Origin of the sequence: Dyadobacter sp. CY312, from assembly GCF_021390535.1 — a bacterium.
Lineage (GTDB): Bacteria > Bacteroidota > Bacteroidia > Cytophagales > Spirosomataceae > Dyadobacter.
The window spans coordinates 1-57,671 of the sequence record NZ_JAJUXG010000008.1 but is presented as its reverse complement, the minus strand read 5'-3'; the positions used below and the strand labels follow the sequence as shown (position 1 = coordinate 57,671).

The window sequence follows — 57,671 nt, the reverse complement described above, 5'->3', positions numbered from 1 at the left end:
AAGCGAGCCAAAGTACTGAATGCACAGCAGTACCTGGACGTAGAAGATCTTTCTTACAAAAACATGCAGAAGTACGATCCGGCAGGATGGGCTGAAGGCAAGTACACCAGTCATAATCCACAGATACGCCGTCAACAATTACAGGACAAATATCCGGAAATCTTTACTGTTACCACGAATCCGGACGGCACCAAAAAATTTGCGCCTAATTACGATACAGACTGGTTCAAAGAAGCTACTCAAAACCGAGTATCTCAAAACCACCAGTTAGGTTTTAGTGGTGGTAACAACAAAACAACTTACTCCCTATCTCTCGGTTACCGCGACGACCAGGGTTTGATCAAAACTTCTTATCTGAAGCGCTATTCTTCTCGTTTCAGCATTGATGATCAGGTAAAAAAATGGTTAAGAATCGGTGGAACACTTAGCTACAATAACCAGGCTGAAAACCTTGTCGACATCAATGATGCTGTTCCTCGTCAGATGGTTGAAGATTTTCCTTTCCTACCTGTAAAATACAAAGACGGCGTTTACGCAAACAACCGTGACTACCCGGGTGCAGAAGGAGCTATGAGCTCTGTTCACCGTCTGATGGGTCGCAAGTTTAATCTGAACACCCAAACTACTTTAGGAAGTTTATACGGAAATGTAACTTTGGCAAAAGGTCTTGAATTCCGCTCAGTTTTGGGTATTAATGTAATTAACCAGGAGGCTAATCAGTCTCAAACGCGCTCTCTAACTCCTGGTGAATTAGGAACTGCCAGAAAAGAAAACAGAAAAGAGACCTTCTGGTCATGGGAAAATTATTTGACTTATAACAAAACAGTTGGCATTCATTCTTTTAACGCGCTTGCGGGTATTTCATGGCAGGAAACCAACGTTACTACCTCCGGTGTTGGATCTCAGAATTTTGCAACAGATTATTTTAGCTTCGATAACCTCGGTGCAGGAGCAACACTTCCTTCATCCGACCCATATGTATCGGGAGCATCACGATTTGCATTTAACTCTTACTTTGGACGTCTGAACTATACATTACTTGAAAAATACCTTTTCACAGTAACTGGTCGTGCAGATGGTTCGTCTAAATTCGGACGGGATCACAAATTTGCATTTTTCCCATCTGCGGCTTTTGCATGGAAGGTATCAGACGAAGAATTCCTTAAAAACAACGCACTTATTTCAAGTCTTAAGTTGCGTACAAGTTTCGGGGTAACCGGTAACTCTGAAATTCCTCCATATTCTTCTTTACCCCTCTTGAGTTCTACTTATGCAAGTGTATTCAATGAGACAAGAGTAAGTGGAACAGGTATCAGCGTTTTGCCAAACCCGGATTTGAGATGGGAGAAAACCGCTCAAACAGATGCCGGTTTGGAAATCAGCTTTCTGAAAGGAAAAATCAATCTGGAAGTTGACTACTATTACAGAAAAACCACAGACATGCTTCTGGATGCACCGGTACCTCGTACAAGTGGTTATGCTACGATCCGTAAGAACGTTGGTTCTATGCAAAATAAAGGATTTGAATTTGGCTTGAATACAGTGAATATTGAAAATGCTAATTTCTCATGGAATACCAGTTTCAATATTTCATTTAACCGTAACAAAGTATTGTCTCTTGCTACACCTTCAGATATTTTCGGAGTGGGTGGTCCTTCTATTACCAACCAAACAAGTATCATTCGTATCGGCGAACCCGTTGGTGCATTCTGGGGACTTACACGTCTTGGAACATGGTCAGAAGCTGAAAGAGACGAAGCTGCTAAATTTACCAGCTACCGTGGTAACCTGAAAATGCTTCCTGGTGATATCAAATACAAAGATGTTAACGGCGATGGAGCGATCACAGATGCTGACCGCAGCATTATCGGAAATGGTAGCCCTAAAGGATGGGGAACATTGGCGAACACAATACGTTACGGAAACTTCGACCTTACATTTGATGTGCAGTTCTCGTACGGAAATGACCTGATGGACATGAACCTTCATGCTAGTGAAGACCGTGTATCTCTTGCCAACAGCTATGCTACAGTGTTGGGAGCCTGGACACCAACCAACCAAGACTCACAAATAGCGGAACTACGTGATACCAAAGCAGGATATGTAACTAACGTGGATACACGCTGGATCTTCGACGGCTCATTCCTCCGTGGACGTAACTTACTTTTGGGATACTCGTTCCCGTCTGAGCTAGCAAGCAAGCTTAAAATGAGCAAGTTGAGAGTGTATGTTTCGGCTCAAAACTTCTTCTTGATCAGCAAGTATCCTCATGGCGATCCTGAGCAGACACCTATTCGTGGTAATTTTAACACGGAAAACGTATTCTCTCAAGGTATGATCTGGCACGGATACCCACGACCAACTACTTATACTGCTGGTTTACAGGTAGCATTCTAAAGATCAGAGTCTTCGTAACATTAAATGACATTGAACATGAAACTATTTAATATAAAAAATCTTACAAAAGTCTTGTTATGTGGGGCCGTTCTTCTTGGTCCTTCCAGTTGCAGCGACTTTCTTGATGAAAGAAACCCATCTGCTTTACAACCAGATGACTTCTTTACACTTCCCGATCATGCACAATCTGTTGTAAATGCAACCTACGCTGGTCTGCGATTCTATGGAGAGGGAGCAGGTATCTTTTCAGCTAACTGGCAATTGCTGGAAGCGGTAACAGGTACAGCAACTACCCAAACAGGTCAAAACTCGGACTTAAACAACCTGTATTCGCTGACTTACGACGGAAATACAGGCCACGTCAACAACTGGTGGAACGGTTTGTATCGCATCATTGCCAATGCCAACCTTGGTATTGAAAAAATACCTGGTATTACCTTCCCGGCCGCTGATGAAGCAGTGAAGACAAGACTATTGGGTGAGGCTCGATTCCTTAGAGCCTGGTCGTATTTTTATGTTGTGCGTATGTGGGGAGATGCTCCGCTGATTACCAAGCCTCAGACTACCGAGTCACCAGACTTTAGTCCAAGCAGAGCGCCACAGGAGGAAATTTACAAGCTAATTATTGAGGATCTTCTCGCAGCAGAAGCAGCAGGATTACCTGCAACTGCTACTACCGGAAGAGCTACGCAAATGGCAGTAAAATCATTATTGGCAAAAGTGTATCTTACAATGGCTGGTTTCCCGCTAAGCAAAGGGGCATCGCATTATAAGCTTGCAGCAGATAAAGCACTGGAAGTAATCACCTATGCAAAAGCGAATTCAACTACACTGAACCTCTTCCCTACTTACAAAGAGTTACATCAGGAAACTTTGAAAAATCGCGTTGAGCATATATTCCAGATCCAGTACAACAGTACCGTAGCTCAGTTTCCTTTAAACGACTTCTTTCCGAACTTTCAGCCTGTAACTTATTCAGGTCCTAGCGGAACCGGAAGTACTGTCCCAACCACATCTTTCTACAACACGTACGATGATAAGGATCTGCGTAAGAAAAATCAGGAAGGATGGTTCTACACTTCGTATTACACGAATGGTACAGGTGCAGAATTTCAATTGGGAGGGCCTTTTGTATTCAAATACTTCAACATTGCAGCATTAGGCGGACCTGGCGTTACACCAACTAGGTTGAACAACCTGAATGTTAACCTGATCCGTTATGCAGAAGTTCTGTTGATATATGCAGAAGCACAAAACGAGGTTGGTGCTATCACTCAGGAAGCTTATGATTCATTCAAACGCATCCGTGACCGTGCACAGCTTACAACACCTGCGATGGGAACTTATACACAGGCAACGTTCCGTGAAGCAGTTTGGAAAGAACGCTGGCATGAATTCGCTTACGAAGGTATAACCTGGTTTGACATGGTTCGTTTGAGAAAAGTGTTCAACGAAAAAACCAAAGGTTTTGATAATTTCGTAGGACACCTTAACCTGAACGTTGGATCTGGTGTTGAGTTAAAAACAAAACATCTATTATTCCCGCTAGGTATCCAGGAAATGAGAAACAATCCTAACCTTAAACCTCAGAACCCGGAATATCCGCAATAAGGAAAATCTGAAATAATGAAAGGGTCAATCCACGCATCTTCGGATGAAGGATTGACCCTTTTTTCTTTTATTCCCATAGTTTTCTTTTAACTTCAAGTATAAAGCGAATAACAATCAGGGAACTAATATGTCGGTAAACATTTGGGAAAATTACAAAACTAAGACACTTTCAAAACCTTTCCTCAATTGGTTTACCACAATCTTGCTAACCTGTTTCGCTGGTTTCTTCAATATCATTTATGCCCAAATTGAAATTACCAGCCCGGTTAATAACCAGGTGATGCAGCGCGATACATTAGGTTTTGCAAGAATTCAGATAACAGCATACAGCTACTTCCCATACCAAAGAATCGAAGCTAAACTCACCGCTCTGCCCGGCAATCCACATACCCAGGTAACGACCAACTTCGATATAGACCAGCTTTCTGAGGGTTTTCTGCATACTACGATACGGGCGGAAAGTGGCTGGTACAAGTTGACTTTAACGGGATTTTCACCTAACGGATTTATTGATTCCACCATAGTTCCCAGAGTTGGAGTTGGAGAAGTATTTCTGATCGCCGGTAATTCCAATGCAATGGGACTACCCGATCTTGGAGCAAAGAGTGCAACGGATAACGTTATCACTTTCAACGGGACAAATAAAATTCTTAATAAGGAAAACATCACGGTTGCGCCGGATTTACCTATGCCCGCTCCAAAGTTCAGCACGATTGAAGCTAAAAGTTCTCTATTTCCAACGGGCGAAACTTCGTGGTATTGGGGCGAATTGGGAGATATGCTTTCTAAAAAACTTAACGTCCCGATTCTGTTTTTAAATGCGGCCTGGGCAGCGGCAAACTCGGAGAATTACCGAGACGGTGCCATGGGAAAAGATGCTTACAATCTCTATGTTGGAAAAAACTGGCCAAACCGACAGCCTTACAGCAACATCAAAAACACACTTCGCTACTACAATTCATGGCTGGGAATAAGGGCTGTATTCTGGGCTCATGGCGAAAATGATGCGCAACATGGTTTTACCGAGGAAGCGTATTTCAACAATATCAAAACACTCATAGACAACAGTCGCCGTGACGCGGGTTACCTATCACCATGGATACTTGCCAGGAGTTCGGCCGGAGAAGTATATCCAAGACCTTATCAGCCCGTCATCGATGCGCAAAACCGGCTTTTTGCAATAAAAAATTACCAAGCCTACCTGGGACCAAATCTGGATTCGGTTCAGATACCACGCCCAAAACATGGCCATTTTGAAAATATCAATGGCGGTTTACAAGGTCTCACAATGGCAGCCACCGCCTGGAATCGTACCCTGACTGATTCTTTTCTAAAAAAATCAGTACCTGTCCAGCCAAAATATGTGATTCATACAGGCGTGACACCTTCGGAACTGAAACCGGGGAGTTCTTTCCTTTTGCCTTACACCGTTGCCGGAAGTGCTCTCACTTCGATTCCTGTACATGCAGAACTGCTCAATGATGCCGGGGAATTTGTTGATACAGTTGGTGTAGGAAATAAAACTCCGTTAACCATTACACTGCCGCAAAACCTAAAATCCGGCAAGTACAGGCTACGGGTAACGGGTTCGATGCCGATCATGCCGGGTAGTGTTTCCACAGCCATTTACGTCAATGAAGCTACGGCACACAACCAATATTTAAATCGTCTGGAAGCGCGTAAAGAAGGTCAGTTGATTCATATTTCCTGGTTGGTGAGTGCCAATCCTGACCTGAGAAAAATGGTTCTTCAAAAAACAACGAATGGGGAAAACTACATGGATGTCAGCAGCATTGAAGCTATGGACAATGAAGCCAATTCCCGTATTTATTCCTATGCGGATCAAAACAGTGGTGAAGGCAGCATTTTTTATCGGGTGATTTTGGAATTTTCAAATGGAGAAATACGCTTCTCTCCCATCGCGACGGTGTTTCAGAATGGTGCACCTCCTCATTTTCTGGTATTTCCCAACCCGGTAACAAGTCAACAATTCCATTTAAGATCTGATACGGAAAATCAGATTTTGGAATGCAGATTATATGACATTTCAGGAAAGGAACATAGACTCACAACCAATGACCGCGAAATGGCAGGAACAATTACAGCAAGACCAATTTCTCATTTACCTGCGGGTAACTACATACTCCGTATCACTTCCGATTTAGGCACCAGCTCTCAAATCATTTTATTCAGATAAAAAAAAGCAGACACCGATGTGCCTGCTCCCATTGTATATGCAAGATGAACCTTATTAACCTTCAAATAAATTACCTAACTTTCCAATCACTGATCCACTTTCTTTTCCGGCATTACCACCTCCAAGCGAAAGGCGTTGAATCAATTTAGAAATCGGCATCGACTGTATCCAGCAGCGACCTGTACCTCTCAAAGTAGCTAAAAACATTCCTTCTCCACCAAACACCATTGATTTCAGACCACCTGAGCGTTGTATATCAAAACTCAATGATTGCTCGAATGCAACTACGCAGCCGGTATCTACTCGCAAGGTTTCATTATTTAACTGACGCTCCATCACCACACCGCCGGCATGTACAAATGCCATACCGTCTCCCTTCAATTTCTGCAATATGAATCCTTCTCCCCCAAATAGACCAGAACCGAAACGCTGGTTAAAGTGGATTTTCATACTGGTTCCCATAGCAGCACAAAGAAATCCGTCTTTTTGAACGATCAACTCGTTGCTATAAATCTTAGAAAGATCAATTGGCATAATCGTACCCGGATAGGGCGCCGAAAATGCAACCTTTCTCTTTCCTACACCCCTGTTGGTAAAATGCGTCATAAACAGAGATTCGCCTGTGAGAACACGTGTACCTGCCTGAAAAATTTTGCCCATAATGCTCTGATTCGCTTCCGAGCCATCACCCATTTTGGTCTCAAACTGAATACCGTCTTCCATAAAAAGCATAGCACCAGCCTCCGCAATTACTGTTTCGTTAGGATCAAGTTCAATTTCAACGACCTGGATATCGTCGCCGATGATTTTGTAGTCAATTTCGTGTGAGAACATGTTTCAAAAATTAAGGTTTATGGGCCAATGGCAAGGAGCAGGGAGTTAAGGCAAAATGCCCCCTGCCCTACACTCCTATTCTTCTTCGTCAGATTTCTTCTTAGACTTACGGGTTTTTCTTCCCGGAATATCTTCGCGGTCACGCAGCTTTTTATCGTCTACATTTTTATTCAAAAACTCATTGATGCGATCCATATCAAAAGTGGTAGAAATCTCACCAAATGAATTGATCTGAATATCAAACCCTTCCAGATCTTTGTGTACCCGCGGCTTTTCGTTAGCGGGCTTAGCCGCATCGGCTTGCTTTTTCTTCGCCATATTTATTAGCTTTCGGCTGTCAGCTTTCGGCTATTGGCCTATGGCATCCTGCCTATGAAAAATGTATTAATGTAAGAATCTGTTGCTATCTCATCCAATGCCAAACGAAATTACCGGAGGCACTTTATATTGACAAATCAAATTGATCGAACGGTATTATTGAAACTATGCCAGGCGAATTTGGGCAGGTAAACGGTCGAGCGAGTTACTCAGTCTGTTTATTACTTCTTCCCTTCCCAATATCTCCATAATGACCATCAGGTCTGGTCCGGCTCCGGCTCCGGTAACTGCCAGCCTCAACGCCTGCATGATTTTACCCATCTTAATGCCCTGCGCCTCCATATTCGCTGAAAGTGCGGCTTTGATCTGATCTGCTACAAAATCTCCTTCAAAAGCTTCCAGAGCGTCCTTGAAACCAGTAATGGCGTTCACAGCTTCCTCATTCCATTTTTTTATCACCACATCCTGATCGTATACCTCAGGTGCATTGAACAGGAATACCGATTCATCTGCAATCTCCTTCACAAAATGTACCCGATCTTTCAGCAAATGAACGATCTGAGCTACCTGCTCGTCGGTAACGGCAATTCCTTTTGCAGCGAAAAATGGTTTAACCTGCTCTACAATTGAGGCATCATCCTGCAATTTGAGATATTGCTGATTGAACCAGTTTGCTTTTTGAATATCAAATCTGGCACCTGCTTTGTGTACACGCTCAAAACTGAAAGCCTGAATAAGCTGATCCATATCGAACATTTCCTGCTCAGTTCCGGCGTTCCAGCCAAGCAGTGCCAAAAAGTTAGCCGTTGCCTCGGGAGAATATCCTTCTTCTCTAAAACCCTTTGCTTTATCGCCTGTGTTTGGATCTGTCCATTCAAGCGGGAATATCGGAAATCCACCCAAATCCGCATCTCTTTTGGACAGTTTACCGTTTCCATCAGGCTTCAATAACAGGGGAAGATGCGCAAACTGGGGCATGGTACTTTCCCATCCGAGGTAACGATACAGCAATACGTGCAACGGTGCCGATGGCAACCATTCTTCGCCACGTATCACGTGCGTAATGCCCATCAGATGGTCGTCTACAATATTCGCCAAATGGTAAGTTGGCATACCATCCGATTTCAACAATACCTTGTCGTCAATCTGTGAGGAATGAACCACCACCCACCCACGGATCAGGTCATTAAAACGAATATCTTCCTTGGGCATGATCTTCATGCGGATCACATACGGCTCTCCGCTATCAAGACGTGCCTGTGTTTCTTCTGCCGACAACGTCAGTGAATTTTTCATTTCCTGACGTGTGATCGCATTGTATTGCACAGCAGCAACCTTGGCTTCTTCAAGGCGTTTGCGCATTACATCAAGGTCTTCGGCTGTATCGAAGGCATAGTAAGCCTTTCCTTCCTTAACCAATCTTTCTGCATATTCGCGGTACATTTCCTTGCGTTCGGACTGACGGTAGGGAGCATGCGGCCCACCTGTTTGCGGTCCTTCATCTATTGCAATTCCCAGCCATTCCAATGCTTCAAGAATATATGCTTCTGCACCAGGCACATATCTGTTCTGATCGGTATCTTCAATCCGAAGCAACATTTGACCACCTTGCTGGCGGGCAAACAAATAATTATATAGAGCCGTACGGACACCTCCTGCATGAAGGGGGCCTGTTGGACTAGGGGCAAATCGTACCCTAACTGGTAACTTGTTCATTATTTTAACATTAACTTTTGAAATTTTGTCAGGGGTTATGAGGAAATCGTCACTTTTGGTCAGGAGTTGTCATTCGCTATTGGAACTATACTTGATTACTTCCTGACTATTCCTGTCCACACCTGACTACTCGTGACCATTTACTGATCACACCATCCTCTACTCCACTGCAATAACTGAGATTTCAACATTTACGTCTTTGGGAAGACGGGCTACCTGAACGGTTTCACGTGCGGGAGGTTCACTTTTGAAGAAGCTGCCGTAAATTTCATTTACTGCGGCAAAGTCATTCATGTCTTTCAGAAAGATGCTTGACTTTACAACGTTACCGAAACCGAATCCGGCAGCGCCAAGAATGTGTCCGATGTTTTGCATGACAACTCCCGCTTCTGCTTTGATATCACCCGATTGCGCAAGTTCAGCTGCAATTTGGCCGGATACATAAAGTGTTCCGTTAACTTTTACAGCCTGGCTGTATGGCCCGATTGGAGCAGGCGCTTTATCTGAAAATATGATCTCTTTTGCCATTGAAATAAATGATGAATGAGAGGATGACTGCTTGCTGGATAAATCCTGAACAACCAGACGTCTCTGCAAGTGATTTAATCCTGCAAAAGTATCAAAAAAATACGGTATGAGGGCTTCCTTATTGCACTTCAAATAGTGCTTTTAATTCAGTAGCTTCCGAAGGATTCATACGTCCGGCAAGTACGAGCCTGAGTTGGCGGCGGCGTAATGCACTAATGAACAACTCCTTTTCTTCCTCGGTCTCGGCATCTAATGGCGGCACTTCGATGGGTCGGCCATTTTGATCAACGGCAACGAAAGTATAAAACGCACGATTGGTACTTATTCTTTGTCCTGCGGGAATGTCTTCGGCCCACACTTCCAGAAAAACTTCCATGGAAGAATTGAACGAACGCGTTACTTTGGCTTTCATGGTTACAATATTTCCTAAACGGATCGGCTCGGTGAAAGAAACGTTGTCCACGGATGCCGTTACAACAATACGGTTGGAATGTCTTTGTGCGGAAATGGCGGCACAAATATCCATCCAGTGAAGCAAGCGGCCTCCCATTAAGTTATTAAGCGTATTGGTATCGTTGGGAAGAACCATTTCAGTCATGATGACCTCTGATTCATGCGGTTTTTTAGACTTTAACATAATGCTTTAATAATGCTGATCAGAACTTTGGGCAGCGTGTTTTCTTTCTTTCTCTTGCCTGCATTCTGTTCCCAATTAAATAGGTTGCACGAAATTGCAGGAACAGATACATATCGCTGATCTTGGTAGTGCCTCTGTGCCATCCCGGCTCTTGCTTCGTCAATCCGGGTACCTCCCAGGTCCGGTCTGATAGCTGTCGGGCCTGTTCACTCGGAAGTTTATCAAACTCAGGAAAGACCCCGCTCACGTCATCCAGATAGTCGGAAGTAGAATAGGTATTGTTCAGTTCCAATCCTAAACTCAGGCGATCAAATGCCTGAACCGAAACACCTATTCCTCCTGTGATGACAAGCGGCACTCTGTTGTATTTCACTCCCCCTGTTTGGTACTGAGGTAATTTATACCAGGTTCCGTTTTGTTCTGCCTGAGGTGTCAGATAGGTTAATCCCAGACCACCGTATAAATACGGATTGACCATTTTATGATCATTAAAAGCAAACAAATCTGCCTGAATCCCAAGGTTCAAATCGGGATTACGGGTACGAAACGATAGATTCGTTATTGGATGTGGACCGCCAGATACCTGATAAAAGCGAAGTTCGCCACGTGCACTCAATTGCTCCGTGAGACGGTAAAGGCCGCCGATAGAAACAGCCGGACCGATACCCAGATTTTTTTTACCCGATGTCTTGCTCAAATCGCCCATATAGTAAGCAACGCCCACCCCACCGGTAAGACTCATCACGCCAAAAGGGGCAACGTACTTCCCATTGTATTGATTGCGCTTTTGCGAGTAGGCATCAGCAGACAACAAACCTATACCTGTAAGAAGCAGTAATGTAAATATGTAACGTGTCATTAAATTTTAATTTCAGGTCCTCAATTTTGAAAAAACTATAACTAATTAAAATTGAAGAAGAGAGGAAAACGTCCGTAAATATATTACTCTTAAAATGATATGTTGTGTTTTGAGTCAATTTCAAAAAGAAAAAGCCGGATGTAACTCCGGCTCTGACTGACTTTATGATGCAATAGCTTTTTGCTTAATCTCTTTTCACCGAGCTTGCTCCCGAAGTATTTGAATGCACATCCTTCACACTTCCCGAATAACGGATACTGCTTGCGCCACTTGCCTCAGCACGTAAAGCATTGTTGGCAACAACCGCAGCACTGCTTGCTCCGGACGCCTCCATGTTCACTTCTTTGGCCTGAAAATCACGTCCTTTGAAAGAGGAAGCTCCTGATATTTCACCGTTTAAAGTGTTTGTCTGTCCGGACAAAACTAATGATGAAGCACCAGACAAATCCATAGATACCTTCTGAGCGTTTAGCGCCATCGTCACCTTGGATGCTCCTGAAACTTCTATGTCCATATTGGTCACGCCCGAGAACTTCTCAACTGTTGCTGTACTCGCACCTGAAAAATCGACGCCCTGTAAAGATGGCATAGTGATACTTACATTCACCGTCTTACGGTTTTTATTCCAACCATTTGATTTATAACCCAGTTTAAACTCTCCTCCGGATACCTTCCCTTCAAGGTCGTTGATATCTTCGCTTCGGCCTGTGGTGGTAACACTGAATTTGCTTCCCTGTTTAACGTCAATTTTGAATGCACTGCCCATTGACAATTTGGTAAAACCCGACACCTGGAAACTACGACTCTCCTGAGCAAAAGCATTAACAGCTATAACCACTAAAAGGAAACCCGAGAATAAAAGCTTTTTCATGACTAAATGTTTTAGGTTGATTTTGACAATAGATGTTCAATCATTTCAAAAAGTTGCATCCGGCTCATTTAAAATAAACCGGATGCCCTCATTTCATTATTCCTGAACATTTATCTTGCTTGCTCCACTTGTATTTTTTCTGATGTGGTTAACATGTCCAAGTTGTGCTTTTGATGCACCGGATGCGTCAACCTCTGCATTTTCAATACTCATACGTGTAGCATCCAATTTACAAGCGCCATGCAGATCCAGATCTACCGATTTTGCTGAGCCACGCAAAGTAGCTTGTGAAGCACCAGACAAATCCATCACCAGCTCATTCACAGATACGTCAATTTCAGTTTTTGAAGCACCGGATACCGATACATTCAATTTATTAAGATTGGTAAAACCTGAAACCCTTGCTTTATTAGCTCCAGAAAGCTCTATTCCGTCAACTGTTGGCATGGTGATTACCACTCCAACCCTGTTCCACTTTTTGTTATCGAAAAGACTAAAACCTGATTTACGTTTTACGATCAAAATACCGTTTTCAACTTTCACATCCAGATCTTCTACATCACTTTCTTCACCATCTGCCGATACACTAAACTCAGCTCCCTGACGAACACTGATCGAATAAGCTCCGCCCAGATCAATTTTCTTAAAGTCCTGAGCCTGGAATTGTTTGATATAAGCTCCACGCTGTCCTAAATCCAGATCTCCGTCTTCATCACTAAAAGAGGAATAATCTTCACTCTGCTCTTCTTCGTGGTTATCGTTTTGTCTGATGTACTTCGCTGGAATATTGATACAAACCAATCCTGAATCACGACGTATCGCCCAACGGAGAGTCTTCCAGTCAACATCATCCCCACCTAGTTCATAACTATCCATACGATCGTAATTCCCGCTGTTGTGTCTAACCTGATACCAGAAGTTACGGGTGATAGCAAAAGGCCTATCATAAGGAATATGCAGAGTCAAGTCGATCCTCTGATCACGGAACGGACCAGTTTTTCCTAATTCAGGACCTTCCGAGAAATAGAATACAGAATCGTTTCTAACAGTAACATCATATTTAATCTTTGACGCAATGGCCTCCGCATCTACACGGCTTTTTCCTCTCGACGAAACTGTTTTTTCCAACTTCAAACTATCTGAGCCTAAGTAACCAGCCAATTTAATATCAACATCGACATTCTCGGCTTCATCGGTATCGTCCTGATCCAAAGTAAGTGTTCTGGCAGGAGCTGCGTAATACAAGGTTTGCGAATACTCCCCTCTTTTCGCATAGTTTTGCTGAAACGCAATTCCCTGAATGGTACTGATTACAATACCTACGATCCAAAGTCCAAGTAATGTGAGCCACACGGAACCACCTACTATTTTTTTGTTGGATAAAAGTGTAAGACCTAATAAAAGAATTGTAATGATAGGCACAGCAGCGGCCAGAGTACCGGAAAGAAACAGACTGGTTGGAATCTCCTGAAAAATCATCAGAGGAACAGGCATGTTTTCGAAAGGTGTCACATTGGTAAGTCCTAAGACAACCGCTCCTCCTACCACAATTGTGAACAACGAAAGCGCTGAAATACCTACCAAAATAACCCCGATTAAAATTCTCAGCACAGGGCCGAGTCCTTTAAGCAACTTCCCCAAAGCACCGATAACAAGCGCTATTGCGCGAAATGGAAACAGAAGCAATTTGGTAACAACGTGTTCTTCACCACTTTTTTCATCCAGATTCAGACTTTGTTTGATATTGGATTCAATGTTGGAGAGCGTAATCGGCTCCCCCTGCATTTCCATTTTTTCTGTAAGCGTATTGGCTACGGGGGCAATCACCCACAGAACGATGTAGATAAGCACACCCGTTCCAAAAAGTAATATTGATAAAACCCATAGAAAACGAACCACACCTAGATCCACACCAAAATACGACGCAACTCCGGCAGCAACCCCACCTACAACTTTACGATCCGGATCGCGGTAGAATTTCTTAATCTGAGTATCTTCTTCCAGCGTTACCGACCCAGGGAATGCAACCCACATCGCTATATAAACCAAAACGGCTATTCCGGATAAGGGCCCGAAGAAGTCCTCCATATTCATACCCATTGCTCCCTGCAAGGGTAGAAATCCAACGACTGTCATCAGGAATATCAACCTCACCCAAAGCGGGTCGATGGTGAAATGATGAGCCAAACCGGCTGCTACACCGCCTAAAAGTTTTCTGCGTAAATCGCGGTATAATTTTCTAGGTCCGGTTGTGGTTGTAGTAGTACGAGGTTCAGGAGCATTGTATGAAGAACTCGTTTGCTCTTCAAAGCTGTCTCTTGGCGTAGCAGAAGTAAGCGGTTCCGAAATAAAATCCTCGGATTGCTCAATGGCTTCAAAGTCTGCCACAGTACCCATAGCTGCAATAAGCTCATCCACATCGCCCAGTGAAATTACTTGCTTGCTTTCAACCTTTTGTTTGTTCAAAAACCGCTCGGCTACCCTTCCTTCTATGTCCGAAAGGATTTCTTTGCTGTCTTCAAACGAAGAAAAATATTTCTGAATTGAGGAGAGATATCCTTTTAGCTTCTCGTAGCCATCTTCCTCTATATGAAAGATGATGCCACCTATATTTATGCTGATTGTCTTTTTCATGATTGTAAAAATCGAGTGTCTTTAATTGATCAGTTAGGATTGGATGTGCCGCTCTTGCTTAATTCCTCGGTACGATGAATCACTGTTTGAACAGAATCTGCCAGCTCAAACCATGTTGCCTGCATTGCATCCAGAAATATCTTCCCCTCATCAGTCAAAACATAGTATTTTCTCGGTGGTCCCGATGAAGACTCCACCCATTTATAATCCAGCCAGCCAGAATTTTTTAGCCTCGTCAATAGTGGATACAACGTTCCCTCCACAACCATAATCCGCGCGGAAGTCAGCTCATCCAGCATATCGGAAGCGTATACTTCGCCCCTCGATATGATGTGCAGGATACAGAATTCCAGAATTCCTTTCCGCATCTGCACTTGGGCATTTTCAATATTCATATTGGGTTCATGTGTTTATTAATGAATTTTATTTCATGGCTAATAGATAAGATTTTCACTTTCTACCTTACAAAGGTATACACAGGTACTTTGCGATGCAAGGTACCATGTTAAAAAAATTTTCATGAAGTGATGAATGGTTGATTATCAATGCCGATCGGCAATAATTCAGGACTGATTTCAAATTGTTCCTGATTTAATTTATATTTTCAAAAAATAACTAAACCAAATCAGCGCTTTGTCTTCAAAACCTCATCTGTATCTGATCGCTGCAATGAGCGAAAATCACGTAATCGGCATCAACAACCGCCTACCATGGCACCTGCCCGATGAATGGAAAAACTTCCGGAAAGTGACCGAAGGAAAACCTTTTTTGATGGGACGAAAAAGCTACGATGCACCCGATGCACTGCATTCTGAATATCGCAATGTGGTTTTAACGGAACACCCTGAAAACAACCAAACCGGAAGCCCGGAATATGCTTACGATCTGGAGACGGCATTGGCGTTACTTCGGGACGAAAATGAAGTATTTGTATTGGGAGGAGCATCGGTATTCAGGCAAACGCTGCCACTTGCCGAAAAGCTTTTCCTCACCATAGTTCATGCCCATATTGACGGAGACGCATCATTCCCCGCTCTTAATGCAGGAGAATGGGAACTGGTAAATTCCGAATACCACGGCATTGACGAGGAGCACGCTTACTCTTTTTCGATGAATGTATATGAAAGAAAGGCACCTGCGACATAAGGAAGTTATAGAAAGCCGCTTCATTCACGCTGCTTTCAGATTATTCGTTGTCGTTTCCCTTCTCAGTATTCTCTCTGTTTTTAGCGCAAAGGCGCAAGGTGTCGTTCCGGATGAATGGATCAGTAACCGGCAGACTTACCTGAGAATTGCCATAACACATACCGGACTTTACAGCATCAGCGGTCAGGAACTGAAACAAGCCGGTTTGCCCATTGAAAATATTCCAGCTTCTGCTCTACAAATATTCAGGCGAGGGAAAGAAGTTGCAATCGAAGTGAAAAGCAATGATACCGTAAAATTGAATAACCAAAGTTCAATCTCCTTTTTTGGTGAAGCCAATGACGGTCGGCTGGATTCTGCACTTTACATCAGCCCCAATGCAATCCCACATAGCAAGTACAGCCTGTATTCCGACACAGCCATTTATTTTCTAACATGGAGAGTCGATGGTTTGCCTGGAAAAAGAATGACGAAATCTCCCAACAGTACGCCTGCGGACACAATCAATTACCACATTCAGGTGCATGAAGAGCTCTTCACAAGTCATTACAGTACCGGAAATTTCTACCCACCCGGAACCGGTTTCAACAATGGAATTGCACGCACTGAATATGACACAGGCGAAGGCTGGACTGGCAAAACACTTCAAAATTCCTGGCAGACTCTTGATATCAACACCAGCGGATTCATCCCAAGTCTGATTGACCAATGTGAAATTGAGCTTGTTTTGGCTGGAAGGGCATCCGGAAAACATGCGCTTGAAATTTGGACAGGAGCCGAAGATAACTTGGGGAGAAAAATAAATACAATAAACCTGACCGACTTTCAGCCTGCAACTTTTCGTTTTAAACTAACTCGGGAGGATTTGGCAAAAGTGCTACTTCCAAATGGAAAAATTGTTTTATCAGTCTATGCCAATACGGGTACTATTTCCGTATCCTATACCAAATGGCGGTATCCTCAAAAAACAAGTCTGACTACAAGTAATACCCAAAAGGTCTTTCATTTCGACATCCAACACCACAACAGTTTTTGGGACACAGGCAATGCCAGTAATTGGGAATTTTACGATTCTTCCGATCCTTTGCAGCTCAAAATCCCCGACATTCAGGAAAACGGAATTAACCTCAACAATACCAGTCAGATTATAGCTGTAAAAGAAAGATTGAAAGTGAATTCCATGCGGCTGATCGATTTCACTCCACTGGATTCTCTGTCAGATTATCTGATCGTCTCACACCCGACAGTTCGTAAGACAGCAAATGGAATGGATCCTGTTGAGGAATATGCAAATTACAGGTCATCATCAAAGGGTGGCAATTACAAAGTCGGTGTAATAAACATTGACGAAGTCTTCAACCGATACAATTACGGGGAGCCTGGCCCCTTGGCAATCAGGAATATGATCAGTAGTTTGGCGAAGAAAGGATCATTGAAATTTGTATTCCTCATTGGTCGATCTTCCGATCCGCAAACTGCCCGTAAACGTGCTGATGCAAGAACTTTCGACATGATTCCCAATGCGGGCTGGCCTGGTTCCGATCTGGCTCTTGCTATGAATATAGATAGTATATTAACTCACGTCCCGGCAATACCCATTGGAAGAATAAATGCTTCCACGGCAGATGAGGTCGCCATTTATCTGCAAAAAGTGATCGACTTAGAAGCACAGCCAGCTTCCGCTCCCTGGCGTAAAAACATACTCCACCTCAGCGGAGGACGGTCATTTGACGAAATCGAAACATTTAAAACATACACTAAATCGTTTGAAGAGAAAATCTCCCATTCATCTCTGGCAGCTCACATCGAAACCATTTCCAAACAAACGGAGCAGGAAGTGGAGCAATTTCCCATTGAAGAAACAATCAACAAAGGTGTTGCTTTAATGACGCTCTTCGGGCATTCAGGAATTGACGTCACAGACATTGATATCGGCTACGCAAGCGACGAAAACCGCAAATACAAAAACCGGCCATTTTACCCGGCCGTGATTGCAAACGGCTGTGCATTGGGAAGCATATTTTTCTCACCAAAAACCATTAGCAGTGACTGGATATTCTCTCCAAATAATGGAGCCGTTTTGTTTCTTGCTCATACGTTTAACGGACTTTCTTCGGCACTCAAACATTATACCGATTCCTTTTACGATGTTCTGGCCGATCCGGAATTTACCAGCCAGCCTTTTGGAATAATACAAAAAGAAGCTATCAGAAGAAATTTGCAACAGCACACTACACTATCAGACATCATCACTGCCCAGCAAATGAACCTACATGGTGATCCTGCAATACGGATTTTCCCGGCAACTTTATCCGATTACGCATTTGACTCAACTGCCTTCGAATGCACTGACCTAAAAGGAAATAGTACTACATCATGGAGCGATTCTCTCAGAATTAAGATTTTGGTAAAAAATTACGGACGTTACAAAAATCAGCTTTACAAGTTATCAGTCACAAATTCCGACCGCAAGGTTATTTATCAAACCAAAAGAGATGCCTTTTTTATCAGTGACACGCTCTATATCAAGATCACCAACCCTTTTTCTGAATCAGGAATACCTCATTTGACCATGATGATTGATCCTGAAAACGAAATAGCTGAGGAATCGGAGCAAAATAATGAGTACAAACTTCTTTTGAATATTCCCGAAGGTGGCGTCTTTCCACTACTTCCGACAAATGGTTTTGTCACCAACAAGGCGTCGACAGAACTCATTGCCCAATTAGCATCCGGAAGAAATGATGGTCAGGTGGTTTTTGAGTGGGATTCTACCGCAACATTTTCTAATTCTCAGCAGAGAACGGTAACCATTAACCAATCCATTGCCCGAGTTAAGCTGAATTTCCCTCCCGGATTTAAGCAAATATATTGGCGTGTTTACCTTTCTGAATATCCCGAACGAAAATCCGTAGTTCGTTCAATCCTTCTTAATCGGGAAGCTGAAGACAGTATTGAATTTCCCGAAGCAATAGCGTTTATCAACGGTTTACATTCCGATCAGATACAGGAAGGAGATGTTTTTCGGTTTCATACAGAATTCCGGAACATTACTCATGTATCATTTAAAGATTCGATAACCGTAAAAATCAGACATAAAACAGCTCGTAACACTGAAACTACATTTAAGAAAATTGCACCGTTACGAGCTTTTGAAACAAAAGATTTCACGGCTGATTTCACCACATTGGGATTCCCAGGAAAACACTTTATCTCGGTTACTTTCAACTCAGATTCTCTTCCCGAAGCGATTTATTCCAACAATGAGATTCATTTTACATTTGATGTTATTCCTGATCGAACAGCTCCAATTTTGACCGTACACATCGATAATCGTTTACTTTCCAATGGCGACTTTGTTTCAATAAAGCCGCAAATTGACATTCAGGTAATGGATGAAAACAAATTCCTGATTCGCACAGACACGACGGGCATTGAAGTCTATATCAAAGAAGATTGCCATATGTGCCCTGAAACAAGAATATCACTTTCCAATACCGTCACCAATAGTTATGTGCCCAATGTTTTCCAGGTCAGGCTCGTTGATTTGCCGAAGTTTTCACCTGGAAATTATCTACTTCGTGTTCGGGTAAGGGATGTGAGCGGCAATATTGCGCCTGAATATCGTATGGGGTTTGAGGTAGCCGACTCTTCTTCCATTGGTGAGATTTCAGTTTCACCCAATCCATCAACATCCTATTTCCGGTTTTCACTTTATTTAAGACGTTCGATACCTGATCAATCCGTTAGCCTAACTGTTTCAGATATTTATGGAAAGACCGTTCATCGACAAACCGGTGTATTACACGCCGGCACAAGCGAACTGTTATGGGAGCCTTACAATTTGCCATCGGGAATATATTTTTACAGGATAGAAAATGGCGGAGGCAAACTGCATTCGTATTTTGGAAAGAACAATCACCTGCGCGGGAAAGTGATCTGGCTCCGATAAAGTTTCCTTTTCTTTCGGCAAATTCTTCTTATTTTTGTCAATTATAAAATAATTCAAGCCCTTGAAAGAATACGGCAGTAACGTACAGAAATTAACCGAACATATCGTTAAGATAGAAGATCGGACAAAACGCACACTTTATGCGCACATTTTGGTGGAGCTCATGAGGCAGATTCACCCGAACATGAGGGACAACCAGGATTATACCAACAAGCTTTGGGATGACCTTTACATCATATCAGGATTTGAACTGGACGTTGACAGTCCATTCCCGCCGCCTTCTCCTGAATCGCTTGGAAAAAAACCGCTGACAGTTGGGTACAATCAGCATAATTTGATCTACCGTCACTACGGTAGAAACATCGATCTTTTGCTGGAAAAGGCTGTTAATACAGAAAACGAAGAAGATCGTCTGGCTTTTGTTTCCTACATTTTCCGCTTGATGCGGTCGTTTTTCAATACCTGGAATAAAGACAATCCAGAAGACCATGTTCTTCTGGGACAGCTTGCTCAGCTGGCGAAAGGCAAACTGAATGACGAAATAGATTACATCCGCAAAAATGGCCCCGTGGATGCGTCTCCAAAAGATCGCAACAGCAATCAGGAACGTAACCGCGGTAACCATCAGGGCGGCTTCAAAACACAACCAGGGCACAATCAGGACAGACAAAATCCTAACAACCAGAATAACAATCGCAACCGCCCGAATAACAACAATAAATTTGCCGGTAGAAATAACAACAACAACCGGAATAACAACAATAATAACAACCGCAGGAAAACAGGTATCTGATGACCTGGGTGTTGTGTTATTATAAATCCAGGAAGACAGACCTGGTATTCAATCGATTTTAACCTATACGGCCTCATACGTCGTCACAAACATTGCAGCTTCGTTGCTGCCTGATAGAAAATGGCTTCATTTAAAATAACCGGAGACAGGCGTTTGAAAGGGGAAATTATCCCTCAAGGCGCCAAAAACGAAGCATTGCAGATTATCTGCGCAGTGCTGCTTACCAAAGAGCCGGTAACGATTCATAATATTCCGAATATTCGTGACGTAAATCAGCTTATTGATCTTTTGGGTGATCTGGGCGTACGCCGCACCCGTCTGAGCGAATCATCTATTCGTTTTGAAGCAAACGACATCAATCTTGATTACCTCGAATCGGATTCTTTCCGCCAGAAAGCTGCTGCTTTAAGAGGTTCTGTAATGCTACTCGGACCGATGCTTGCCCGTTTCCGCAAGGGACGTATTCCTCGTCCGGGTGGTGATAAAATTGGTCGGCGCCGTTTGGATACTCACTTTCTTGGCTTTGAAAAACTTGGAGCGGAGTTCAGCTATGATGGTGAAGATGGCGGTTTTTATAAAGTAGACGCAGCCAACCTGAAAGGTACGTTCATGCTTTTGGACGAGGCTTCCGTAACCGGAACTGCAAATGTATTGATGGCGGCTGTAATGGCAGAAGGCATCACCACCATTTACAATGCTGCCTGCGAACCTTATCTTCAGCAACTTTGCAAAATGCTGAACCGTATGGGAGCCAAAATTTCCGGCATCTCGTCTAACTTGCTCACGGTTGAAGGCGTAAGCGAACTAAACGGAACGGAGCACACCATGCTTCCTGATATGATCGAAATCGGTAGTTTCATCGGGCTTGCTGCCATGACGAAATCGGAAATTACGATCAAAAACTGTCAGATTGCACAGCTTGGTATTATTCCTGAAACCTTCCAGAAATTAGGTATAAAACTTGAATTCAGAGGAGATGATATTTTTGTACCTGCTCAGGATCATTACCGGATCGAAAACTACATGGATGGATCCACACTCACTGTGGCAGATGCGCCATGGCCAGGTTTTACGCCCGACTTGTTGAGCATCGTGCTGGTAACAGCCATTCAATCGCAGGGAACGGTTCTTATCCACCAGAAAATGTTCGAAAGCCGTCTTTTCTTCGTGGATAAACTGATCGAAATGGGTGCACAGATTATCTTGTGCGATCCGCATCGCGCTACAGTGATCGGGCACAACCGCGAAACGCAGCTTCGTGGCATCCGTATGACTTCTCCTGATATTCGTGCTGGTGTTGCGCTTTTGATCGCTGCACTGTCTGCTAAAGGAGTGAGTATTATTGATAACATAGAACAGATCGATAGAGGATATCAGAACATTGACGCTCGCCTTAACGCCATAGGCGCTGAGATTGTGAGGTTGTAGTTGATAGAGAATATATAATGTAAAAAGACGGAGTCCGAAAGGCTCCGTCTTTTTACATTATATATACCAGCAGATTCCCTTCCATTCAGGTCGATGCTTGATCTCTTCCACAGGGCGGTGCTCTGGGTGGAGAGATGGAAGCCTTTCAGGCTAATAACTTCTTACTGCTACCTTTTCACACCTCATCAACTCCCACTTACTTCTTCTTGCCAAAAGTACAGGCTGACTCGTCAGATTTCACATAATACGACTTGTAGTTGGTAGCCTTTGGATTCATACAGCCTTTCAGATTAAGCAGTTCAACTTTACGAAACTCGACCGGATGACTTTCACTTTGCAGCGATATCGATCCATGGTCGAGTAACTGACCCGCTATAATCCGCGAGGGATCATGACCACTCACGTTACCTCCTCCAAATTGTGGTTTGTTGTATTCAAGTACCATTTCTCCGTTGGCAAAATGTTGAACGAGCGAATCACCCAATACTAAAACTTCTGCCCTCACCCATTGATCTCCATTGTAAGTTTGAGACTTGGAATTAATACAGTGCGACGTAATCAGTTTACCATCCATCACCACGTTGGTACCTGGCGTACACAGGTTACAAGTTGTTCTTTTCTTTTCATCTCCACCCAAAAGCTGTACTTCGATGGAAGCTGGAAAATCCTGATCCTTGCCCATTGTTGCCGCTGGCTGACCGTGAATCATAATACCACTATTGCGCCATGCCCACCCTTCGCCTTTTGGAGCTTGTTCGCCTACGAAACGATACTCAACTGCAATTCGGTAATACGAGAAATCTTCTTTGTAGAAAATGTGTCCATATTTCTGTTTAAAGTCATCATACTGGTCATAACGAACGACCATCTTTCCATCTTCCACGCGGAATGTATTTCCAAAGTTGTCGTTCAGATCATTACCACGGATTTTGATATCCCAGCCATCCAGGTTTTTTCCATTGAAAAGTTGCTTCCATTCCTGTTTGTCAACCTTTTTCTGGGCAAAAGTAAACATGCTGACCAGACAAAAAATGGCCGTAAGTTTTAATTTCATAGGTTACTGTTTTAAAAGATTGTAATTGAGTAATTGCCGGAGATAAAAAGGTAAACCGTACATTCGCACGAATTATCCTCCACTTTTTCCTGTTGATTTTAAACCATGTCATTCTTAGCTGAATCAATGGCAGGGTAAATATACTATGAGAACAAACAATATTAAGCGTAAAGGACATTCTGAGGACTTTTTTGGTACATATCGCAATTTTTGGTGGAATGAGGGTTTCTTGAATCTTCTCAATAAACGGTTGCAGCTGCAAAACCATCATAATATGCTGGATGTGGGATGCGGACAATGCCATTGGAGTAAAATCCTTGCGGATTATCTCGGTAAACCTGCCAAGATATTTGCCGTTGATAATGACCGTAAGTGGGCAAAAGGAGAGAAGGAAATCAGGAGTTATTTTCAGGAAAAAAATATCGATTTTGAGCTAAAAAAGGGAGATGCTCATGAATTGCCTTATGACGATAATTCTTTTGATCTCGTAACCTGCCAAACCCTCCTGATACATGTGGAACATCCCAAACAGGTAATCAGCGAAATGAAACGGGTTTTAAAACCCGGAGGTACGATTCTTTGTGTAGAACCCAATAACCTCGTTCAAAGCCTTACTCAAAGTTCTGTTTCTGCCAACGATCCAATTGAAGAGGTGCTGGATCATGTTAAATATGCGCTGATCTTTGAACGCGGAAAAAAGAAGCTTGGTCTCGGCGACAACTCACTCGGAGACCTCGTTCCCGGATTTCTGTCGCAGGCTGGTTTTGAAAACGTAGAAGTAAGATTGTCTGACAAAGCCATAGCTATGTACCCGCCGTACAACACAGACGAACAGCTTGCTACGATGAAACAATGGCAAAATGGTAATACATGGAGCAATGAACAGTTCAGCGATTACGACTATTTCAGAGCGATCGGTAAGGAAAGCCTGGAATTTTATGAACGATATAAAGTAAAGTACGCGCATCTGGGTGAAAGAATACTTCGCAATATTGATGCGAAAAAATACCACTCGGCCGGAGGAGCGATGATGTACATTATTTCGGGAACAAAACCTTCTTAACTCGCAGAGCTAATGAGTTCAAAAGAAAAAATCGCAATATTCTGGTATCGCAGGGACCTTAGGCTGCACGATAATGCAGGTCTTTATCATGCACTGCGATCAGGATACCGCGTTCTTCCCCTTTTCATTTTTGACCGCAACATTCTGGATGCACTGGATAACAAATATGACAAAAGGGTAACTTTTATTCATAAAACTTTGGCAGGTATTCAGGAAAGTCTGAAAGAAAAGAGCTCTGATATACTGATCGAATATGGGTTTCCAAAAGCAGTATGGGAAAAAATCATAAGCCAATACGACATAGCAGAAGTTTACACAAATCACGACTATGAGCCCTATGCTACGGAAAGAGATCAGGAAATTGCCGGTATTCTTAAAACCAAGAATATTGATCTCAAATCATTTAAGGATCAGGTAATCTTTGAAAAACAGGAAATTCTAACTGGTCAAAATACGCCTTATACAGTTTTTACTCCTTATAGCCGTGCCTGGAAGGCCAAGGTAAATGATTTCTTCCTTTCAAGTTATCCCGTTGAAAAATACCTGGATCGCCTCATAAAAACTCAGCTGCCTCAGCTGCCATCACTGGAAGATATCGGATTTCAGGAAACACCTGATGATTTTCCGTCGGCTTCGGTAGATGAGCAGTTATTGAATAAATACGAAGAGCAAAGAAACTATCCGGCTATAAATGGAACAAGCCGGCTAGGCATTCATTTACGGTTTGGTACCGTAAGCATTCGTGATCTGGCAAGAAAAGCTTCAAAGCATAGTGAAACCTGGCTTAATGAACTCATCTGGCGGGATTTTTACCATCAGATATTGTGGAACTATCCACATGTTGGCAAAGGACATGCATTCAGGAGCGAATATGACCGCATCAAATGGCGGAATAACGAAAAAGAGTTTAAAGCCTGGTGTGAAGGCAAAACAGGCTATCCATTGGTAGATGCCGGTATGCACGAACTCAACGAAACCGGATTTATGCACAACCGTGTCAGGATGGTGACGGCCAGTTTTCTAACCAAACACCTGTTGATTGACTGGCGCTGGGGCGAAGCTTACTTCGCTGAAAAACTGCTCGACTATGACCTTGCAGCAAACAACGGAGGCTGGCAATGGGCAGCAGGATCAGGAACGGATGCGGCACCGTATTTCAGAATATTCAATCCCGCAGCACAAACGGAGAAATTTGACAAAAAAGGAGATTATATCAAAAAGTGGGTACCGGAACTCAACAGCCTCGATTATCCGTCACCGATTGTAGATCACAAGTTTGCAAGGGAAAGATGCCTGAAAGCTTATAAAGAGGCTTTGGATAAGGGGTAGTTGTTTAGTTTTAAGTCAAAAGTTCACAGTTGGAAATACTGCCAGCTGTGAACTTTTGACTGCAAACTCCCTCTTCACTTCCCTCCAACCACAACTTCAAGCATGTCATCAGGATTCAGATATGTTTTTGCCATTTCCAAAATATCTTCACTGGTTGTAGCATGTATCTGATCAATGTAACGATTGAAGAAATCAGAAGGCAGACCGTCCAGAAGCAATATTTTTCTTCTGTCAGCTACTTCAAAAGCAGTGTTCAGTGATCCTGCAAATTCCCCTGCCATAAAATTCTTCACAGTCTGCAATTCTTCTGCTCCTACAAGTTCGGTACGAAGCTTATTTATCTCCTTTTTAATTTCATCAATGGTCTGTTGCGTGAATTCCTTTTTTACATCCGTACCGATCATAAAATACCCGTCATTACGGAGGGTTATCAGATGTGAGGAAATACCGTAGGTCAATCCTTTTTCTTCCCTGATATTCTTCATCAAACGCGAACCAAAATAGCCGCCCAGAATTTCGTTAGTGACAAGCATCTTAAAATAGTCAGGATGATGGCGGGTGAACATTCTGCGACCAATCCGAATGGTGGATTGTACACCATCCTCCTTCTCTATCAGAACAGCATTCCCTCGGTAATCAACAGGAGTATCCGGCAGTGCAACAGATGGCTCATTAAGCGCATTATCTTTCCCCAGATATTCTTTTACGACAGCAATATCCCCATCCTGAACCTGCCCGGCAAGCACAACCGTATAGTGACCATTTTTAATAAAACGGTCGTAGTGTTCGGTGATCTGTTCCAGTTTAAGTTCTTCAAGGTCTGTTTCATTCTGACTTTGACCATAAGGATGATCGCTACCAAACAATCCTTTCCTGAACTCCACAGTTGCCAGATATGAGGTCTTTTCTTTATTAACCCTTAGGTTCTGTAAAGTAATATTTCGAAGGTCTTCCAGCTCTTTCACGGGGAAAGTCGCTTTTTGCATCATATCTTTTACCAAAGGAAGCACCTCAGGCAGAAATCTTGAAAGGCAGTAAACAGTTATCCCTGTACGATCTGAATTATTAGTAAAATCTGTAAAAGCGCCAATTCTGTCAAACGCCTCGCTGATCTCCGCTGATGTAAAGTCGGGTGTACCTTCCGGTAGCATCTTGATAGCGAAGAAGGCTGCGCCAGGTGTTTCTTCTTGCCAGTTCCCAGCCTCAAAAATACATTCCAACCGTACTACTGGCTGCTCACCGATATTGATCACATGCAACTGTGTTCCGTTATCCAGTAAATGGTTTTTAGTTTCTGGTAAATGAATTGAATTTATGATTTTAAAGTCGGGAGCAATGGTTCGGTCGGGGAACATAGTCAGTTTTAAATGAAGAAAGCGAATGACGTTGCAATAACGCCATTCGCTCCCAAATTATAAAAATTGTAAACCTTACTTTTCGTCAGATATATCAAGTTTCTCTGCCTTGTTCAGGTAAAGTCCAAGTGAGATACGTAATGTTTGTGCCAACGGGCTGTTTTGAGCAATTGGGAACATATAAGCAAAGTCTACTGCATAGCGATCAGCGAAACGAATTCCAGCACCGGCAGTGAAAAATTTACGCCCGCTTTTGTTTTTGTGTTCACCAAAATAACCACCACGTATTGCGAAAATATCATTGTACCAGTATTCAGCACCAGCTGCAATAGCAAGTTCCTGTATTTCCTCTTTAAAGCCATCAGGTGCATCAGAGAATGATCCGAATGCTCCTGCCAAAGCTCCCTTATCATTTATTCTTGTAGTTCCATCCGGTGTAGGCACCATCAGTTTACTTACATCAGCGATGAAGTTGAATTTGTTACGGCCGTCAGCTGAGAAAGACAATCCACCACCAATTTTCAGGTTTGTAGGGATAAAGTTTTCAGTTTCACTTCCTGAACCGTAATTGATCTTACCTCCAAGGTTAGACAGTACCGCACCCAGAGACCAGGTGAACTCACCACCTGTATCTTCGTTGTTATATTGTTTGCGATAATATGCGCTGATATCACCGGCCGCAGTACGAGCCGTTTTCAAAGACACACCATTGATAACTGCGTTTCCTGCAAGGTTGGATGAAATGTATTTCAGCGTTAAACCCATAGAGAAGTTTTTGCCCAACTGACGTGAATACGTTCCGTTAAGTGCAAATTCTCTCGAACTGAAATACCCAAGGTTCGTACCTGCCCCATCACGAAGATCAAGCTCTCCGTTGTTGAAGTAATTCACAGAAACTGCAACAGCCTGCTTGTCGTCAAGCTTTTTATATGCAGATATATATCCCAGCCACATATCATCTACCAGGTTTCTCAACCAGGGCGTGTATGAAGCTGATACTCCGAAATCTTTACTGTTGTAAGGTAATTTTGCTGCGTTCCAGTAAGTGGAATTTGCATCAGGACTGAGCGCCACACCGGCTTCTCCCATAGCTGCACTTCTAGCGTCGGGAGCAAATGTTAAGAAGGATAGTGGTGAGTGTGGAATTCTTAGTGAATCAGTTTGGGCCATTGAAACCCCACTTGTTAAAACAAATAATGAGGATAAAGTAACAAAAAAAAGTCTCATAGAAATTGGATTTGCGATAGGAAGTGCTTTTAATCAGCTTCTTTAAAGGGTCAAAAGTACGATGAAAGATATTTAATACTAAACAAAATAATAAGTTTTATTCAATCTAAGGCGACCGGATGATCTTCCCGGAGCGTTTGTCAACCGAGTTGTCTTTCAATGATCTGACTTCAACTGTGTATATATATGAAATCATTCTGTTCAATAACGATCCCAGTCTGGTTGATGAAACCGATTCTCTGATCACCGGGTCACTGTAATAATAGGTCCAATTAACTGATCCCAACTGTTGTCCATTGGTGAGAAAAAGCCGAAAGGTAACGTCTACATCCTCATTAGGACGATTGTGGCTCATTTCAAAAGACAAATCCTTGTCAAATGGGTTAGGGAAAACTTTCAAATCCGTTAGTTTGATCCCAGTTGCGGACTGCACCTGAAATCCGAACGCTATTTCCGAAGAGTTAGTATATATGTCCCACACTTTTATCCTGACTGTATAATTCCCTGTGGGAAGATCCTGAAAAGGATAGGTAATGGTTCCGGACGTATATTTATCCAAATCCGCTGTGTAATAATCATTAAGAGTAATAACGAGGGTGTCATTTAAAGTCATCGTGATGTCATGACCAATGCCAGCTTTTGACACATTTATCCCGCTTTCGTCACTTACTTCCACGATGAGTTGCGGTGACTCTCCTACAACATCTCCATTACGGAATGACTTATTGTTGAGCCAGGCTGATATCTTAGGCGGGGTATTGTCCGTAATCATGGGCGCACTGCCTCCGATCGCCACATCCAGCTGGTCACCTGCGTCTGTAAGGCTGTCCGCACTAACAGCATAAACACTGATCCGACCGACACCCAAACGATAATCAATGTCTTTTGGCATCACAAATTCGCAGCTGATTTTACCGTCACGCACTGTCACACTTCCGTCGAAAAGTTTACTGCGAAATTCCGAATAACTCTCAGGTGAATCCTGATTACCCAATGTTTTAAAAACAGTTTGTTTATCATAAACTGCTATGCGCGCAGTTCCCTGAAATTCAGGATCACGAACACCTGTCCTGGCATCAATAACCTCCAACTGTATACTTACCTTGGCCAGTGCACGCAACGTATCGGCCGACCCCGCAAACCGAATTCTTTTTTCGGGTTTAGCCAGGCGCAATGAAGGATCTCCCAGCAGGGTAAAATTGCGATTCAACGCCCCGGCAAGTCCTTTATTTTTAGTCTCTCTGAAAATATCTCCCAGCCGGGCATCTGGACCTGCATTTAGCAATGCATCGTAAAATGCTTTATTGATGGTAAAATTCGTACTTGAATAAACCGGTCTGGTTGTAGTTACTGCGCCAATTGCACCTCCTTTAGGACTAAGCACCATAATCTCCGCACCAGATACCAGTCCGGGATCATCATACCGGCCAAAATCGCATGTAGCTGTGAGCAGGAGCGGCATATTATCCAGTCCGCGCACAGATAGCATATCATTCAGTGTGAGTACTTGCTCTTCTGCCCATCCGCTTGTACCGCCATGCCCGGTATAGTTTAAAACTAAAACTCCGTCATTAATGCTCTTCCCGATCGCTTCATTTACCTTAGGCACCCTCTGACCCAGCGGTGTGATGATCTGAGGAAACGCGTCAAGAAAAATCCTGGATGGTAAAAATTGCTTTCCCGCGAGCTGAGCTAGTAAATCAGCATCGCGCTGATGAATTTTTCCATCACCGTCATCGGCTACAAAATGGATTGTATTTCTCCAACCAGCCATTCCTTTTGGGGAGGATGAATACCGGATGATTTTGTCTACGACAGTTTGCGCCTCAGCAATCGTTTTCACCGGCAACCTGCCTACGCCGATATCCAGAAGATGGTCACCGCTTTCAGATTCTATCCAGTTTCCTTCGTCCGCATCCATAAAACCAAAATAATCATCAGACGAATGTGTATAAACCGGATTAAGCGACTCCCGACTTTCATAAACAGGCACCCAATTACTACAAATCGACTCAGATTGATTGAGAAGATTATTTTTATAATCGAAGGTAGCATCTCCAAAAAGAAGCAGGTATTTCAGCTTGTCGGGCTCTTTATCGTGCAGCTTTTTAGCGAAATCCCTTATGGCCGAAATATCAGCCTTCCCGGAAGCGAATTCATTATAGACCTGACCTGTGGTGACAACCAATACGTCCATTCCGTCGTTCTCTTCGCGGAAAGATGCCAGTCGCTCCGCCTGATTTTTCCATAATGGAGCGGTCACGATAAGCATGTCGGGAACCCGCTCCTCCATCAAATTTTGATTCGGAACGGCCTGCCAGCTTTCCGGAACCAATGCCTGTGACGGATGGAAACCAATAAAACTGCGTAATCTGCGACCATGCGTAAGCGTAGCGGAGTTGCCGGATATTGGTACAAAACTGGGTTTAAACGAATCTGTTATGTTCCAGAATTGCCATTCTGCGGCTCCGTTTTTAAACTGATAGGTAACTGTATCTTTCGAACTTGGGAAGAATCTATATATCTGTTGCTTATCATACACAGCCAACTCCCTTTTAACCTGTATTCCCAAAAAATTCAGATATGCCTGCGCGGAGCCTTGTCCTTTTCGGTCATAACTTACGCTTAGAGAAACCGGAGAGGCATTTCCGGTAGCTACTGAAGTATAATTAACTATATTTTGCTGCCCCTTAATATCATACGTTCCGGATCCCACGGCCCTTATCGCACTGTCACCAAGCAACTGACCATTCAATTGCCACAAAAACCGCGTTGGAATCTGCGCAGCACCTACCGCAGATCCTGAAAACCTGATTTCCGAACCTGCTACAATTCCCGGCAAGTCGGCCTGAACAACAAAAGGTGCGGTGCCTATATATTCGCCCCACCATTCCCGGCCAGAACGCAACAGATTGATAGAATTCTTTTCGTGATACCAGTAATCTTCAAATTCCGTGATGACAATACCCTGCTTATTACTGATCGTGGACTCGTTTTTAATCCTTAAACCATTTTCAGACCCAATGGAAAGGAAATAAAAAGTTGTGTCAGAATAATGATTGATTTGATGACTTAGCGTTGAAGTCAACGAGTCAGCTAAAATTACATGTGGCGACTCTGCATAGAAAAATATTGCGTCACCTGCGTCAAAACGACCATCTTCGCCTCCTTGTATCCAAATTGCATTTTCAGTTGGGTTATCGGGACGTTTGTCTGCATTTCGTTGTGGAAGCATTTTACCTCCATTTCCAAACAAACGGATCTTTTCAGGATTCACTGATGCAGCATCCACTCCCATGGATTTAAGGAAGTTTACATCAATTTTATGAACACCTGTTTGGGTAATGGAAAGTTTGTACAACTGACCTGATGATAAAGTAGACGATTTTTGCGCATTGCTATTTCCATACCATAACAAACCTCCAAAAAAAAGAAGATTTCTAATGAATGTTATACGGGAATTAACAAGCTTCAACCAATGCATGGGCAGGAATTGTATACCGACGTTGCGAAACCTTATCTACACAGAGCACACGGGCACGCCTGACAGCACCTTTGACAAACAGCCTGTTCTGGAAAACGAAATCCGCGCCCTCATTCAGATGAATTAAAGCAGTTTTATTTAGCATCAATTCAGGGTCATCATATTTTTTCAGCGCATTATATAATACCTGATCGGCTCCTGTAGATGCCTTTGGATTGGCCGCATAGGCCAATAGAGGAAAGAGCACATCGGAAGGAAAGGTATTGTCATTCATAACCGGCTGTAACAAAGTATTAAATTCTCGCTTCCACTCTGTTCCATGCGGGGCAACTTTCCGTTTGAACATCCCCTTATACTTTTGATAGACCACGTAATGTGCCACTTCGTGAAGATAGGTAATCAGGAAGTTGTAAGGGTTCAGGTTTACATTTACCGTAATCCGCGGTTTAAATCCGGGCCGGCTGGTGAAGTCGCCTAGGCGCGTGCGGCGTGGCCTGACCAGATAAAAATCAAAGTTATTATTTTGAAATAAATATTCACAATAGGCAATGGCTGCCTGCGGAACATAGGGTTCAAAAGTTACTTTCTTTATCATTTTTAAATAAAAACAGAAAAGCCCTATTTTCATAGGGCTTTTCAAAACTTTTACAAGCTTTCGGTGAATTACTTCACTGTAGCAGTGTCAACTGCAGCAGAATCAGCAGCTACTGTATCAACAGCAATTGTATCAACTGGAGTTTCTACTGTGATTGCAGTTGAATCAGCAGATTCTTCAGCAGGCTTGCTTGTGCAAGAAGCGAAAGCTACCATCCCGGCAACGAACGCAAGAGCAAATATTTTTTTCATTTCTTGGGTGTAATTAAGGTTCGATGCAAAGGTAATATGATTGATATCAATAATCCCAACATTTTGGATTGTATTTTTCCAAGAACTTAAAATTTCCTTAGAAATTACCTCATTCCCTTAATTTAGTACAATATATTCCTCCATATTTTCTTAAACCTTCTGCAATCCGCTGTTAAAAGCTTTTACACTGGCGGCAACTTCCGGAAGTAATGAAGGGTTCTGTTCTATTCCGTTGCCAACCACGATCACATCGGCGCCGGCTTCTAATGCAGTATATGCTTTTTCGTATGTGTCTATTCCACCGCCAACTATAATGGGCGTATCCACTGCCTGGCGTACTGCACCTATAATTGCCGCAGGGACAGGAAATTCTGCTCCGCTGCCTGCATCAAGGAACATATTTTTTAACCCGAGCAACTCACCGGCCAGTGCTGTACATGCGGCAATACCCGGCTTGTTTCGTGGCATTGGATTGGTGTTACTGATGTAGGAAACGGTAGTTGGCCTGCCGCTCTCTACCAGCATATAACCGGTAGGTAATACTTCTATGCCGCTCTTTTTAAGTAATGGGGCTGCAATAACCTGTTGACCTATCAGTAAATCGGCATTACGCCCCGAAATAAGAGATAAAAAGAGGATTGCATCCGCTGACGGATCTATATGCAGGTTACTTCCGGGAAAAAGGATGGCCGGAATTTGGGTATATTCATGTATTGCAGCAATAAGCTGATCAATCGCATAATGCGTGATCAGACTACCGCCAACGAAAAAAAAGTCGACACCATGGTCTTCTGCATATTTTAAAAATGCAGGAAAGGTGTCAAAATCAACTTTGTCAGGATCTAAAAGAACAGCAAACGATTTCTTTTGTTCAATTTTTCTTGTTGAAAGAAGGTCTGCTATTTTACGATTCGCTGTTGTCATTCGAGTTACGGTCATCTGCAATATAATTCTTTAGCTTCTGTCGTGCCCATCCTACTGCCAATGTCCAGGCTAAACTTTGAACAGCACTCACAACCGTGTTCTGGCTTTGGCTTTTCAATTTAACTTTTTTCTTCACAGGCTCACTTTCAACCAGCTTGAGTGGCTTTGCTTTTTTCTTTGGATCAGGCAGAAACGCATTAAGTAGCAGGAAAGTAGTGGTTACAACTCCTCCGATAACCAATGCATGTTTTCCATACTGCTTTGCATCCGTTTTAAGATCATCCCACTGCCCTTCAAGTTTATCCCGATAGACACTTGCATCGTGCATCAGAACCTGCATATCTTCTTCTGTATCAGATGAAAATGGCTTTGAAAGCTTTATGGTTGACTCTGATAATCCATTCATTTTATTCCTGTTTAAGTGTGCCTGGAATTGTACCTATGGAGTCCAAAAATAACAATTTAAGCTTAAATTATTTTGAAATGAACATGCATTACTGAATTATTACTCTTTTGCTTTGACAAACCGGGCAATAAATCCCCGGATAGAACCGATCAGATTTTCCCGGAAAACGATCCACAGGATTAATTTCAGAACAAAAACTCCCAGTAATATCAGGTAGCCCAGATAATCACTTTCGAGCCATTTATTTAAAAAAGTACCTATTAAGATTACGATCAGAATCAGGATGGTAAGTGCGATACACAACAGTGCAGCAGCGTACACTGCCATCACTACGGCTCGCTCAACCTTGTCTCTGATCTCGATTTTGAATAAATCGATCCGGGTTTCGAAATACTTAAAGAGTGTATCTTTTATTTCTTCGAGTTGACTTATCATATCCTGTAGTTTTCAGATCATGTATAATAATTAACGCTCTGTTGAGTATCAATCAAAACACTATTCCAAAAACATACCAAGGATTCCTGAAATAATAGAAACAACAAAGCCGAATAACAGCGCTGGTATGAATCCATCGACCGAAAATCCCTGAACCAGATACTCAGCAAAAAAGATGATGAAGACATTGATCACCAAATAGAACAAACCCAGCGTGAGAATGGTGATGGGTAAAGCCAGAATCTGAAGAACGGGCTTTAGAAATGTATTAAGAATCCCCAGAACAATAGCCAGAATAATGGCCGTGGTGGTATCCACTACCTGCACACCAGGAATAATATTGGCAGCAACCAGAATAGCTAACGTACTGATTAGTAATCGTATTATTAATTTCATGTTCTGTTTGGCTTTATGAGTGACGGCTACGAAGTACGCTAATTACCTCGTCTAAGTCAATGTTTTTTTGCTCCAAAAGGATCAGAAGATGGAATAACAAATCGGAAACTTCATTTTTAAACAGGTCATCGTCATTGTCTTTCGCTTCTATTACCACTTCCACCGCTTCCTCTCCAACCTTCTGGGCAATTTTATTTATTCCTCTCTTGAACAGACTACTGGTGTACGATTCTTCTGTTGGATTTATTTTTCTGTCCCGGATCACATGTTTTTGAAGGTAATTCAGGAAAGCAGCTTCCCCGATTCGTGTATCCTGACTATTTTTTTCCCCAAAGCACGTGTCTGCTCCGGTATGGCATGTTGGTCCGGCTGGTGTTGCTTTCACCAGAATCGTATCTCCGTCACAATCAACAAGTATATCCTGTACAAACAGAAAATTATTGGAAGTTTCGCCCTTGGTCCAGAGCCGTTGTTTGCTGCGGCTGTAAAATGTCACCGTACCTTCTGCCTGTGTTTTTTCCAGGGCTTCGGCGTTCATGTAGCCTAGCATAAGCACTTTTCCGGAAGCTGAATCCTGAATAACAGCAGGTATAAGTCCGTCTGTTGATTTTGAGAAATCGGGTGTTGAAATTATATCATCGCTCATTGAACTGCTCATTTCTTATAAGTGTTTCCGGTTCTGTTTAAACTTAATTTATCTTGTCATTCGCATTGGAATATCCTTATCTGACAAGTATTGTTTCAGATCAGGGATGTCAATTTCTCTGAAATGGAATATACTTGCAGCCAACCCTGCATCCGCTTTCCCCGTTGTGAAAACGTCATAAAAATTGTCCATTGTTCCTGCACCTCCTGATGCAATAACAGGAATATTCGCATTTCCGGAAATGATGGAAGTTAACTCCAGTGCAAATCCGTTTTTGGTTCCGTCAGTATCCATCGAAGTTAGAAGCAACTCCCCAGCACCGCGATCCTCTACCTCTTTTGCCCATGGAATGGTAAGAAGTTCGGTAGGTTTCCGACCTCCGTGTGTATGCACAATGTGTTGCATACCATCTGAAGTTTCCACGTACCGTGTATCAATGGCTACTACGATACACTGGCTACCGAATTCCAGAGATAACTCATTGATCAGGTCCGGATTACGAACGGCTGACGAATTGATTGAAACCTTGTCAGCACCGGCATGTAACAAAGCCGATACATCAGCAATGGAGGAAATCCCTCCTCCCACTGTGAAAGGAATATTGATGGTGTGTGCCACCCGCCGGACCAGATCTATGAACGTAGACCGCCCCTCGACCGTCGCAGTGATGTCCAGATACACCAGTTCATCGGCACCCTGGGCTGCATACATTGCTCCCAATTCTACCGCATCACCGGCATCCCGCAGGTTTACGAAGTTAACTCCTTTTACAGTTCGCCCTTCTTTTACGTCCAGACAGGGTATAATGCGTTTTGTAAGCATCTTATTTCAAATTAAGAATACCGGTTAAGACTTACTTATCTCGGGAAGAGAACTCATACCAGAAACCGATGCAAGTCTGCAAGACTGATCCTGTTTTCATAAATGGCCTTACCAATAATCACGCCGTAAATATTCATTTCCGCCAGTTTTTCAACATCTTCAATACCACTCACACCACCACTGGCTATTATTTTAAGATCAGGACATTTATCCTGAAGGTTTTTATAAAGGTCAAATGAAGGTCCCTGTAGGAGTCCGTCCTTGGCAACGTCTGTACTGATTGCATAACGCACGCCAAGATCCACGTAGTTTTCAACAAAGTCATACACCCACAGTTCTGTTCCTTCCTCCCAGCCGCTTACAGCAACTTTCTCATTTTTAGCGTCCGCGCCAAGAATAATTTTTTCACCTCCATAAACAGAAAGCCATTCTTTAAACAGATCGGGTTGTTTCACAGCTACACTTCCACCTGTCACCTGTTTTGCCCCGCTTTCAAAAACGATCCGGATATCTTCCTCCGACTGAACCCCACCGCCAAAATCGATGTGTAGAGCAGTTTTTGCAGATATCTTTTCCAGTACTTTCCAATTCACCACTTTTTTAGCTTTCGCTCCGTCCAGATCCACCAGATGCAATCGTTTCAGGCCAGCGTCTTCAAATTCCAGCGCTACCTCCAGCGGGTTTTCGTTATAAATGGTCTTTTTTCCATAATCGCCTTGGGTAAGCCTTACGCATTTCCCGTCGATCATGTCAATTGCTGGGATAATTTCTATCATAATTTTCCAGGATTCAAGCCAGTTTAAACTATTTCTGACCTTTTCAGATTTGTTAAATTTTAAGGAAATTTTCGATGATCTGCTGTCCTACATTTCCGCTAATTTCACAGTGAAACTGAGCTGCGTAAAAGTTATCCTTTTGCAACATCGCACTGAACGGATGAATATAATCACAACTGGCCACCGTGAATTCACAAACAGGGGCAGCATAACTATGTACGAAATAAACGTAGGCATTGTCGCTCAATTGATCTGTGAGGGCGCTGTTGTAACCATATATATTGTTCCAGCCCATATGAGGCACCTTTAGGCCAGGTGTTGCAGGAAAACGTTTCACATCCACGTCAAAAATACCCATACATTCCGTATTGTTTTCCTCGGAATACCTGCACATGAGCTGCATGCCGATACAAGTACCGAAAACAGGTTGTTTCAAGGATGGAATCACCTTGTCCAGGCCGGTTTTTCTCAAATAGGACATAGCCGTACTCGCTTCTCCAACACCAGGAAAGATCACCTTATCGGCTGTACGTATCTCGTTTTCATCATCCGTATACAGGTAGGTTGCCCCAATCCTGTCTAATGCATACATAACAGATTGCACGTTTCCGGCGTTGTATTTTACAATTACAGTTTTCATCTCTAAAAAATGGGACGATAAAAAGGACCGCTAACCACAGTCTTGAACATACTTTGGTCAGATATCAGCATAAAAAAAGCCCGATTCTAAAAAATCGGGCTTCTGGGATACTATGTATTCAACCTTATTACAACACTACTTGCAAAAACACATCATCCAAGACGTCCGGAAGCCATTTGACTATGATGAAATTGATGATCTGTTTTAGCTTTTAACATAGCACAAATGTAAATAAATTTTGTGTTAGATTAAAACAAGACATTTAAATATTATATTAAAATTTCGTTAGAACATTTTATCTTGTTCTTATCAAACCTTTTACCAAAATATTCAAAAAATTGTTCACAGCTTGTTCAGACCACCTTTCAGCTACTAAATTACCAACTTGTAAAATGCCCGATGTCAAAGTTACGCAGTCATTTATCGCAAGTTTTACAGATACCATGTACTTTTACTGACCAATGTCCCAATCATGAGATCATTCATTTCACAAATACTATTTTCTATTTTAGCTTTGACAACCTCCATATCCATGGCTCAGTCTGCTGACCAGGCGCGTCGTTTGTTTGATGCACACAAAAATTTCCGTGAGACAACGCTTACCCAACGCCGTTTTAAGCAAAAAGATATATTGCCGCTTATTGAAAAACGAAAGAGTAATTCCCTTTATAAGGTGGAAAGCGCGGGGCAATCTTTTGAAGGAAGGGATATTCAGATGCTCAAAATAGGCAATGGATCCAAAAAAGTATTACTCTGGACGCAGATGCACGGCGATGAACCTACTGCCACCATGGCAAGTTTCGACATGTTCAACTTTTTTGAAGCCAAAAATGATGGTTTTGATGAACTGAGAAAAAAAATTCTTGATAATACTACACTCTATTTTGTACCAATGCTTAATCCTGATGGCGCGGAGCGTTACCAGAGGCGGACCATGCAGGGTATTGACATGAACCGCGATGCGGCAGCCAGACAAACACCGGAAGCCCAAATTTTAAAAGGGCTGGTTGATAAACTTAAACCAGATTTTGGTTTCAACCTTCATGATCAAAGTCCGAGATATTCGGCAGGTCGCAGTCCGAAAGTTGCCACCATATCGTTCCTTGCAACTTCATACGATTATGAGTTGTCCATTAATCCTGTACGTGAACGATCAATGCAGTTAATAGTGGGCATGAATAAAATTTTACAGGACTACATCCCGGGCCAGGTCGCCCGTTACAGCGATGATCACGAACCAAGAGGCTTTGGTGATAACGTTCAGAAGTGGGGAACGACACTGGTTTTGATCGAATCGGGTGGATACGTTGGAGATCCCGAAAAGCAGTACATACGCCAGCTTAACTTCATGGCCATTCTTTCTGCGTTAGGCAAGATATCCGACAATTCTCTCACCAAAGAAAACCGCGAAGATTACTACAACATCCCTGAAAACGGACGCTGGGTATATGATCTGGTTGTTCGCAATGCCAGTGTAAAACAAGCTGGAAAGACATTTACCGCAGACCTGGGTATCAATCGTAGCGAAGTAAGTTATTCCAATGCGACCAAATTTTTTTATTACAGCAAGATAGAAGATTTCGGAGATCTTCATCCTCAATATGGAAGCCAGGAACTGGATGCAGCCGGACTCACCATTGAAAAAGGGAAAGTGTATCCAACTACCTATAAAAACGTGAGTGAGGTAAGCAAACTCAACGCACTGAACCTCTTGAAAGAAGGCTACACGTATGTACGCCTTGCTTCGGATAGCAACACGCGGGCACTCGGACTGTACTTTACCACTTCTCCGTTGCATGTATTGCGTAGCGGACAAGCTGCACCATCCGGCACACCAGGACTTGGAAACACAGCAACGTTTATCCTGAAAAAAGGGGGAAAAGTAAAATATGCTGTAATCAACGGCTTCCTGTACGATCTGGATGACTTCAAAACGGGTGAGGGAAATGGGATTATTGAGTAGGTTTTAAGACCACATCGCAAAATGGTAACTCAATTAAGTTATTTGTATATTTGACTAGACAAGTTTTACCGCCAACCTGCTGATTATGAAAATCGAGAATCAAGCTGAATCTATTCCACCTCTAAAAAGTGGCCGTTTAAATAGCTATTCGCCTGCCGACATTAAGCGACGGGGCGTTGAGCGCTTTCTGGATGAGGTTTGTGAGACTGATCCTGTTAACATTCCCGATTTAGGATTCACAGCGGAGGAGAATCAAAGAATGGATGTTATAATCCAGCTGGAAAAAGTAACTTCAAAAAATGGTCTTTGATACCAATCTGATAATCGAACACATCCGTCGACACGAAGCTTTGCCTTCGAGAGCTGTAATACCAGTAATTGTGGTTGGAGAGCTGGAAGCATTTGCTCTGAAAGCGGACTGGGGCTATCAAAAAGTTTAATTCATGCAGAGCCTTTTTGAACGTTATCCTATTGTTGAGATTACGAGAGAAATAACGATTGAGTATGCTCAAATAGATGCCTACAGCCAGGGGAATTTATATGGACAACCACTGCCCCCAGGTTTATCTGCCCCAAATATGGGTAAAAATGATATATAGATTGCAGCAATTGCTCTCTACTTGGGCTTAGAGCTACACACCACTGATAACGACTTCTATCATCTTACTTCTTTTAGTCTACAATTGATCAATTCATAACAGGACTAAGTTCTAAATCTTTTAAATACAACTCTTAAAGTAAAAGACCGGATCTTACCACTCCATACGGTCTGAAACACGTTTCAGGCCACTATTTACTTCAAATGCATTTTACCAGAGTCATAATTAACTGATTTACAGATAAAACACATTTCTTTTCATAACCGAGCCATAATATAGGGTTAACATTGAGGTAATATTGGGAGTCTACTTTTGTGTCGAAAATATGACACCTTAAGTATGAAAACCAAAATTTTTACAATCCTCCTATTACTTATTACAGTATCGGCGGCCTTTGCTCAAACAGGTACGATACGCGGTACCATCAAGGATACCAAAACCAAGGATGCGCTTATTGGCGCCACAGTTCTTGTTGAAGGAACACAAATTGGCGCAGCAGCCGATGTTGATGGAAGCTTCACATTACCTAATGTACCAACAGGAAGCCACAAGATTATTATTTCCTTCGTTTCCTACAAAACAAAAGAAATTCCTTCTGTAAGAGTTGAGTCGGGAAACACGACGGTTATTGACACCGAAATGGACGAAGAAGGTACTGCTTTGCAGGAGGTTGTGGTTCGCGGTGCACGGGCTACCAACACCGAGGTGGCTGTAATCAGCGAGATCAAACAATTAAAACCCATCGCAGTTGGTATTTCAGCGCAACAAATCCAGAAATCGCAGGATAGAGACGCAGCAGCGGCCATCCGCCGGGTTCCGGGTATCAGTATCGTTGACAACCGGTTTGTAATGATACGTGGTCTGGGTTCACGTTATAATGCAGTTTTGATCAACGACGTCATCACGCCCTCTTCCGAAGTTGATACACGTTCATTCTCATTTGATCTTGTTCCAAGTAATATCATCGACCGGATGATTGTATACAAATCCGGCTCAGCCGAATCGCCGGGTGACTTTGCTGGCGGGATTATCAAGATATATACCAAAAAACGTCCTGACCAGAACTTTATAGACGCAGCGGCAACCATCGGTTACAGAAACAACACGACTTTTCAAAATGCACAGACACACAGCAGAAGCGGGTTGAATTTCCTTGGCCTTTGGGGTAAGGACCAAAGTTTGTCCAGTGCTTTTCCGACAAGATCAGCCGATTTCAATATGCTGAGCAACCAGGAAAGAGCTTCTTTCGGAAGACTTTTCCCAAATACCTGGGCACTTAAAAATGTAAATGTAGCACCGGATCTTCGCCTTGCTTTTAACATGGGCAAGCGTTTTGAAATCGGCAACATAGATGTAAGCAACATTACCAATATTAATTACTCACTGACGAATCAACGCGCCGATGTAAACCTGTCCCTTTACCAAAACGGGTTATTGGCAAATGAGGTTTCGGAAAAATACATGGATTCGAACTATTCACGTCAATCCCGTATCGGCGTTCTTAATAACTGGACTTTCCGCTTCTCTCCAGTTTTTACAATGGAATGGAAAACATTGTTTAACCAGCTTGGTAACACAGAAACAGTAGTTCGTAATGGACAAAAAGTGATTGACGGCTACGATGCATTGAGTTATTCACAAAAATTTGAAAATAGAAGTATTGTAACCACCCAGATTTCTGGTGATCATAAATTTGGCGATCTTACGAAGCTGAACTGGATTACAGGTTTCGGATACACAGGCCGCTGGGAACCTGACTGGAAAAGAATCCGCTTCCAGCGCGTCACCGATGCAACTGGTGCTGACGGGCAACCTGCTCCTTTCGCAGCAGTGACACCAAATGATCCGACTGCAAATGAAGTAGGACATTTCTTCTCCAAACTTGGTGAGCGCGTATTAACACTTTCTGTGAACGGAGAACATGCTTTTGGAAACCCAACTGACCGTGAACCAAACCGCATCCGTTTCGGAATTTATGGAGAAAGAAAAGACAGAGATTATGCCAATCATTTCTATGGCTACAACAACATCGGAAATGCAAGTGCTATTCTCACACAAGGACTTGGATCCATTTTTGCTCCTGAAAATGTAAACGGACAAACAACCGGACTTACAATAAAAGATGGGACAAAAGACCTTGATTCATATGAGGGGATTAACAACTACACGGCTGCTTATTTAAGTGGTGATGTTAATTTCGGTAGCAAAGCGATTCTGACAATCGGTTTCCGTGGTGAGTACAACAATCAGCAATTACACTCCTATATAGTGAATCAGAGAAAGGAGCTTGTGAACAACAAAATATTTATCCCGCTTCCATCCCTGAACTTCACATACAAATTGTCTGAAAAGCAAAACCTGAGACTGGCTTTCTCTTCAACACTTAACCGTCCTGAATTCCGTGAACTAGCTCCTTATGCCTACTACGATTTTAATCTGCAAGCTGATATTCGAGGTAACACAACGCTTAAAACTGCTAAAATACAAAATCTGGATGCTAAATGGGAATTTTACCCAACAGCGAATGAGCTGATTTCAGTAACAGGATTTTACAAACATTTCAAAGACCCGATCGAATCGTTCCTTCTTCCGATGGGTGGTAATGGACTTGCCTATACATTTATCAACGCAGGTTCCGCAGAAAACTATGGTGTAGAAGTAGAAATACGCAAAGGTTTTGCCAATGCTGTAAGTCCATTTATTCAAAATCTGACCTTGGTTGGCAATGTTTCTTTAATAAAAAGTACTGTTAAACTAGGTGACTTTGTTCAGGGACCTGATTTAGGTGGAGAAATTCAGAACTATGACCTAACCGGCCTCACAGATAAAAAACGCCCGATGGCCAACCAGTCGCCTTATCTGATCAACGCAGGAATTTACTATGCCGACCCGATTACAGGATGGCAATGGAACTTGCTTTACAATGTGTTCGGACAAAGAATTTTCACAGTGGGTAACCAGAATAACCCGACTGTTTATGAAACGCCAAGAAATGTGATCGATCTGAACGTTAGCAAAAGGATCAAGCAAAATCTGGAAATAAGATTAGGTATCCAGGATATCCTCAACCAGCCGGTTCGTTTTGCCCAGGACTTCAACCGCGACGGAAAAATAGGTAAGGACGTTACCTCAATGACCGCAAATGCAGATCAAGACATTCGCAAATTCAAACGCGGTAGTTACTTCACCCTTACAGCGGCTTACACTTTCGGAAGAAGAACGGTTATTCCTTAATAATACCATTCAGAAAATTACCAATCAAACAATAATCCTTTTTGCAAACCAATTTTAATTCGCTATGAATATTATTAAAAAACAGCTGTATTTTCTTTTCCTTTTAGGAGGTTTGTTTGCAGCAACCACATCTTGTAAAAATGATGATGAGCCTACGGCCATTGAGGAAGTATTGGCAGTAAAAACAGTAGCGCCTTCATCGGGTCCTGCTGGAACCAAGGTGGTGATTACAGGTACAAAATTCGACGCAACCCCTTCTAATAACACCGTTTTGTTTAACACAACTCCCGCAGTTGTAACGGCAGCAACTACAACAACACTTGACGTTATCGTTCCGGCAGGAGCTACAAGCGGTTTGATTTCTGTTACAGTAGGTGGAAAAACAGTAAAAAGTGCTTCTAACTTTGAACTTTCTGCACGTTCGGTCGTTGAAAAACAAGGTAATATTACAGCAAGCGAAACTTGGACAAAAGATAAAATTTATCTATTAAAAGGCTTTGTATATATAACAAGCGGCGCAACGCTTACTATCGAACCGGGAACGATTATCAAAGGCGGTGCTGCTGCTTTGGACCCTTCCGGACTTGGAAAAGGAGGAACACTGATCATCAACGCCGGTGCAAAAATCATGGCCGTTGGTACTGCTACTGAACCGATCGTGTTTACATCAAATGCAGCTCCCGGAGCTCGTAAATACGGTGACTGGGGAGGCTTGGTTATCATTGGAAAAGCACCTCACAACCAGTTGGCAAGTAAAGGACCGGAAGGTGGTATCTCAGGGCAATTAGGTGCTGATAATATTTCCGATGACAATTCTGGGAAACTTCAATATGTACGTGTTGAATTCCCCGGTATTGCACTTACAGCCGGTAACGAAATCAACGGAATCACATTCTATTCCGTAGGTTCAGGTACAACAGTTGATCACGTACAGGTTTCTTACAGCGGTGATGATTCATTCGAATGGTTTGGCGGAACTGTAAATGCTAAAAATCTGGTTGCTTTCCGTGGTTGGGATGATGACTGGGATACTGACTGGGGTTTTACAGGTAAGGTTCAATATGCACTTTCATTGCGTGACTCGGAAATTTCGGATCAGTCAGGTTCAAACGGATTCGAATCTGACAACTTCAGCGGCAGCGGCGAACCCGCTACCGGACCAAATAATGGTATGCCATTAACTGCTCCAGTATTTGCTAACGTAAGTAACTTTGCCTTTAGCGGAACGCCAATTGTAACATCCGGCGCAACATATCAATCAGCTATGCACTTAAGACGTAATACTGACATCAGCATTTACAACTCTGTTTTTTCAGGATATCCTGAAGGTCTCCGTCTGGACGGTGCCAACACACTGGCCCACGCAACAGCAGGCACTTTGGATCTAAAAGGAATTGTATTGGCTAACACTACAATTTCCGTTCGCGGTGACCGTGGTGCAACAGGTGTATCTGATGTTCAGGCACAAACTTACTTCAATGTAGCAGCACGCAAGAACACCATTCTTACAGATGCTTCTACATTGCTTCTGAATGCTGACAATTTCAAACTTACAGGACCGAAATTCCTGCCACAGGCAACATCTCCACTATTGCAGGGTGCAGTTTGGGAAGGAAAAGGTGCAGATGCATTCTTTACAAAAGAAACTTTCAGAGGTGCTTTCGGAACAACAGACTGGACAACAGGCTGGACAAACTTCGATCCTCAGAATACTCCTTACAATTAAAAAAGGGGGAAGACCTTATAATTGGTGTCAGAATTTAAAAAGGCCGAAAGCACATGCTTTCGGTTTTTTTTGTTTTATCACCCATAACGCCATCAATTACCACTGTTTACACCATCACGGTTGCATTCCTGCCTCTAAACCAATATCTTCGAACCAGTGATTTGTCTTGACAATCATTATCAATCCTATTTTTATTCTAATCTTTTTTGAATGTCCGAATTTCAGGCTTATCTCCAGCTGGGTTTTGAACACATCACCGATTCCAAAGGATATGATCACATCCTTTTTATCATGGCGCTTTGCACGGTCTACACCTTAATGGACTGGAAAAAAGTGATCATTCTTGTTACAGCATTTACCATAGGTCATTCTATTACGCTGGCACTGGCAACACTGGGTTTGGTGCAGGTAAATCCAGATGTGATTGAACTGCTTATTCCCATTACGATCCTCATCACAGCAACTCTCAATTTTTCCTTTAAAGAGAAAAAACCAGCTTACAGTCAAAAAACCAGTTCATTTACGGCACGTTATCCACTTGCCCTTATTTTTGGACTGATACATGGACTCGGATTTTCCAACTATCTACGCGCTTTGCTGGGTAAGGAAGCGAACATTGTCGCACCGTTGCTCGGCTTCAATATCGGACTTGAACTAGGTCAGCTGATCATTGTGTTCGTTATTCTGTCCATCGCCTTTGTTCTGATTGAAATACTGCGTATTGCGAAACTGAGCTGGGTGCATATTCTTTCGGGCATCATTGCAGGCATGGCCTTGTCTCTGATCATCAACAATGAATATTTACAAAGTGTATCTTAAAATTAAAACGTTGCCTGATACTTTTCCATACCTAATAAACTGACATCAACTTAAATACAATCTGCCAATCAAATGAAAAAACGATTGCTTCCATTTATCCTGCTGCTGATTTCTATTGCCTCTGTGGCACAGCAGCTGCCCACTTCACCAAACTTCAAGGCAAACGACAGGTTTGAACAATTGGGCACTATTCTGCCAACGCCCAACACCTACCGCGCAGCATCTGGTGCTCCGGGTCGTGAGTACTGGCAACAACGCGCCGACTACGATATCAAAGCTGAACTGGACGACGATAAAAGACGCATCACCGGTTCGGAAACGATCACTTTTTTCAACAACTCGCCCGATGAGCTGAAATACATCTGGATGCAGCTTGATCAAAATCTTTTCAAAAAAGATGGTATTGGAGCAACATCAAGAACCGGAACGGTGAGCGAAAAAGGCATGAGTGTGGCACAATTACAGGCCATGAATACGGGTCGCGGTTCTTCGCTGGATCCAAAAACAGAATATGGTTATGAAATTAAATCCATAAAAGATAAAGCCGGCAAGGCACTTCCTTACACCATCAACAATACCATGATGCGTATCGATCTGCCGGTGGCAATGAAGCCCGGAACAAATCTGGCTTTTAGTGTCGATTGGGCATACAACATCACGGAGTACTATGGTCGCAGCGGTTATGAATTTTTCGCTAAAGATGGCAACAGCAACTATTTCATTGCACACTGGTTTCCACGACTTGCGCCTTATGACGATGTAAACGGATGGAACCACAAACAGTTTTTAGGGCAAGGAGAGTTTGCGTTGATCTTCGGAAATTATAAAGTGGCAATTACAGTCCCTGCGGATCATATTGTAGCAGCCAGCGGCGAATGCCAGAACTACGCACAAGTGTTGACAGGTGCACAAAAGCAGCGTTTGAAGCAGGCTGAAACTTCGAAAACGCCTGTCATTATTGTGACTCAGACAGAAGCAGAGAAAGCGGAAAAACGCGAGAATAAAAACCCAGGTAAGAAAACATGGATTTACAAAGCAGACAATGTTCGTGACTTCGCCTTTGCAAGCAGCCGGAAGTTTATCTGGGATGCCATGCTGACTGAGCCTTACAAAAACGGCAGAAAGATCTGGTCGATGTCGTTTTATCCAAAAGAGGGAAATCCGCTTTGGGAGCAATATTCAACCCGGGCGGTGGAGCATACGCTGAAATCTTACGGAAACCGTACTTTTGAATACCCCTATCCTGTTGCTATTTCCTGCCACGCCACTTCTGGCGGAGGAATGGAATATCCGATGATCAGCTTCAATGGAGGGCGCCCGGAAGAAGATGGCACCTATTCGGAAGCTACCAAATACGGGATGATTGGCGTAATTATTCACGAAGTGGGCCACAACTTTTTCCCGATGATCGTCAATTCGGACGAACGCCAGTGGGCCTGGATGGACGAAGGTCTTAATACATTTTGCCAATATCTGGCAGAGAAAGAATGGGATTACAACTATCCTACCCGTCGCGGCGAACCAAACCAGATCACCGATTACATGTCGTCCGATCCTTCTGTTTTGTCTCCAATCATGAGTTCAGCAGAGAATGTGATCGGTTTAGGACCGAATGCTTATGCAAAACCTGCAACTGCACTGAATATCCTTCGTGAAACCGTAATGGGCAGGGAGCTTTTTGATCATGCCTTTAAAGAATATGCAACACGTTGGCGTTTTAAAAGCCCTACTCCTTCCGACTTTTTCAGAACAATGGAAGACGCTTCAGGTGTGGACCTTGACTGGTTCTGGAAGGGTTGGTTTTATGGAACAGAGCCCGTTGATCAGGATTTGGTAAGTGTGGACTGGTTCAGCATTGACACGCAAAATCCTGAAATTGAAAAAGAGCTGGCAAGAAAAGAAGCTGTAAGAAAACAAGGAACAATTAGCAAACAGCGTGATTTGGCCGACAAAGCAAACACTGTAGTCGGTCAGGATTCGACCATGGCTGATTTTTACAATACCTATGATCCATTCAAAGTGACCAACGCGGATCGCCAGAGATACGAGCAATATCTTTCAGGTTTATCACAAAATGAGCGTGATCTGATTCAGAACAACACCAATTTTTACACGCTTAGCGTAAAAAACAAAGGCGGACTCGTGATGCCTGTGATCGTCAAAATGGAGTTTGAAGATGGCACTGATTCCACTGCAACGTTTCCTGCCGAAATATGGAGATTCAATGACGGACAGATCAACAAGGTAATTACCACCCAAAAGAAAGTGGTGCAATGGACGCTGGATCCTTATTTCCAGATCGCCGATATTGATACCGCCAACAACTCTTTCCCGAGAGTAGCGAAACCAACACGATTCCAGATTTTCAAACAACAGCAGCTGCGCCGCCCTGCAAACCCCATGCAGACAGAAGGAGCCGGAAAGCTTGGAACTACACCTAGAAACTAGTTTTTGATCAATAGTTTAAGGTAGAGAGCAAATTAAAAAAAGCCTTTCGAATTCATTTTCGGAAGGCCTTTTTATGTAATTTCAAATTAGATTCTATGTAATTTCAAAATTGAATCTATGTATTTTCAAAATTGGAGTATCTTTACGATATACAAATATTGACTATGAGCTTCGTTAATAGAGATATAGCGGCTGTAATAAACAGCCAGAAGAATAAATTTCCAGTGATTGCCGTCACAGGACCAAGACAGTCAGGTAAAACCACGTTGCTAAAGAATATTTTTAAAGACTATCAATATATTTCCTTGGAGGATCCAAACAACAGATCCTTTGCAACTGATGATCCGGTAGGCTTTTTAAAGAAGTACAATGACCAAATAATACTAGACGAGGCGCAACAAGCACCACAATTATTTTCTTACATCCAGACCATTGTGGATGAAAGTAAAAAAATGGGACAATTCATTTTATCAGGTTCTCAGAACTTTCAACTTTTAAATAACATCACTCAAAGTTTAGCAGGAAGAGTTGCCTTGTTCAAATTGCTACCTTTTGACTTTGGTGAAATGAAATCGGGAAATTTACTGGCAGAAGATTTTGCAGAAGCCTGTGTTAAAGGATTTTACCCGGCGATTTATGACAGAGATATTGATCCAACAGTATTTTATGCCAACTATATACAAACCTATGTGGAGCGGGACGTCACAGAGCTCATAAATATCAGAGACACGCGGCAATTCAGAACATTTTTAGGCTTGTGTGCAGCCCGTGTTGGACAACTGGTGAATTTGAATTCCCTTTCCAATGAATGTGGTATATCTCAGCCAACCGCCAGAGCCTGGCTTTCAATCTTAGAAAGTAGCTATATCATCTTTCAACTTCAACCGTTCTTTCAAAATTTCAATAAACGTATTGTCAAAAGCCCAAAACTCTATTTCTACGATACCGGTCTCTTATGTCATCTTTTGGGACTGAGAAATGCTGATACACTTGTCGAAAGTTCAGCAAAGGGTAATATTTTTGAAAATCTTATCGTGGCCGAATTTTTTAAACAAAATGAACATCGATATCTTCATCAGGATTACTGGTTTTGGAGAGATTCAAATGGGCACGAAGTAGATCTTTTAACTCAAAATGGTAACGTGTTTGATATTTTTGAAATAAAATCAACACAAACAATTATGTCAGATCAGTTTAAAGGAATGGCCTTTTTTAGTGATTTGGCACAAAACAAAGTTGGTAAGCAAACACTTATTTATGGTGGAAAGGATGATCAGCACAGAACCTTACAAACTGTTCTGGGATGGAGAAATATCTGAGCTTTAACTTCCGTCTATTAATTAAAACCATATCCTAAATCCAATGAAAATCGTAATACTCGACGGATACACACTTAACCCCGGCGATCTTGACTGGGCGCCGCTTCTTGAACTGGGCGAGGTTGAAATATATGATCGTTCTGGTAAAAATGAAATCGTGGAACGCGCCCTGGAAGCAGAAGCTATCCTGGTAAACAAGGTTGTGATAAGCAGGGAAATACTTGAACAACTTCCAAAACTGAAATACATTGGTGTAGCTGCAACCGGCTATAATAACATTGATATTGAAGCTGCACAAGAACAAAATATAACAGTGACCAATGTAAAAGCCTACGGACCAGCATCGGTAGCCCAGCATACTTTTGCCTTGTTGCTTGCGCTGGTAAATCGGATAGAAACCCACAGCCAAAGTGTGTTTAATGGTGACTGGGCGTCTTCACCGGACTTCGCCTATTGGAAAACACCTCTTACAGAACTCGCCGGGAAGACAATGGGACTCGTTGGCTTGGGAGACATCGGATCACAGGTTGCCTCAATTGCAAAAGCTTTCGGAATGAAGGTGATCGCCTACCGCAAAAATCCTGTTCTTACGGAGGCAACGGACATTACCATGGTAACGCTCGATGCTATTTTTAAGAGAAGCGACGTGGTAAGTCTTCATTGTCCGTTAACTGAAGAAACAAAAGGCTTGATAAATGCAGAAACACTTGGCCTGATGAAGAGAAGTGCACTATTAATCAACACCGGAAGAGGTCCGTTGATCAACGAAAATGACCTAGCTGAGGCATTGAAAAATGGAACAATTGCCGGGGCTGGGCTTGACGTGCTCTCGACCGAGCCACCCGTTGCATCGAATCCATTGCTGTCGGCACCTCATTGTGTAATAACACCACACATTGCCTGGGCCACGTTCGAAGCAAGAACCCGGCTCTTAAAAATGGTCGCGGATAACCTCAGGGCATTTATAAATGGTAACCCTCAGAGTGTGGTATCTAATTAAATGGTTAGCGCAAAATGCGTTTAACCCGGATTACGCAATAGGAACTTGGATCATGGGACAATGCGTAATCCGGGCTAAACCGTTTTCTGGTGCTTCGTAGGAAGCGTGATCACGAACTCAGCGCCGTGTCCCTCTTTGCTGTTCGCTTTGATGGAACCTTGATGTTTGTCTATAATTTTCCTCGTAATAGCAAGCCCTATTCCTGAGCCCTCGTATTTGTCCTTGGTATTGAGTCGTTGGAATAGTGAAAATATCTTATCTCCATAAAGGTCATTGAAACCAATGCCATTATCTGTGAAGGTAATGGTGCAGTATTCCTTTTCATCTTCGTTCACACCTACACTGCTCGAAATATGAATGACAGGTGCGACAGTTGCTTTTGCGAACTTCAGAGCATTACTAATCAGGTTCTGAAACACCTGCCTGATCTGCCCCCTGTTCACTTCTATCAAAGGCATTTCGCCCACGATAACCTGGGCACGTTTTTCATTTATAACAATTTCGTAATCTTCAATCACTTCATTAATGATGTCACCAAGACTTGACGCAACGAAACCTTCGTCATTGGTAGCGAGCCGGGAATAACTTAAGATATCGAAAATCATGGTCTTCATCCTGTTAGATGAAGATATGATCTTATCCAGAAACATTGCTCCGTCACCGGTTATTTCACTTCCATGTTTGTCTCGCAGCATGGTCGCAAAAATCAGGATTTTTCTCAGCGGTTCCTGAAGGTCATGAGATGCGACAGAAGCGAATTGTTGAAGGTCATTATTGCTGTTTTGAAGCTCAGCATTCATTTCTGCCAGTTTCCTGTTGTTGAGCGTCAACAATTGCTCCATTTCCTTATGAAAAGTAAGATCCGTAAGAATGACGCTCATCGACACTCCTTCATCCAGATACAATGTCGTAACCGACAATTGAAAAGGAATGTGCCTGTTACTGCTCACAATACTCACTTCCGTCTTACAATCCTTCTCCCATCCTTTGGTGAATGTCTGTTGATAATTATCTATAAAATCGTCAGCAATAAAGGAAACGAATGCTAATCCGATCACCTTATTAAGCGGGAGATTGACCATGGCAGCAAACTGTGAATTACAGTACAGAATGATCCCCTCCTGATTGAGCGTAACGGCTCCCTGATTCATTTTCTCTATAAAAACCCGGTATGTCTGGTCCGCCGTTTTCAGTGTATAAAGCTGATGTCCGTCTGCACCATTGACCACCAGTGCATCTACCTGCCCCGTACGAATAGCCGTTATAGTCTCCGTGGCTTCTTCCAACTGGGCAAGAAGATTCCGGTTTTCCTCGACTAACTGTTCATATGTTTTTCCTGCTTCCATCAAATTAAACTGAATATCCTAATCCTTTTAAAACTTTGGCTGTGTCGGACAGATCTCCAACTATTCTTTTTTCAGGTAAGGGAAAACTTTTGATCAATAAGGGCAGAGCGATTATATTTTCTTTTTTTGCCAGGGCTTTTTGCTGGTAAACATCAATAATTTCCAGTGAATATTTCCCATCCAGATAAGTATCACATATTTCCTTTAAATTATTAACAGCTTTCAACGAGTTAGTTGATGCACCGGTAATATACAGACGCAATACATAGGGCTGGTTTTCACCATCCAGCGGATTTTCGTGTTGCGCATCTAAATTGTGTTCCATTGGTTATTTTTTGGCAGGACGTATGTTGAGTCCCACAAGCACCTTCTCTTCGTTAGACAAATCACCGATAATCTTCCTTATCGGTTCAGGTACCTTCTTAACCAGTGTCGGAATTGCAAGTATCTGATCACCCTCAGCAAGTTGTGGCTGAAGCAAAAGGTCAATTACTTCAATCACATATTTATCCTTTAAATGCTCTTCACAATACTTTTTTAAATTTGTGAGCGCCATTACAGACTTCGCCGTTTTACCGGCCACATATAGTCTCAGTTCCCAGATTTCCTCTGTTGCTTCCATATCTTGTTCAATTTCTGTTTATAAAGTGTCTTCAATTTCACCGGCAGCTCCATCGCGTTTGCGTGTCAGCTCGGATCTGTTTTTTTCAAGAACACTTTTTCTTAATTCCTCCTCAACGTAAGTTTTATTGAGGTCGTCCTGGAAAGAATCAAACTCCTGTTTCAGACTGTTGATTTTCGATTCCAGAATCATCTTCTTGCGCTCTATCTCCCTGTCTTTTAAAGACACCGCATGATCTCTCAAAACCACACCGGTCTTCTCCAACAGTTGTTCGGCCTCCCTTGCGGAACCGGTAAGAACACCATCCGGACCTAGATAAACGTCTACTAGTTCGAGCCCGGAATCATCGATTACAAATTCCCGGACCTGATTGGAATGTTTCATTCCTCTCGATTTCATGACATACAATCCGCGGTTACGCTCGCCGTTAAATTCAATATCTCTCACCATCAGCCATGCATCCACGAGCGAGGATATGCTTTCGTCTGTTTGCCCCGTAACGTTATCATTCAGGGTAAGCGCTGTGAACATAACTGTAATTTGTTCCGACTGTAAAAAATCGATCAGCCTGATTAGTAAGCTTTTGACTTCACTGACAGACCCCACAGTAATAAGATTAGTGATCGGATCCAGAACCACAACATCCGGCCTGAATTCCTTTACCATTTTATGGATCACCACCAGATGCATTTCCAACCCATTGAGCGTTGGACGCGCAGCATGAAATTTCAATAATCCCTTACCCACGTGCTCCTGTAAATCCACACTGATCGATTTCATGTTACGGATGATCTGCTGCGGTGACTCTTCGAACGCAAAATAGATACACCGCTGCCCATTTTTACAGGTTTCATTTACAAATGCCCCTGCTATGCTCGTCTTGCCCGTGCCGGCAGTGCCGGAAACCAGTATACTACTTCCAATAAAGAAACCTTTTCCGCCCAACATTTTGTCCAAACCACTCACTCCGGTAGGAATTCTTTCCGAAGATACGTCATGATGAAGTGTAAGAGATGTGACAGGAAGTACTGAAACGCCATCCTCATCTATCAGAAAAGGGTATTCGTTTGTTCCGTGAACAGATCCCCGATATTTCACAACACGAAGCAATCTCGTGGAAATCTTATTAGTTACCCGGTGATCCAGCAGTATAACACAGTCAGAAACATATTCTTCCAATCCATGTCTGGTGAGCATCCCGTCACCCTTTTCGCCAGTTATAATTGTAGTAACTTTCTTCTCTTTTAACCAACCAAAAAGCCTGCGAAGTTCTGCACGGATAATTCCTTCATTATGCAACCCGGAAAACAGGTTTTCGATCGTATCCAAAACGACCCTTTTCGCTCCGATGCTATCAATCGCATGTCCAAGCCGTATGAACAAACCATCAAGGTCATACTCTCCGGTTTCCTCTATTTCGCTCTTTTCTATATGAACATGGTCTAGACGCACCATTTTGTCTTCCTGAAGTTTCTGAAGATCGTAACCCAGCGAAGCTACGTTAATAGCCAGTTCTTCAGCTTTTTCCTCAAAAGCCATAAAGACACCCGGTTCATTGAACTTCATTGCCCCATGTACAATGAATTCCATGGAAAAAAGTGTTTTCCCGCAACCGGCTGCTCCGCAAATTAACGTTGGACGGTCTTTTGGAACCCCACCGCCGGTAATCTCGTCCAGACCGGAGATTCCTGTTTGGGTTTTAGGAAGAGTTCTATGAACAAATTTATTATGTTCAGAGGGTTGTAAGTCCATTTTAATCTAGAAGGTTTCAAAAACAAAAAAATCTTTAACTGTATATACGATCAAGGAGAGAAATAATCATGCCAAGTGTAATTACTATGTCCGTTTTTAGATCAGAAAACGACTATCAACTACGGAGGATATAGCAAAAAAAAGACAAAAGGCATCAGATGATTCCGACGCCTTTTGTACTTATCACTCACAGACGGATGCTAACCGGGTAAGCAAACCTCCTATCTGCATTACTAAACTTTCAAAAATGCAATATACTTCGATTTAATTACAGCACATTCTATATTACGGATTCTAATTTTATTCTAATTCAAAAAAAGATCATTGACAATTGATTAATTTACAGCTCTTTAACTAACTAAAAAGTGCTTAAATCTGTGAAGATTCTATACTTGTGATCAAAACTGTCGTGATGAGAAATGCTAAAAAATATTCGGTTCAAAGCAGATATATTTGTCCCGCTACGTTCTTTACCAAAGCGCATCACTCCGCAGGCGTTTGTATTGTCCGTTGGGTGTAAAGCAACTCCTGATTAAATTGTATTAGATACTAAAAACGAGTTTTTTGTTATGGTAAAATTTTGTTTGTTCCTTTCTTTCCTGATATGCATTTCTTTCGTTTCGGTATCCCAAAGTAAAAAATCCACTACTTTCCCTGACGGAACAACAATACCCGCATGGTTTTCCGACAGCTCTAAAATCAGTTTAAAGAACCTCGGAAAACAGTATCTCATTACAAAGCATGGGGTCAAAGCCGACAGTAGTCTGGTACAAACCACCGCAATTCAAAAGGTTATCGACCTGGCAAGCAAACAAGGTGGTGGTGTCATCATGATCCCCAAGGGTACCTTTCTGAGCGGCGCTCTGTTTTTTAAACCTAAAACTCATTTGTATGTGTCTGAAGGCGCAGTGTTAAAAGGCTCAGATAAAATAGCCGACTATCCGATCATGCCTTCAAGGATGGAAGGACAAACGCTTGACTATTTCCCTGCTCTCGTGAATGCGTACGGAGTAAATGGCTTTACAATTTCAGGTAAAGGAACAATCAATGGAAACGGACTGAATTACTGGAAAGCTTTTTGGCAACGGAGGAAGGAAAACCCTAACTGTACCAACCTTGAAGTATCCCGTCCACGCCTTGTTTTTATTTGGAAAAGTAATGATGTGCAAGTACAGGACGTCTGTCTGCAAAATTCTGGCTTCTGGACCAGCCATTATTATCAGTGCAACAACATCAAAATTTTGAATGTTCACATCACAGCTCCACACGAGCCTATAAAAGCACCAAGTACAGATGCCATTGACCTTGATGTTTGTAACAATGTTCTGATCAAAGGCTGCTACCTTGCCGTGAATGACGACGCGATTGCCCTGAAAGGCGGAAAAGGTCCTTATGCAGATACGGAAAAAGGCAACGGTGGAAATTCCAATGTAATTATTGAAGATTCCGAGTTTGGATTTTGCCATGCAGCTCTTACCCTGGGAAGCGAGGCAATTCACAATAAAAACATTGTAATGCGGAATTGTCACATCACCAATGCGATGCGCGTACTATGGCTTAAAATGCGCCCGGATACCCCTCAGAAATATGAGTATGTAAGCGTTGAAAACATTGACGGCTACGCATACAGCCTGATATACGTGAAACCGTGGAAACAGTTTTTTGACCTGAAAGGACGCAAAGACGTACCTCTGTCATATTCCGACAACATCAGTTTGAAAAACATCAGCCTCAAATGTGAAGTTTTTTTCGATGTAAGCCCTGGCGAACATGACAGACTATCGAATTTCAAATTTGAAAATCTTGACGTTACCGCTAAAAATGCGGCTTATGACAAAACAGTTGTTGCAGGAATCAACTTTGATAACGTGAAAGTGAATGGAAAAATGATTGATTGAACAGGAAGTACATACTCAGCTGCCAGACTATTTGACATCTTCTTTTTAACGGAAACCTCTCATCAAAAAAGAGCACCTTCCTGAATAGGTGTGTATCATTACGAGCAAGGAGAGTGGCAGGAAATCTGGGATGCACTATTCTGGCGTTTCATGCACTTACACTGCGGCCTTTTCAACAGAACTCACGATTAGGAAGGTTGAACGGCAGTTTCGATAAAATGGAAATCGAAGAACAGAGAAACCTGTTGAACACTGCGCACCGTTTTTGGGAGGGATTGGGTTAATCTCAGAATGTTTGGCTAAACAGTGGTTTCCAAAACATCGTCGGGGAGGATCGCGACTTGAACCCGCTTATGAGTAAATCAACCATTGATGGGCACATTTTGTACAGAGACTAATGTGAATGCTGAGTCGGACTTAATTGCACATAATTTCGTTTAATGTCAAGACATAAATAATCATTTGAAATGAGGAATGAAACACGGGAAGACCTTCTTTTTCTCACTGGCGATAAGCCCTGATGCAGATATTGTCGCGTCGATTCAAGAGTTAAAAAATCGTTTGCGAAAAGATCTGAATAGAAATTATGTAAGTTAAAACTCCTTGGCCCACATAACGCTATTTACCTTTTATGCAGGTATGGAGGAATACCCTTTAATTTTGGAAGAATTTAGAAGAATACTAAGTGGACTAGCACCATTTGATCTTAAATTCTTTGGATTTGCAAGTTTTCCACCAAGGCCATTACAAACGTTCTACGTCAAGCCTGAAGACGCATCATCTAAAATTATCATTAACAATTGCGCTACAATAAATGCAACTTTCAGAAGGAGTCTAAAACGAAATCACCTCAAAAATTGGAAGAACAAAGCATTTAAAGATCCGCATATGAGTATTGGTCATGAGCTTACAGAGGCAGAAATTTCGAAATGCAATGATATGGCTAGCGAGGGCTTCTGTAAATCTTTCCTTTGCAAGTCCTTCGTGATTCGCAGGTTTAATGTTGATAAAAGACAATACGACATTATTGATCAAATTCCGTTGCTTGATCACCAATACGTTATTGGGAGGCAATTGACACTGTTTTAACTTGTTTAATCCTTGATTAGTATTGAATACTACACACTCCTTTAAGGACTGTTAACTTCTCTGTCCCGCGGCGCGCAGCCTGGGACGGGGCGTGTAGCCATCGTGGCGTAGCCTGGGAAGAGGTGAAGACTTCGCGTCTCGACGAATCGTTGCACCATCCAGGCCAATAGCCTACGCGACCCGGCCTGCGCGGCCCGGCCTACGTGGCGCGGCTTAAACGCAAAAAAGCCTCACATTTCTGTTAGGCTTTTTGTAATAGTATTGTGGCGGCTAGACTGCGCGTCCCGCCTACTTTACCAGGTCGGACCGCGCAGGCCAAGTATCATCGGCGGTTTGGTCGGAGTCACGATTGACCTAGGCGCCCCCGGCTTAGGCAGCCCCGCTTAACTTCTCTGTTCGGGACGGGGCGCGCAGCCTGCGCGGCCCGGCTTAAACGCAAAAAAGCCTCACATTTCTGTGAGGCTTTTGATTATAGTATTGTGGCGGCTACCTACTTTACCAGGTTTGATCCAAGTATCATCGGCGGTTCCGG

47 protein-coding genes (1 of these 47 running past the window's edge) are annotated in these 57,671 nt (G+C 42.7%); 20 read left to right on the top strand and 27 right to left on the bottom strand.

Annotation, left to right across the window (positions count from 1 at the left end):
* The 3 genes from LZG71_RS11590 to LZG71_RS11580 all read left to right on the top strand — a co-directional run.
* Positions 1–2,397, top strand: the 3' portion of a protein-coding gene (locus LZG71_RS11590; RefSeq protein WP_233820602.1) for a TonB-dependent receptor. Its footprint begins 867 nt before the window's first position; the window shows 2,397 of its 3,264 coding nt (coding positions 868–3,264); its start codon lies off the left edge, out of view; it ends in the stop codon at positions 2,395–2,397.
* 36 nt (positions 2,398–2,433) lie between these two features.
* On the top strand, positions 2,434–4,008 hold the full coding sequence (locus tag LZG71_RS11585) for a RagB/SusD family nutrient uptake outer membrane protein (RefSeq protein ID WP_233820601.1): 1,575 nt from the start codon (positions 2,434–2,436) through the stop codon (positions 4,006–4,008).
* Positions 4,009–4,135: 127 nt separating this feature from the next.
* Entirely contained in the window at positions 4,136–6,205 is a 2,070-nt protein-coding gene (locus LZG71_RS11580; RefSeq protein WP_233820600.1) for a T9SS type A sorting domain-containing protein, read from the top strand.
* A gap of 54 nt (positions 6,206–6,259) precedes the next feature.
* Here LZG71_RS11580 and LZG71_RS11575 read toward each other — a convergent pair whose 3' ends face one another.
* The 9 genes from LZG71_RS11575 to LZG71_RS11535 all read right to left on the bottom strand — a co-directional run bounded on the left by LZG71_RS11575 (position 6,260) and on the right by LZG71_RS11535 (position 14,997).
* Positions 6,260–7,039 (bottom strand): TIGR00266 family protein, encoded by a 780-nt coding sequence (locus LZG71_RS11575; protein ID WP_233820599.1) that lies wholly within the window; start codon positions 7,037–7,039, stop codon positions 6,260–6,262.
* A gap of 75 nt (positions 7,040–7,114) precedes the next feature.
* Positions 7,115–7,357: a hypothetical protein gene (locus tag LZG71_RS11570; RefSeq protein WP_233820598.1), complete on the bottom strand. Its 243-nt coding sequence runs from the start codon at positions 7,355–7,357 to the stop codon at positions 7,115–7,117.
* A 165-nt stretch (positions 7,358–7,522) separates the two neighbouring features.
* Complete coding sequence (gene gltX / locus LZG71_RS11565) at positions 7,523–9,073, bottom strand: glutamate--tRNA ligase (RefSeq protein WP_233820597.1); 1,551 nt, start codon at positions 9,071–9,073, stop codon at positions 7,523–7,525.
* Positions 9,074–9,232: 159 nt separating this feature from the next.
* Complete coding sequence (locus LZG71_RS11560) at positions 9,233–9,601, bottom strand: Rid family detoxifying hydrolase (protein ID WP_233820596.1); 369 nt, start codon at positions 9,599–9,601, stop codon at positions 9,233–9,235.
* 118 nt (positions 9,602–9,719) lie between these two features.
* Positions 9,720–10,238: an acyl-CoA thioesterase gene (locus LZG71_RS11555; protein ID WP_233820595.1), complete on the bottom strand. Its 519-nt coding sequence runs from the start codon at positions 10,236–10,238 to the stop codon at positions 9,720–9,722.
* 19 nt (positions 10,239–10,257) lie between these two features.
* Positions 10,258–11,097 carry an outer membrane beta-barrel protein gene (locus LZG71_RS11550; RefSeq protein WP_233820594.1) on the bottom strand — a complete coding sequence of 280 codons (840 nt, stop codon included), beginning with the start codon at positions 11,095–11,097 and terminating at the stop codon, positions 10,258–10,260.
* A gap of 184 nt (positions 11,098–11,281) precedes the next feature.
* Positions 11,282–11,968, bottom strand: a complete 687-nt coding sequence (locus LZG71_RS11545) for a head GIN domain-containing protein (protein WP_233820592.1) — start codon at positions 11,966–11,968, stop codon at positions 11,282–11,284.
* Between the two features lie 96 nt (positions 11,969–12,064).
* Positions 12,065–14,602, bottom strand: coding sequence for a PspC domain-containing protein (locus LZG71_RS11540; protein ID WP_233820589.1), 2,538 nt, complete (start codon positions 14,600–14,602; stop codon positions 12,065–12,067).
* A 29-nt stretch (positions 14,603–14,631) separates the two neighbouring features.
* The gene (locus tag LZG71_RS11535) at positions 14,632–14,997 is read right to left on the bottom strand and encodes a PadR family transcriptional regulator (protein WP_233820587.1); all 366 of its coding nucleotides are present in this window, start codon (positions 14,995–14,997) and stop codon (positions 14,632–14,634) included.
* Between the two features lie 238 nt (positions 14,998–15,235).
* Between LZG71_RS11535 and LZG71_RS11530 the strand changes: the two genes are divergently transcribed.
* From LZG71_RS11530 to murA, 4 genes are all read left to right on the top strand, one after another.
* On the top strand, positions 15,236–15,748 hold the full coding sequence (locus LZG71_RS11530) for a dihydrofolate reductase (RefSeq protein ID WP_233820585.1): 513 nt from the start codon (positions 15,236–15,238) through the stop codon (positions 15,746–15,748).
* Positions 15,723–19,700: a C25 family cysteine peptidase gene (locus LZG71_RS11525; protein WP_233820583.1), complete on the top strand. Its 3,978-nt coding sequence runs from the start codon at positions 15,723–15,725 to the stop codon at positions 19,698–19,700. The genes LZG71_RS11530 and LZG71_RS11525 overlap by 26 nt, the downstream gene beginning before the upstream one ends.
* 61 nt (positions 19,701–19,761) lie before the next feature.
* Positions 19,762–20,493 carry a DUF4290 domain-containing protein gene (locus LZG71_RS11520; protein WP_233820581.1) on the top strand — a complete coding sequence of 244 codons (732 nt, stop codon included), beginning with the start codon at positions 19,762–19,764 and terminating at the stop codon, positions 20,491–20,493.
* A gap of 120 nt (positions 20,494–20,613) precedes the next feature.
* Positions 20,614–21,921 (top strand): UDP-N-acetylglucosamine 1-carboxyvinyltransferase, encoded by a 1,308-nt coding sequence (murA, locus tag LZG71_RS11515; protein ID WP_233820579.1) that lies wholly within the window; start codon positions 20,614–20,616, stop codon positions 21,919–21,921.
* Between the two features lie 196 nt (positions 21,922–22,117).
* Here the strand turns inward: murA and LZG71_RS11510 are convergent, their stop codons facing one another.
* Complete coding sequence (locus tag LZG71_RS11510) at positions 22,118–22,975, bottom strand: DUF1080 domain-containing protein (RefSeq protein ID WP_233820578.1); 858 nt, start codon at positions 22,973–22,975, stop codon at positions 22,118–22,120.
* Between the two features lie 145 nt (positions 22,976–23,120).
* On the opposite strand from LZG71_RS11510, the gene LZG71_RS11505 reads away from it, so the two are divergent.
* The gene (locus LZG71_RS11505) at positions 23,121–24,038 is read left to right on the top strand and encodes a class I SAM-dependent methyltransferase (protein ID WP_233820577.1); all 918 of its coding nucleotides are present in this window, start codon (positions 23,121–23,123) and stop codon (positions 24,036–24,038) included.
* 12 nt (positions 24,039–24,050) lie between these two features.
* Positions 24,051–25,367 (top strand): deoxyribodipyrimidine photo-lyase, encoded by a 1,317-nt coding sequence (locus LZG71_RS11500; protein ID WP_233820576.1) that lies wholly within the window; start codon positions 24,051–24,053, stop codon positions 25,365–25,367.
* A 74-nt stretch (positions 25,368–25,441) separates the two neighbouring features.
* On the opposite strand, the gene LZG71_RS11495 is transcribed toward LZG71_RS11500, so the two are convergent.
* From LZG71_RS11495 to hisH, 13 genes are all read right to left on the bottom strand, one after another.
* Entirely contained in the window at positions 25,442–26,722 is a 1,281-nt protein-coding gene (locus tag LZG71_RS11495) for a pitrilysin family protein (RefSeq protein ID WP_233820575.1), read from the bottom strand.
* A 75-nt stretch (positions 26,723–26,797) separates the two neighbouring features.
* Entirely contained in the window at positions 26,798–27,949 is a 1,152-nt protein-coding gene (porV, locus tag LZG71_RS11490; protein WP_255712950.1) for a type IX secretion system outer membrane channel protein PorV, read from the bottom strand.
* A gap of 106 nt (positions 27,950–28,055) precedes the next feature.
* A complete protein-coding gene (gene porU / locus LZG71_RS11485) occupies positions 28,056–31,433 on the bottom strand; it encodes a type IX secretion system sortase PorU (protein WP_233820573.1) in 3,378 nt (1,125 codons plus the stop codon).
* Positions 31,411–32,028: a hypothetical protein gene (locus LZG71_RS11480; RefSeq protein ID WP_233820572.1), complete on the bottom strand. Its 618-nt coding sequence runs from the start codon at positions 32,026–32,028 to the stop codon at positions 31,411–31,413. Before LZG71_RS11480 ends, porU begins: the two co-directional genes overlap by 23 nt.
* A gap of 68 nt (positions 32,029–32,096) precedes the next feature.
* Entirely contained in the window at positions 32,097–32,279 is a 183-nt protein-coding gene (locus LZG71_RS11475) for a hypothetical protein (protein ID WP_233820571.1), read from the bottom strand.
* Between the two features lie 150 nt (positions 32,280–32,429).
* A complete protein-coding gene (locus tag LZG71_RS11470) occupies positions 32,430–33,203 on the bottom strand; it encodes a geranylgeranylglyceryl/heptaprenylglyceryl phosphate synthase (RefSeq protein ID WP_233820570.1) in 774 nt (257 codons plus the stop codon).
* Complete coding sequence (locus tag LZG71_RS11465) at positions 33,184–33,609, bottom strand: hypothetical protein (protein ID WP_233820568.1); 426 nt, start codon at positions 33,607–33,609, stop codon at positions 33,184–33,186. Before LZG71_RS11465 ends, LZG71_RS11470 begins: the two co-directional genes overlap by 20 nt.
* 99 nt (positions 33,610–33,708) lie before the next feature.
* Entirely contained in the window at positions 33,709–34,044 is a 336-nt protein-coding gene (locus LZG71_RS11460) for a phage holin family protein (RefSeq protein ID WP_233820566.1), read from the bottom strand.
* A gap of 60 nt (positions 34,045–34,104) precedes the next feature.
* Complete coding sequence (locus LZG71_RS11455) at positions 34,105–34,440, bottom strand: phage holin family protein (RefSeq protein ID WP_233820564.1); 336 nt, start codon at positions 34,438–34,440, stop codon at positions 34,105–34,107.
* A 13-nt stretch (positions 34,441–34,453) separates the two neighbouring features.
* A complete protein-coding gene (gene hisIE / locus LZG71_RS11450) occupies positions 34,454–35,086 on the bottom strand; it encodes a bifunctional phosphoribosyl-AMP cyclohydrolase/phosphoribosyl-ATP diphosphatase HisIE (protein WP_233820562.1) in 633 nt (210 codons plus the stop codon).
* A gap of 48 nt (positions 35,087–35,134) precedes the next feature.
* Positions 35,135–35,908 (bottom strand): imidazole glycerol phosphate synthase subunit HisF, encoded by a 774-nt coding sequence (hisF, locus tag LZG71_RS11445; protein ID WP_233820560.1) that lies wholly within the window; start codon positions 35,906–35,908, stop codon positions 35,135–35,137.
* A 53-nt stretch (positions 35,909–35,961) separates the two neighbouring features.
* Complete coding sequence (gene hisA / locus LZG71_RS11440; RefSeq protein WP_233820551.1) at positions 35,962–36,684, bottom strand: 1-(5-phosphoribosyl)-5-[(5-phosphoribosylamino)methylideneamino]imidazole-4-carboxamide isomerase; 723 nt, start codon at positions 36,682–36,684, stop codon at positions 35,962–35,964.
* Positions 36,685–36,736: 52 nt separating this feature from the next.
* Entirely contained in the window at positions 36,737–37,324 is a 588-nt protein-coding gene (gene hisH / locus LZG71_RS11435) for an imidazole glycerol phosphate synthase subunit HisH (RefSeq protein ID WP_233820549.1), read from the bottom strand.
* 472 nt (positions 37,325–37,796) lie between these two features.
* Between hisH and LZG71_RS11430 the strand changes: the two genes are divergently transcribed.
* The 9 genes from LZG71_RS11430 (at position 37,797) to LZG71_RS11390 (ending at position 50,432) form a co-directional block, all read left to right on the top strand.
* Positions 37,797–39,287 carry a M14 family zinc carboxypeptidase gene (locus LZG71_RS11430; RefSeq protein WP_233820540.1) on the top strand — a complete coding sequence of 497 codons (1,491 nt, stop codon included), beginning with the start codon at positions 37,797–37,799 and terminating at the stop codon, positions 39,285–39,287.
* An 85-nt stretch (positions 39,288–39,372) separates the two neighbouring features.
* Positions 39,373–39,597: a hypothetical protein gene (locus LZG71_RS11425; protein WP_233820538.1), complete on the top strand. Its 225-nt coding sequence runs from the start codon at positions 39,373–39,375 to the stop codon at positions 39,595–39,597.
* Entirely contained in the window at positions 39,587–39,727 is a 141-nt protein-coding gene (locus tag LZG71_RS11420) for a PIN domain-containing protein (protein ID WP_233820536.1), read from the top strand. The genes LZG71_RS11425 and LZG71_RS11420 overlap by 11 nt, the downstream gene beginning before the upstream one ends.
* A gap of 498 nt (positions 39,728–40,225) precedes the next feature.
* Positions 40,226–43,120 (top strand): TonB-dependent receptor, encoded by a 2,895-nt coding sequence (locus LZG71_RS11415; protein ID WP_233820534.1) that lies wholly within the window; start codon positions 40,226–40,228, stop codon positions 43,118–43,120.
* Positions 43,121–43,184: 64 nt separating this feature from the next.
* Positions 43,185–44,846, top strand: coding sequence for an IPT/TIG domain-containing protein (locus LZG71_RS11410; protein ID WP_233820532.1), 1,662 nt, complete (start codon positions 43,185–43,187; stop codon positions 44,844–44,846).
* Positions 44,847–45,056: 210 nt separating this feature from the next.
* Positions 45,057–45,665: a HupE/UreJ family protein gene (locus LZG71_RS11405; RefSeq protein ID WP_233820530.1), complete on the top strand. Its 609-nt coding sequence runs from the start codon at positions 45,057–45,059 to the stop codon at positions 45,663–45,665.
* Between the two features lie 72 nt (positions 45,666–45,737).
* Positions 45,738–48,113 carry a M1 family metallopeptidase gene (locus LZG71_RS11400; RefSeq protein WP_233820528.1) on the top strand — a complete coding sequence of 792 codons (2,376 nt, stop codon included), beginning with the start codon at positions 45,738–45,740 and terminating at the stop codon, positions 48,111–48,113.
* Positions 48,114–48,277: 164 nt separating this feature from the next.
* Positions 48,278–49,432: an ATP-binding protein gene (locus tag LZG71_RS11395; RefSeq protein ID WP_233820526.1), complete on the top strand. Its 1,155-nt coding sequence runs from the start codon at positions 48,278–48,280 to the stop codon at positions 49,430–49,432.
* Positions 49,433–49,475: 43 nt separating this feature from the next.
* Complete coding sequence (locus tag LZG71_RS11390) at positions 49,476–50,432, top strand: D-2-hydroxyacid dehydrogenase (protein ID WP_233820525.1); 957 nt, start codon at positions 49,476–49,478, stop codon at positions 50,430–50,432.
* Between the two features lie 74 nt (positions 50,433–50,506).
* On the opposite strand, the gene LZG71_RS11385 is transcribed toward LZG71_RS11390, so the two are convergent.
* From LZG71_RS11385 to kaiC, 4 genes are read right to left on the bottom strand one after another with little or no spacing between them, the layout of a single operon-like run.
* A complete protein-coding gene (locus LZG71_RS11385; RefSeq protein ID WP_233820522.1) occupies positions 50,507–51,778 on the bottom strand; it encodes an ATP-binding protein in 1,272 nt (423 codons plus the stop codon).
* A 4-nt stretch (positions 51,779–51,782) separates the two neighbouring features.
* Positions 51,783–52,103 carry a circadian clock KaiB family protein gene (locus LZG71_RS11380; RefSeq protein WP_233820520.1) on the bottom strand — a complete coding sequence of 107 codons (321 nt, stop codon included), beginning with the start codon at positions 52,101–52,103 and terminating at the stop codon, positions 51,783–51,785.
* A gap of 3 nt (positions 52,104–52,106) precedes the next feature.
* Positions 52,107–52,400 carry a circadian clock KaiB family protein gene (locus tag LZG71_RS11375; RefSeq protein WP_233820519.1) on the bottom strand — a complete coding sequence of 98 codons (294 nt, stop codon included), beginning with the start codon at positions 52,398–52,400 and terminating at the stop codon, positions 52,107–52,109.
* Positions 52,401–52,418: 18 nt separating this feature from the next.
* The gene (gene kaiC, locus LZG71_RS11370) at positions 52,419–54,152 is read right to left on the bottom strand and encodes a circadian clock protein KaiC (RefSeq protein ID WP_233820517.1); all 1,734 of its coding nucleotides are present in this window, start codon (positions 54,150–54,152) and stop codon (positions 52,419–52,421) included.
* A gap of 569 nt (positions 54,153–54,721) precedes the next feature.
* Between kaiC and LZG71_RS11365 the strand changes: the two genes are divergently transcribed.
* Positions 54,722–56,050: a glycoside hydrolase family 28 protein gene (locus LZG71_RS11365; RefSeq protein ID WP_233820515.1), complete on the top strand. Its 1,329-nt coding sequence runs from the start codon at positions 54,722–54,724 to the stop codon at positions 56,048–56,050.
* 603 nt (positions 56,051–56,653) lie between these two features.
* On the top strand, positions 56,654–57,139 hold the full coding sequence (locus LZG71_RS11360) for a 2'-5' RNA ligase family protein (protein ID WP_255712936.1): 486 nt from the start codon (positions 56,654–56,656) through the stop codon (positions 57,137–57,139).
* Positions 57,140–57,671: the final 532 nt, after the last annotated feature.

Bases quoted from the DNA above. Each gene is read 5' to 3' on its own strand.
- LZG71_RS11510 (WP_233820578.1), bottom strand. From the start codon at position 22,975: ATGAAATTAAAACTTACGGCCATTTTTTGTCTGGTCAGCATGTTTACT.
- LZG71_RS11495 (WP_233820575.1), bottom strand. From the start codon at position 26,722: ATGTTCCCCGACCGAACCATTGCTCCCGACTTTAAAATCATAAATTCA.
- LZG71_RS11420 (WP_233820536.1), top strand. From the start codon at position 39,587: ATGGTCTTTGATACCAATCTGATAATCGAACACATCCGTCGACACGAA.
- LZG71_RS11365 (WP_233820515.1), top strand. From the start codon at position 54,722: ATGGTAAAATTTTGTTTGTTCCTTTCTTTCCTGATATGCATTTCTTTC.
- porV (WP_255712950.1), bottom strand. From the start codon at position 27,949: ATGAGACTTTTTTTTGTTACTTTATCCTCATTATTTGTTTTAACAAGT.
- LZG71_RS11555 (WP_233820595.1), bottom strand. From the start codon at position 10,238: ATGTTAAAGTCTAAAAAACCGCATGAATCAGAGGTCATCATGACTGAA.
- LZG71_RS11535 (WP_233820587.1), bottom strand. From the start codon at position 14,997: ATGAATATTGAAAATGCCCAAGTGCAGATGCGGAAAGGAATTCTGGAA.
- hisH (WP_233820549.1), bottom strand. From the start codon at position 37,324: ATGAAAACTGTAATTGTAAAATACAACGCCGGAAACGTGCAATCTGTT.
- LZG71_RS11505 (WP_233820577.1), top strand. From the start codon at position 23,121: ATGAGAACAAACAATATTAAGCGTAAAGGACATTCTGAGGACTTTTTT.
- hisA (WP_233820551.1), bottom strand. From the start codon at position 36,684: ATGATAGAAATTATCCCAGCAATTGACATGATCGACGGGAAATGCGTA.
- LZG71_RS11465 (WP_233820568.1), bottom strand. From the start codon at position 33,609: ATGAATGGATTATCAGAGTCAACCATAAAGCTTTCAAAGCCATTTTCA.
- LZG71_RS11390 (WP_233820525.1), top strand. From the start codon at position 49,476: ATGAAAATCGTAATACTCGACGGATACACACTTAACCCCGGCGATCTT.
- LZG71_RS11580 (WP_233820600.1), top strand. From the start codon at position 4,136: ATGTCGGTAAACATTTGGGAAAATTACAAAACTAAGACACTTTCAAAA.
- LZG71_RS11430 (WP_233820540.1), top strand. From the start codon at position 37,797: ATGAGATCATTCATTTCACAAATACTATTTTCTATTTTAGCTTTGACA.
- LZG71_RS11410 (WP_233820532.1), top strand. From the start codon at position 43,185: ATGAATATTATTAAAAAACAGCTGTATTTTCTTTTCCTTTTAGGAGGT.
- hisIE (WP_233820562.1), bottom strand. From the start codon at position 35,086: ATGAGCGATGATATAATTTCAACACCCGATTTCTCAAAATCAACAGAC.
- LZG71_RS11525 (WP_233820583.1), top strand. From the start codon at position 15,723: ATGAAAGAAAGGCACCTGCGACATAAGGAAGTTATAGAAAGCCGCTTC.
- LZG71_RS11570 (WP_233820598.1), bottom strand. From the start codon at position 7,357: ATGGCGAAGAAAAAGCAAGCCGATGCGGCTAAGCCCGCTAACGAAAAG.
- LZG71_RS11470 (WP_233820570.1), bottom strand. From the start codon at position 33,203: ATGACAACAGCGAATCGTAAAATAGCAGACCTTCTTTCAACAAGAAAA.
- LZG71_RS11500 (WP_233820576.1), top strand. From the start codon at position 24,051: ATGAGTTCAAAAGAAAAAATCGCAATATTCTGGTATCGCAGGGACCTT.
- LZG71_RS11475 (WP_233820571.1), bottom strand. From the start codon at position 32,279: ATGAAAAAAATATTTGCTCTTGCGTTCGTTGCCGGGATGGTAGCTTTC.
- LZG71_RS11540 (WP_233820589.1), bottom strand. From the start codon at position 14,602: ATGAAAAAGACAATCAGCATAAATATAGGTGGCATCATCTTTCATATA.
- LZG71_RS11400 (WP_233820528.1), top strand. From the start codon at position 45,738: ATGAAAAAACGATTGCTTCCATTTATCCTGCTGCTGATTTCTATTGCC.
- LZG71_RS11385 (WP_233820522.1), bottom strand. From the start codon at position 51,778: ATGGAAGCAGGAAAAACATATGAACAGTTAGTCGAGGAAAACCGGAAT.
- LZG71_RS11585 (WP_233820601.1), top strand. From the start codon at position 2,434: ATGAAACTATTTAATATAAAAAATCTTACAAAAGTCTTGTTATGTGGG.
- LZG71_RS11425 (WP_233820538.1), top strand. From the start codon at position 39,373: ATGAAAATCGAGAATCAAGCTGAATCTATTCCACCTCTAAAAAGTGGC.
- LZG71_RS11560 (WP_233820596.1), bottom strand. From the start codon at position 9,601: ATGGCAAAAGAGATCATATTTTCAGATAAAGCGCCTGCTCCAATCGGG.
- LZG71_RS11395 (WP_233820526.1), top strand. From the start codon at position 48,278: ATGAGCTTCGTTAATAGAGATATAGCGGCTGTAATAAACAGCCAGAAG.
- LZG71_RS11575 (WP_233820599.1), bottom strand. From the start codon at position 7,039: ATGTTCTCACACGAAATTGACTACAAAATCATCGGCGACGATATCCAG.
- LZG71_RS11550 (WP_233820594.1), bottom strand. From the start codon at position 11,097: ATGACACGTTACATATTTACATTACTGCTTCTTACAGGTATAGGTTTG.
- LZG71_RS11375 (WP_233820519.1), bottom strand. From the start codon at position 52,400: ATGGAAGCAACAGAGGAAATCTGGGAACTGAGACTATATGTGGCCGGT.
- LZG71_RS11455 (WP_233820564.1), bottom strand. From the start codon at position 34,440: ATGAAATTAATAATACGATTACTAATCAGTACGTTAGCTATTCTGGTT.
- LZG71_RS11415 (WP_233820534.1), top strand. From the start codon at position 40,226: ATGAAAACCAAAATTTTTACAATCCTCCTATTACTTATTACAGTATCG.
- hisF (WP_233820560.1), bottom strand. From the start codon at position 35,908: ATGCTTACAAAACGCATTATACCCTGTCTGGACGTAAAAGAAGGGCGA.
- LZG71_RS11380 (WP_233820520.1), bottom strand. From the start codon at position 52,103: ATGGAACACAATTTAGATGCGCAACACGAAAATCCGCTGGATGGTGAA.
- LZG71_RS11545 (WP_233820592.1), bottom strand. From the start codon at position 11,968: ATGAAAAAGCTTTTATTCTCGGGTTTCCTTTTAGTGGTTATAGCTGTT.
- porU (WP_233820573.1), bottom strand. From the start codon at position 31,433: ATGCATTGGTTGAAGCTTGTTAATTCCCGTATAACATTCATTAGAAAT.
- LZG71_RS11480 (WP_233820572.1), bottom strand. From the start codon at position 32,028: ATGATAAAGAAAGTAACTTTTGAACCCTATGTTCCGCAGGCAGCCATT.
- gltX (WP_233820597.1), bottom strand. From the start codon at position 9,073: ATGAACAAGTTACCAGTTAGGGTACGATTTGCCCCTAGTCCAACAGGC.
- murA (WP_233820579.1), top strand. From the start codon at position 20,614: ATGGCTTCATTTAAAATAACCGGAGACAGGCGTTTGAAAGGGGAAATT.
- LZG71_RS11405 (WP_233820530.1), top strand. From the start codon at position 45,057: ATGTCCGAATTTCAGGCTTATCTCCAGCTGGGTTTTGAACACATCACC.
- LZG71_RS11460 (WP_233820566.1), bottom strand. From the start codon at position 34,044: ATGATAAGTCAACTCGAAGAAATAAAAGATACACTCTTTAAGTATTTC.
- kaiC (WP_233820517.1), bottom strand. From the start codon at position 54,152: ATGGACTTACAACCCTCTGAACATAATAAATTTGTTCATAGAACTCTT.